General features: G+C 39.8%; 55 protein-coding genes, 2 tRNA genes and 1 pseudogene (2 of these 58 running past the window's edge). 7 read left to right on the top strand and 51 right to left on the bottom strand.

The genetic code is table 11. From position 1 onward, the window contains the following. The 5 genes from proC to QM460_RS00845 form a co-directional block, all read right to left on the bottom strand. On the bottom strand, positions 1-612 hold the 5' portion of the coding sequence (proC, locus tag QM460_RS00865) for a pyrroline-5-carboxylate reductase (RefSeq protein WP_414288859.1). It extends 186 nt beyond the left edge of the window; 612 of the gene's 798 nt are visible here — the first part of the coding sequence; it begins with the start codon at positions 610-612; its stop codon lies beyond the left edge, outside the window. 3 nt (positions 613-615) lie between these two features. Then, positions 616-1,878 carry a glutamate-5-semialdehyde dehydrogenase gene (locus QM460_RS00860; RefSeq protein ID WP_414288857.1) on the bottom strand — a complete coding sequence of 421 codons (1,263 nt, stop codon included), beginning with the start codon at positions 1,876-1,878 and terminating at the stop codon, positions 616-618. A 9-nt stretch (positions 1,879-1,887) separates the two neighbouring features. Next, positions 1,888-2,997, bottom strand: coding sequence for a glutamate 5-kinase (proB, locus tag QM460_RS00855; RefSeq protein ID WP_311523579.1), 1,110 nt, complete (start codon positions 2,995-2,997; stop codon positions 1,888-1,890). Between the two features lie 157 nt (positions 2,998-3,154). Further along, on the bottom strand, positions 3,155-4,351 hold the full coding sequence (tuf, locus tag QM460_RS00850) for an elongation factor Tu (protein ID WP_001040718.1): 1,197 nt from the start codon (positions 4,349-4,351) through the stop codon (positions 3,155-3,157). Positions 4,352-4,762: 411 nt separating this feature from the next. After that, a complete protein-coding gene (locus QM460_RS00845) occupies positions 4,763-5,872 on the bottom strand; it encodes an AI-2E family transporter (protein WP_414288856.1) in 1,110 nt (369 codons plus the stop codon). Positions 5,873-5,977: 105 nt separating this feature from the next. Between QM460_RS00845 and pbp3 the strand changes: the two genes are divergently transcribed. After that, positions 5,978-7,219, top strand: coding sequence for a D-alanyl-D-alanine carboxypeptidase PBP3 (gene pbp3 / locus QM460_RS00840; RefSeq protein ID WP_414260369.1), 1,242 nt, complete (start codon positions 5,978-5,980; stop codon positions 7,217-7,219). A gap of 36 nt (positions 7,220-7,255) precedes the next feature. Here pbp3 and QM460_RS00835 read toward each other — a convergent pair whose 3' ends face one another. From QM460_RS00835 to QM460_RS00715, 25 genes are all read right to left on the bottom strand, one after another. Beyond that, positions 7,256-8,653, bottom strand: coding sequence for an APC family permease (locus QM460_RS00835; protein WP_375555097.1), 1,398 nt, complete (start codon positions 8,651-8,653; stop codon positions 7,256-7,258). Positions 8,654-8,779: 126 nt separating this feature from the next. Beyond that, positions 8,780-10,192: a Fe-S cluster assembly protein SufB gene (gene sufB, locus QM460_RS00830; RefSeq protein WP_000797053.1), complete on the bottom strand. Its 1,413-nt coding sequence runs from the start codon at positions 10,190-10,192 to the stop codon at positions 8,780-8,782. 56 nt (positions 10,193-10,248) lie between these two features. Further along, positions 10,249-10,689 (bottom strand): Fe-S cluster assembly sulfur transfer protein SufU, encoded by a 441-nt coding sequence (sufU, locus tag QM460_RS00825; RefSeq protein ID WP_414288855.1) that lies wholly within the window; start codon positions 10,687-10,689, stop codon positions 10,249-10,251. Then, positions 10,676-11,902, bottom strand: a complete 1,227-nt coding sequence (locus QM460_RS00820; protein ID WP_414288854.1) for a cysteine desulfurase — start codon at positions 11,900-11,902, stop codon at positions 10,676-10,678. The genes sufU and QM460_RS00820 overlap by 14 nt, the downstream gene beginning before the upstream one ends. 10 nt (positions 11,903-11,912) lie before the next feature. Continuing rightward, positions 11,913-13,175, bottom strand: coding sequence for a Fe-S cluster assembly protein SufD (sufD, locus tag QM460_RS00815; protein WP_414288852.1), 1,263 nt, complete (start codon positions 13,173-13,175; stop codon positions 11,913-11,915). A 27-nt stretch (positions 13,176-13,202) separates the two neighbouring features. Continuing rightward, positions 13,203-13,973, bottom strand: coding sequence for a Fe-S cluster assembly ATPase SufC (gene sufC, locus QM460_RS00810; RefSeq protein ID WP_000114489.1), 771 nt, complete (start codon positions 13,971-13,973; stop codon positions 13,203-13,205). Between the two features lie 152 nt (positions 13,974-14,125). Beyond that, entirely contained in the window at positions 14,126-14,320 is a 195-nt protein-coding gene (locus QM460_RS00805) for a DUF3272 family protein (protein WP_001081607.1), read from the bottom strand. A gap of 23 nt (positions 14,321-14,343) precedes the next feature. Next, on the bottom strand, positions 14,344-16,008 hold the full coding sequence (gene dnaX, locus QM460_RS00800; protein ID WP_414288850.1) for a DNA polymerase III subunit gamma/tau: 1,665 nt from the start codon (positions 16,006-16,008) through the stop codon (positions 14,344-14,346). Continuing rightward, entirely contained in the window at positions 16,008-16,505 is a 498-nt protein-coding gene (locus tag QM460_RS00795; RefSeq protein ID WP_414288848.1) for a GAF domain-containing protein, read from the bottom strand. Before QM460_RS00795 ends, dnaX begins: the two co-directional genes overlap by 1 nt. An 85-nt stretch (positions 16,506-16,590) precedes the next feature. Then, positions 16,591-17,793, bottom strand: a complete 1,203-nt coding sequence (gene rpsA / locus QM460_RS00790) for a 30S ribosomal protein S1 (RefSeq protein ID WP_001001618.1) — start codon at positions 17,791-17,793, stop codon at positions 16,591-16,593. Between the two features lie 162 nt (positions 17,794-17,955). Then, a tRNA-Gln gene (locus QM460_RS00785) sits at positions 17,956-18,027 on the bottom strand. A gap of 9 nt (positions 18,028-18,036) precedes the next feature. Next, positions 18,037-18,117 (bottom strand) — tRNA-Tyr (locus QM460_RS00780). Positions 18,118-18,166: 49 nt separating this feature from the next. After that, on the bottom strand, positions 18,167-18,397 hold the full coding sequence (locus QM460_RS00775) for a DUF2969 domain-containing protein (protein WP_000037108.1): 231 nt from the start codon (positions 18,395-18,397) through the stop codon (positions 18,167-18,169). A gap of 134 nt (positions 18,398-18,531) precedes the next feature. Beyond that, complete coding sequence (gene pcp, locus QM460_RS00770; protein ID WP_414288847.1) at positions 18,532-19,176, bottom strand: pyroglutamyl-peptidase I; 645 nt, start codon at positions 19,174-19,176, stop codon at positions 18,532-18,534. A gap of 13 nt (positions 19,177-19,189) precedes the next feature. Further along, positions 19,190-20,113, bottom strand: coding sequence for a DUF979 domain-containing protein (locus QM460_RS00765; RefSeq protein ID WP_414288845.1), 924 nt, complete (start codon positions 20,111-20,113; stop codon positions 19,190-19,192). Beyond that, positions 20,110-20,799, bottom strand: a complete 690-nt coding sequence (locus tag QM460_RS00760; protein WP_000454775.1) for a DUF969 domain-containing protein — start codon at positions 20,797-20,799, stop codon at positions 20,110-20,112. The genes QM460_RS00765 and QM460_RS00760 overlap by 4 nt, the downstream gene beginning before the upstream one ends. A 34-nt stretch (positions 20,800-20,833) precedes the next feature. After that, entirely contained in the window at positions 20,834-22,801 is a 1,968-nt protein-coding gene (locus QM460_RS00755) for a peptide ABC transporter substrate-binding protein (protein WP_414288844.1), read from the bottom strand. Between the two features lie 21 nt (positions 22,802-22,822). Next, on the bottom strand, positions 22,823-23,845 hold the full coding sequence (locus tag QM460_RS00750) for a branched-chain amino acid aminotransferase (protein ID WP_315638941.1): 1,023 nt from the start codon (positions 23,843-23,845) through the stop codon (positions 22,823-22,825). 124 nt (positions 23,846-23,969) lie between these two features. Further along, the gene (gene parC / locus QM460_RS00745; RefSeq protein WP_414288842.1) at positions 23,970-26,447 is read right to left on the bottom strand and encodes a DNA topoisomerase IV subunit A; all 2,478 of its coding nucleotides are present in this window, start codon (positions 26,445-26,447) and stop codon (positions 23,970-23,972) included. A 216-nt stretch (positions 26,448-26,663) separates the two neighbouring features. After that, entirely contained in the window at positions 26,664-27,485 is an 822-nt protein-coding gene (locus QM460_RS00740) for an aminoglycoside 6-adenylyltransferase (protein ID WP_414288841.1), read from the bottom strand. Positions 27,486-27,626: 141 nt separating this feature from the next. Next, positions 27,627-28,736 carry a hypothetical protein gene (locus QM460_RS00735; protein WP_375555111.1) on the bottom strand — a complete coding sequence of 370 codons (1,110 nt, stop codon included), beginning with the start codon at positions 28,734-28,736 and terminating at the stop codon, positions 27,627-27,629. A gap of 16 nt (positions 28,737-28,752) precedes the next feature. Continuing rightward, positions 28,753-30,702, bottom strand: a complete 1,950-nt coding sequence (parE, locus tag QM460_RS00730; RefSeq protein WP_414288839.1) for a DNA topoisomerase IV subunit B — start codon at positions 30,700-30,702, stop codon at positions 28,753-28,755. A 146-nt stretch (positions 30,703-30,848) separates the two neighbouring features. Then, positions 30,849-31,691 (bottom strand): amino acid ABC transporter substrate-binding protein, encoded by an 843-nt coding sequence (locus QM460_RS00725; RefSeq protein ID WP_414288838.1) that lies wholly within the window; start codon positions 31,689-31,691, stop codon positions 30,849-30,851. Between the two features lie 9 nt (positions 31,692-31,700). Further along, positions 31,701-32,330, bottom strand: coding sequence for an amino acid ABC transporter ATP-binding protein (locus QM460_RS00720; RefSeq protein WP_414288836.1), 630 nt, complete (start codon positions 32,328-32,330; stop codon positions 31,701-31,703). Between the two features lie 11 nt (positions 32,331-32,341). Continuing rightward, positions 32,342-32,983: an amino acid ABC transporter permease gene (locus QM460_RS00715; protein WP_006153198.1), complete on the bottom strand. Its 642-nt coding sequence runs from the start codon at positions 32,981-32,983 to the stop codon at positions 32,342-32,344. A gap of 215 nt (positions 32,984-33,198) precedes the next feature. Between QM460_RS00715 and plsY the strand changes: the two genes are divergently transcribed. Together plsY and QM460_RS00705 are read left to right on the top strand one after the other, a co-directional pair. Continuing rightward, positions 33,199-33,840: a glycerol-3-phosphate 1-O-acyltransferase PlsY gene (plsY, locus tag QM460_RS00710; RefSeq protein WP_414288835.1), complete on the top strand. Its 642-nt coding sequence runs from the start codon at positions 33,199-33,201 to the stop codon at positions 33,838-33,840. A gap of 63 nt (positions 33,841-33,903) precedes the next feature. Beyond that, positions 33,904-35,179: pseudogene (locus QM460_RS00705) on the top strand (MFS transporter). A 94-nt stretch (positions 35,180-35,273) separates the two neighbouring features. Here QM460_RS00705 and QM460_RS00700 read toward each other — a convergent pair. The 9 genes from QM460_RS00700 to QM460_RS00660 all read right to left on the bottom strand — a co-directional run bounded on the left by QM460_RS00700 (position 35,274) and on the right by QM460_RS00660 (position 43,420). After that, positions 35,274-36,230 carry an ABC transporter permease gene (locus tag QM460_RS00700; RefSeq protein WP_414288833.1) on the bottom strand — a complete coding sequence of 319 codons (957 nt, stop codon included), beginning with the start codon at positions 36,228-36,230 and terminating at the stop codon, positions 35,274-35,276. Positions 36,231-36,232: 2 nt separating this feature from the next. Further along, a complete protein-coding gene (locus tag QM460_RS00695) occupies positions 36,233-37,291 on the bottom strand; it encodes an ABC transporter permease (RefSeq protein WP_414288831.1) in 1,059 nt (352 codons plus the stop codon). Continuing rightward, on the bottom strand, positions 37,291-38,820 hold the full coding sequence (locus tag QM460_RS00690; RefSeq protein WP_414288829.1) for an ABC transporter ATP-binding protein: 1,530 nt from the start codon (positions 38,818-38,820) through the stop codon (positions 37,291-37,293). The genes QM460_RS00695 and QM460_RS00690 overlap by 1 nt, the downstream gene beginning before the upstream one ends. A gap of 141 nt (positions 38,821-38,961) precedes the next feature. Beyond that, positions 38,962-40,017, bottom strand: a complete 1,056-nt coding sequence (locus tag QM460_RS00685; protein WP_414288827.1) for a BMP family lipoprotein — start codon at positions 40,015-40,017, stop codon at positions 38,962-38,964. A 90-nt stretch (positions 40,018-40,107) separates the two neighbouring features. Beyond that, a complete protein-coding gene (locus QM460_RS00680; RefSeq protein WP_414288825.1) occupies positions 40,108-40,497 on the bottom strand; it encodes a cytidine deaminase in 390 nt (129 codons plus the stop codon). After that, complete coding sequence (deoC, locus tag QM460_RS00675; protein WP_414288823.1) at positions 40,484-41,146, bottom strand: deoxyribose-phosphate aldolase; 663 nt, start codon at positions 41,144-41,146, stop codon at positions 40,484-40,486. The genes QM460_RS00680 and deoC overlap by 14 nt, the downstream gene beginning before the upstream one ends. Positions 41,147-41,163: 17 nt before the next feature. Beyond that, a complete protein-coding gene (locus tag QM460_RS00670; RefSeq protein WP_414288822.1) occupies positions 41,164-42,447 on the bottom strand; it encodes a pyrimidine-nucleoside phosphorylase in 1,284 nt (427 codons plus the stop codon). Continuing rightward, the gene (locus tag QM460_RS00665) at positions 42,444-43,034 is read right to left on the bottom strand and encodes a class I SAM-dependent methyltransferase (protein WP_281335462.1); all 591 of its coding nucleotides are present in this window, start codon (positions 43,032-43,034) and stop codon (positions 42,444-42,446) included. Before QM460_RS00665 ends, QM460_RS00670 begins: the two co-directional genes overlap by 4 nt. A 107-nt stretch (positions 43,035-43,141) precedes the next feature. Beyond that, positions 43,142-43,420, bottom strand: coding sequence for a 1,4-dihydroxy-2-naphthoate prenyltransferase (locus QM460_RS00660; RefSeq protein ID WP_414273350.1), 279 nt, complete (start codon positions 43,418-43,420; stop codon positions 43,142-43,144). Positions 43,421-43,543: 123 nt separating this feature from the next. Here QM460_RS00660 and coaA point away from each other — a divergent pair, with 123 nt between their 5' ends. The 3 genes from coaA to QM460_RS00645 all read left to right on the top strand — a co-directional run bounded on the left by coaA (position 43,544) and on the right by QM460_RS00645 (position 45,343). Further along, positions 43,544-44,464 (top strand): type I pantothenate kinase, encoded by a 921-nt coding sequence (gene coaA / locus QM460_RS00655; RefSeq protein WP_414288820.1) that lies wholly within the window; start codon positions 43,544-43,546, stop codon positions 44,462-44,464. A 52-nt stretch (positions 44,465-44,516) separates the two neighbouring features. Further along, entirely contained in the window at positions 44,517-44,765 is a 249-nt protein-coding gene (gene rpsT / locus QM460_RS00650; protein WP_029689628.1) for a 30S ribosomal protein S20, read from the top strand. A 65-nt stretch (positions 44,766-44,830) separates the two neighbouring features. Beyond that, positions 44,831-45,343, top strand: a complete 513-nt coding sequence (locus tag QM460_RS00645; RefSeq protein WP_049527897.1) for a DNA topology modulation protein — start codon at positions 44,831-44,833, stop codon at positions 45,341-45,343. 228 nt (positions 45,344-45,571) lie between these two features. Here the strand turns inward: QM460_RS00645 and QM460_RS00640 are convergent, their stop codons facing one another. The 9 genes from QM460_RS00640 to QM460_RS00600 all read right to left on the bottom strand — a co-directional run bounded on the left by QM460_RS00640 (position 45,572) and on the right by QM460_RS00600 (position 53,670). Next, positions 45,572-46,303, bottom strand: coding sequence for an NAD-dependent protein deacylase (locus QM460_RS00640; RefSeq protein ID WP_414288818.1), 732 nt, complete (start codon positions 46,301-46,303; stop codon positions 45,572-45,574). Positions 46,304-46,533: 230 nt separating this feature from the next. Beyond that, the gene (gene deoD, locus QM460_RS00635; protein WP_045763751.1) at positions 46,534-47,244 is read right to left on the bottom strand and encodes a purine-nucleoside phosphorylase; all 711 of its coding nucleotides are present in this window, start codon (positions 47,242-47,244) and stop codon (positions 46,534-46,536) included. Positions 47,245-47,387: 143 nt separating this feature from the next. Next, positions 47,388-48,098 (bottom strand): type 1 glutamine amidotransferase, encoded by a 711-nt coding sequence (locus QM460_RS00630; protein ID WP_049527951.1) that lies wholly within the window; start codon positions 48,096-48,098, stop codon positions 47,388-47,390. Continuing rightward, positions 48,095-49,330, bottom strand: a complete 1,236-nt coding sequence (locus QM460_RS00625) for a chloride channel protein (protein ID WP_414288816.1) — start codon at positions 49,328-49,330, stop codon at positions 48,095-48,097. Before QM460_RS00625 ends, QM460_RS00630 begins: the two co-directional genes overlap by 4 nt. 4 nt (positions 49,331-49,334) lie before the next feature. Continuing rightward, positions 49,335-50,144, bottom strand: a complete 810-nt coding sequence (locus QM460_RS00620) for a purine-nucleoside phosphorylase (RefSeq protein WP_000173180.1) — start codon at positions 50,142-50,144, stop codon at positions 49,335-49,337. After that, entirely contained in the window at positions 50,141-50,701 is a 561-nt protein-coding gene (locus QM460_RS00615) for a DUF1697 domain-containing protein (RefSeq protein WP_414288814.1), read from the bottom strand. Before QM460_RS00615 ends, QM460_RS00620 begins: the two co-directional genes overlap by 4 nt. A gap of 1 nt (position 50,702) precedes the next feature. After that, positions 50,703-51,914 (bottom strand): phosphopentomutase, encoded by a 1,212-nt coding sequence (locus tag QM460_RS00610; RefSeq protein WP_414288812.1) that lies wholly within the window; start codon positions 51,912-51,914, stop codon positions 50,703-50,705. A gap of 37 nt (positions 51,915-51,951) precedes the next feature. Beyond that, positions 51,952-52,635 (bottom strand): ribose-5-phosphate isomerase RpiA, encoded by a 684-nt coding sequence (gene rpiA / locus QM460_RS00605; RefSeq protein ID WP_045763755.1) that lies wholly within the window; start codon positions 52,633-52,635, stop codon positions 51,952-51,954. A 105-nt stretch (positions 52,636-52,740) separates the two neighbouring features. Further along, a complete protein-coding gene (locus tag QM460_RS00600; RefSeq protein ID WP_414288810.1) occupies positions 52,741-53,670 on the bottom strand; it encodes a peptidase U32 family protein in 930 nt (309 codons plus the stop codon). 138 nt (positions 53,671-53,808) lie between these two features. Here QM460_RS00600 and QM460_RS00595 point away from each other — a divergent pair, with 138 nt between their 5' ends. Then, positions 53,809-54,084, top strand: coding sequence for a DUF3270 family protein (locus QM460_RS00595; RefSeq protein WP_001145235.1), 276 nt, complete (start codon positions 53,809-53,811; stop codon positions 54,082-54,084). A gap of 109 nt (positions 54,085-54,193) precedes the next feature. Here QM460_RS00595 and QM460_RS00590 read toward each other — a convergent pair whose 3' ends face one another. The 3 genes from QM460_RS00590 to QM460_RS00580 all read right to left on the bottom strand — a co-directional run. After that, entirely contained in the window at positions 54,194-55,528 is a 1,335-nt protein-coding gene (locus QM460_RS00590; protein ID WP_414288808.1) for a sensor histidine kinase, read from the bottom strand. Beyond that, positions 55,521-56,192, bottom strand: coding sequence for a response regulator transcription factor (locus QM460_RS00585; RefSeq protein WP_061862933.1), 672 nt, complete (start codon positions 56,190-56,192; stop codon positions 55,521-55,523). The genes QM460_RS00590 and QM460_RS00585 overlap by 8 nt, the downstream gene beginning before the upstream one ends. 115 nt (positions 56,193-56,307) lie before the next feature. Further along, positions 56,308-57,671 carry the 3' portion of a M1 family metallopeptidase gene (locus tag QM460_RS00580; RefSeq protein WP_075228659.1) on the bottom strand. The gene runs 1,183 nt beyond the window's last position, so the window shows 1,364 of its 2,547 coding nt (coding positions 1,184-2,547); its start codon lies beyond the right edge, outside the window; its stop codon occupies positions 56,308-56,310.

Here is a 57,671-nt window from a genome sequence, read left to right as displayed (position 1 = left end):
TGTTTGAGCCGCCATTTTCAATGCCGTTTCTCTTGGTAATCCTGTTTGAACTCCTGCATCTGCCAAAGCTTCGATAAATAGATAGACAAAGGCAGGACCACAACCTGCAAGCCCTGTTGCCGCATCTATTAAACTATCACTTATTTCAACCAACTGCCCTGCACTGGCTAAAAGTTGACAAAAAAGTTCACTGTCTTCTGGATTACAATTTGCAGACAAAGCATAGCTAATCACTCCTTGCCCAATAGCAACAGGTGTATTAGGCATGATGCGAATAATTCTGTGTTGATTTGGAAGAAGACTAGCTAGTTTTTCTAAAGTCAATCCAGCTGCCATAGAAATCAAAAGAAGACTTTCACGTTTTTCAAGGATGGTCTGATATTGAGTAAGCAGTTCAGAGAATTGAGCTGGCTTCACTCCAAGAAAAATCACATCTGCTTCTGCAAAGATTTCTTCGTTGCTAGAAGCCTGACCACCAAAGTCTGCAATGAAAGCATCCACCTTAACTTGACTACGATTGGCAAGAAGAATCTGAGCACCCGTCTTGGTCTGCAAAACAGCCTTGGCCAAACTAGCTCCCATATTTCCTAAGCCGATAAATCCAATCTTCATCTCTTACTCCCTTATCTGTCCGTCACCAGTAACCACATATTTGTAGCTGGTCAATTCCTTCAAGCCCATTGGACCACGAGCATGCAATTTCTGAGTTGAAATCCCCATTTCACAACCAAGACCAAATTGGCCACCATCTGTGAAACGAGTCGACGCATTGACATAAACCGCTGCCGAGTCCACTTGACCTGTAAAGTAAGCTATAGCATCAGCATTTTCAGTCACAATCGCATCCGAATGATGGGTGCTGTGGGCTTCGATATGCTCTACAGCTTCCTCAAGACTAGAAACTACTTTAACAGCTAAGATATAGTCTAAAAACTCAGTATCAAAGTCTTGAGCCACTGCTGCTTGTCCAGAAATATATTGACTAGCTTTCTCATCTAGACGCAATTGAATCGGTTCAAGTCCAGCTTCTTTTCGATCGGCAACCAGAACTTGCTCCAAACGAGGAAGGAAGCTTGCCGCCTTGTCTTCATGAACAAGCAGCACTTCCATGGCATTGCAGACAGAAGGACGACTAGTTTTAGCGTTATTGATAATAGACAGTGCCTTGTCTTCATCCGCGTCCTTGTCAACGTAGACATGAACAATCCCTGTACCTGTTTCGATAACTGGCACAATAGCATTCTCAACGACAGCATTGATTAACCCGGTACCTCCGCGAGGAATAAGAAGATCTAGATAACCCTTAGCCTTCATCATGGCATAACTACTTTCACGGCTAGTATCTTCTACTAATTGAATGACGTCTGGATGAATGGTAGTAGTCTCCAAGCCCTTCTTCAAGGCTGTGACAATGGCATGAGCTGTTTGGTAGGCATCCTTACCGCTCCGAAGGACAACCGCATTTCCACTCTTGAGAGCAAGGGCAGCTGCATCAGAAGTCACATTTGGACGACTTTCATAGATAATGCCAATAACACCCATAGCCACACGCTTCTTAGTAATGACCAAACCATTTTCAAGCTGACTTCTTTCTAGGACTTCACCAATTGGATCTGGTAAAGCAACCACATCACGAATGCCTGTTGCCATCGCTTCTATACGCCCTGCATCCAAATAAAGACGATCCAACATAACATCTGAGATTTTCCCCTTAGCCGCTTCCATATCACGAGCATTAGCTGATAAAATCTCTTCAGTAGCTGCCAATAAGTGATCGGCCATAGCTATCAAGGCTTGGTTTTTTACTGTTTCACTAGCAGTATTGATGGTTTTTTTAACTGCCTGTACCTGTTCAAATTGTTCTTGTGTACTTACCATAGTTTACCTCTAAAATTCTGTAAAGAGTAGTTGGATTTCAGGAGTGATAGAAATCCAGTCATCACGATGAATCAGGACTCCCTTGGCTTTTTGAGAACGAAGGACATCTTTGAGCCCCGATGCACCTAGTTGCACTCTACCTTTTCCGAGTGATTTTCCAGTTTCCTTATCAAATACCGTTACAATATCACCATAAGAAAAATTGCTCTCAACATCTACAACCCCTGATAAAAGGAGACTCTTTCCATGTTGAGAGAGGGCTTCTGCCGCCCCTTTATCAACCCAAATTGCTCCCTGACTTTTGGCATAAAAGGCTAGCCATTGTTTCTGGGTACGAAGTCCCTTTTCTTGTGCAACAAAGAAAGAACCATCCTTGGTCTTCTCTGCCGCCTCTATCATAGCATCAGCTTTCAAGGAAGAACAGATATAAACCGGTACTCCTGACTCTGTCGCAATGGTAGCAGCTTTTATTTTCGTCAACATACCACCTGTTCCATTTGAAGATCCAGCACCACCAGCCATATCTATAATTTCTCGATTGATGGTCTCAATTCTCTCCAGACGTTTAGCTCTTGGATCCGAGTTAGGATTACCAGTATAAAGACCGTCTACATCTGTTAAGAGGACCAAAAGATCTGCCTGCACCATTGCAGCTACCTGAGCACTGAGCGTATCATTATCCCCGACCTTGAGCTCATCAATAACGACACTGTCATTTTCATTGATAATAGGAATCGCACCACGATTAAGCAGGACTGACAAAGCTTGATGAGCATTTTTATAACGTCGCTTATCGACAAAATCATCCTGGGTTAGCAAGATTTGCGCTGAAACAATCTGTCTTAAGAGCAAATTGGTTGTATATTCTTCCAAAAGCAATCCTTGACCAACCGCTGCTGAAGCTTGCTTATCCGCAATCTTTGTTGGTCGTTTTTTAAATCCTAAGGCTCCGAAACCTGCTGCAACAGCCCCAGAAGACACCAAAATCAGCTCATGACCTGCTTCATGCAGCATTGCAAGCTGTTGTGTGATAGCTTTTACTTTACTGCGAGATAAACTTCCATCTTTATGTGTCAGCGATGAAGTTCCCACTTTAAATACGATACGCTTGTACTTCATATTTTTCTCCAAATTTAATATTCAACCATTTTACCATGATTTTATGAAATTGTAAAAAAGGAACTCTCTCACTTTTGATCGCAAAAAAAGAACCTTGCATAGCAAGATTCTTTTAGTGTCTGACTTAAATAATTGTTCTTCTGGGAACTAAATCGAATTAAGCTTCGATTTCTGTAACCATACCTGAACCAACAGTACGTCCACCCTCACGGATAGAGAATGTAGTACCTTGTTCTACGGCGATTGGGTGGATCAACTCAACGTCGATTGTCACGTTATCACCTGGCATTACCATTTCAGTACCTGCTGGAAGTTCGATTGAACCTGTAACGTCAGTAGTACGGAAGTAGAATTGTGGACGGTAGTTGTTGAAGAATGGAGTGTGACGTCCACCTTCTTCTTTAGTAAGGATGTAAACTTCACCTTTGAATTTAGTGTGTGGGTTGATTGAACCTGGTTTAGCGATAACTTGTCCACGTTCGATTTCGTCACGTTGAACACCACGAAGAAGGACACCTACGTTATCTCCTGCAAGACCTTCGTCAAGTTGTTTACGGAACATTTCAACACCAGTAACAACTGCTTTTTTAGTTTCTTCTTTGATACCAACGATTTCGATTTCGTCGTTGACACGAACAGTACCACGGTCGATACGTCCTGAAGCAACTGTACCACGTCCAGTGATTGAGAATACGTCTTCGACTGGAAGAAGCAATGGTTTGTCAGTGTCACGTTCTGGTTCTGGAATGTACTCATCAACAGTGTTCATCAATTCCATGATGATGTCTTCGTATTTAGAGTCACCTTCAAGAGCTTTAAGAGCTGAACCTTGGATAACTGGAAGATCGTCACCTGGGAAGTCGTATTCTGAAAGAAGGTCACGGATTTCCATTTCAACCAATTCAAGCAATTCTTCGTCGTCAACCAAGTCGATCTTGTTCATGAAGACGATAAGGTGTTTAACACCAACCTGACGTGAAAGAAGGATGTGCTCACGAGTTTGTGGCATTGGTCCGTCAGTTGAAGCTACTACAAGGATAGCTCCGTCCATTTGAGCGGCACCAGTGATCATGTTTTTAACGTAGTCCGCGTGTCCTGGAGCGTCGATGTGAGCGTAGTGACGTTTTTCAGTTTCGTACTCAACGTGCGCAGTGTTGATTGTGATACCGCGTTCGCGTTCTTCTGGAGCAGCATCGATAGACGCATAGTCTTTAGGTTGGTTAACTGCTGAAGGCAAGCGACGTGCCAAAACAGTTGTGATAGCTGCAGTTAGGGTAGTTTTACCGTGGTCAACGTGTCCGATAGTACCAATGTTAACGTGTGGTTTACTACGATCGTATTTTTCTTTTGCCATTTGAGTAAAAGCCTCCAATAAAATATATTTTATAGATAGACAGTAGGCAATACAGTCTAACTTTCCTTACTATTTTATCAAATTTCAGCTAAATTGCAAGTGTTTTACAAAGTTTTTGTGAATTATTCTTATTCTTGCTCTACTTCCTCTACCAATTTATTTAAAATATCTATAAATAGGCTTATTTTAGCAAAAGGTGGTAGACCATAAATCGATAACCCAAGTCTTAATTTCCTATTTCCAGCCCCGAAAGACTTCAATCATTCAGTTGTTTGTAAAAAATTATGTATAGAAAAATTAAAGTTTCATCATAAGAGATTTGAGAGTTTAAAACCAATAAAAAGTTTGATCAACTACAGCGCCAAAGATACAATGATCAAAAAAAGGTCGGGATTTTTTATCCCGACATCTTTATTCTGATAGATGTTTCTTAACTTCTTGTGCTTCCTTATGATTTTCATACAGTCGCGCTAAGAATTTAGCAATCTCTTTTAAAATGGAATAGGTTGGAACAGCAACAATCATCCCAATCACACCATAAATATTACTTGATAATAAAAGCAAGACTAAAATAGTAATAGGGTGAACCTTCATAACCCCACCCACAATACGTGGATATAAAATATTCCCATCAACTTGCTGAATAATCAACATATAAATGACAGCAATAATCATTTTATGAGGATCGGTGAAGAGATTTGAGATGATCATTGGAATCAAGCCAATGCTTGGTCCTACATACGGAATCAAATTAGCCAATCCAGAAAAAATGGCGAAGACCAAGGCGTATCTTAGACCAATCACACTATAACCGATAAAAGCTAAACATCCAATAATAACTGCATCTATAGACACTCCACTAATGTAACGAGAAATAGTTGTATTTAGGTTTGTCAATAAACCAGATATGTTCAATTTATCTCGTTTTAATATAGTTCTTTCTAGCATGGGTAAAAATTTATGCCCATCAAGTAATAAGTAAATCAAGAAAACTGGTGTCATGATGATAATCAATACAGTGCTTACGAGTGCAGATAGAACACTTCCAACACTATTTGTCACACTGTTCAAGATATTTTGCAAAATATCAACATAAGAGAGGTTCAGTTGCTGAATAGTTTGTTGGATATCTAGATTTTGTAGGGCTGGATGTTTTGATAACTCAATGACTAAATCTTGAAGACGACCATAAATGTTTTGACTCGAATAGATTAGGCTACTCAACTGATTAATCAAAATCGGTAGCAGATAGACAAAACTAAGTACGATTGCACAAATTAAGGCACAAAGGGTTAACAAAATCCCAATGATGCGATTGATTTTGCATTCCTTCTCTAAAAAGATAACAATTGGGTTGGTTAGGTAATACAAAAATCCTCCTAATAAAAAAGGAATCATGATTGTATTTGCAACACTGACAAAGGGTGTAATAATAGCACCCATTTCTCTCCATAAGTAGAAAATAAGGGTTATTAATAATATCTCAGTGGTCCAGAAGAATAATTTATTTCTCCGAAACATAAGCCACCTCCTCTTTTTCCTATTTTACCATATTTCAAAAAAGATTGATAACTTTCATCAAAAAAACAAGAATATCTTTTGTCTTTGTGATAGAATAAAGTTACTATGAAGAAATTATTTTTAACCTTATTAACCCTCTTTTCATTTGCTTCAGCAACAACTGTTGCTGCCCAAGATTTTGATGTAGCAGCAAAACATGCCATTGCTGTTGAAGCTAATAGCGGTAAGATATTATACGAAAAGGATGCTACTCAACCTGTTGAAATTGCTTCTATTAGCAAATTGCTTACCGTATATCTCGTTTATGAAGCCTTGGAACAGGGGAAAATCTCTCTTTCTACTCCTGTAGAAATTTCTGATTACCCCTACCAGTTGACAACTAATTCTGCGGCAAGTAATGTTCCTATGGAAGCTAGAAATTACACTGTCGAAGAGTTACTAGAAGCGACTTTGGTATCTAGCGCTAACAGTGCTGCTATCGCTTTAGCTGAAAAAATTGCCGGTTCTGAGAAGGACTTTGTAGATATGATGAAGGCCAAACTACAAGAATGGGGGATCCAAGACGCTACACTCGTCAATACAACCGGGCTCAACAATGAAACTCTTGGAAATAATATCTATCCAGGATCTAAAAAAGATGATGAAAACAAATTGAGCGCTTATGATGTTGCTGTCGTTGCTCGCAATCTCATCCTCAAGTATCCTCAAGTTTTAGAAATCACAAAGAAACCTTCTTCTACTTTTGCAGGGATGACCATTCATTCTACCAACTATATGTTGGAGGGAATGCCTGCCTATCGTGGTGGTGTTGATGGACTTAAAACTGGTACGACTGATAAAGCTGGAGCATCCTTTGTAGGTACGACTGTAGAAAAAGGAATGCGTATTATCACTGTTGTCTTAAACGCTGACAACCAAGATACCAATCCATATGCACGCTTTACAGCTACTTCTTCTATTTTAGATTACATCTCATCAAACTTTGCTCTTCAGACAATCGTCAAACAAGGAGAAAGTTATGAAGATAGTAAATCGCCTGTATTAGATGGGAAGGAAGATACAGTTACAGCTGTCGCCAAAGAAGATATCAAAATCGTACAACGTCTGGGTAGTCGTACACAATCAACTATTACTTACACAGCGGACACGACTGAACACACTGCTCCACTAGAGGCAGGAACTGTCGTTGGACATTTGACTTATGAAGACAAGGATCTAGTTGGTCAAGGATACATTACAACTGACAAACCTAGTTTTGAGATGGTCGCAGAAAAAAATGTCGAAAAAGCCTTCTTCTTAAAAGTTTGGTGGAATCGCTTCGTTCGTTTTGTTAACGAGAAGTTATAAAAAATCGAAAAATCGCGAATTTCGCGATTTTTTTCTTTATTCATTTTTAGCTACAGTCGAATGGTTATATCCATAAACAAAGTAAATAATAACTCCTATTAATAAAGCTAGTCCAAATGCCATCCATGTTTCAAGGGTATATTGAAGCATAAATGAAAGGCAAATCAGAATAGACAAGATTGGTAAAAAAGGTACCAGGGGAGTTTTAAATTCTCCCTCTTTGGGCATACCCTTATCTTTTCTCAGTTTGATAATCCCATAGGCTAGGAGAATAAGATAGGCTAAGGTGCAGATATTGAGAAAGGCTGCGATACTTGCCAGTGGGAAAATTCCCGCTGCAATCGCTGAAACAACACCTGTTAAAATGGTCGCATTCTTAGGGACACGACTGGTCTTAGTCACTTGTTTGAAACTCTGAGGCATGAGCCCATCACGTGCCAAACTATAAATCATTCGAGACAAGGCGTAAGTCATGGAAATACATACCGTAATCAAAGTAAAAATTGCAACGAGTGAAACATAATTAGCTGCCCAACCAATACCGATACTTCTCAGAGCAAAAGCCACTGCATCATCAACATTGAGCTTGCTATAATGAACGATACCTGTCAATATCAAGGTAACCAAGGCATACAGAATGGTTACAATGGTTAAGGATAAAACAATCCCACGTGGAATATTCTTTTGTGGACTTTGAATTTCGTCAACTGCCATAGAAATGGACTCAAACCCTAAGAATCCAAAGAACATCAGTGAAGCACCTGCCATAATTCCAGTGCTTCCACCATAAATTTGACCAAAACCAAATGGTGCAAAATCTGACCAATTTTCAGGTTTAATGTACCAAATACCAACTAGAATAAATAAGGCAAGAGCAGAAAATTTTAAAACAACAAGAATAGAATTAAAACGAAGAGCTGCTTTCGAATTTAAAAGTACAACGCCTGTAACAAGTAGAATTACTAAAATTGGTAAAAAATCAATATAAGTACCATGTTCAGGATTAAAAGTTCCATTTAAGGCTTGTGGCAAGGAAATTCCATAATGGCTAAGCAAACCTTTAAAATAGGCCGCCCAACCTGAAGCGACACCAGAAACAGCTGTCATAAATTCCATGATAGTCAGCCAACCTGCAATCCAGGCTGGAAATTCTCCTAAAATTGCATATAAATAACTATATGCTCCACCCGTTGCAGGAACACGAGAAGCAAATTCTGCAAAAAAGAGTGCAGATAAGGACACGCAGATAGCAGAAATTACAATCGATACCACAAGGGCAGGTCCTGCTAATGTTGCTGCAGCAGTCCCTGTAATGGTAAAGATACCTGTTCCCACCATAGCACCAATTCCCAAGAGAATTAAGTCCCATAGTTTTAAATGGCGATGCATTTCTGTTTTACCTAGACTAACGTCTTTGGTTCTAAAAATATTCATCATTCATCTCCCAATTTATAAGATTGTATTATTTTATCATATATAAGGATTTTTGTGAATATTTATTAGCATTTTTCATCAAAAAACTGAACAAATTCATATTTGTTCAGTTTTTATATATAATGTTTATCCGACAGATCCTTCCATTTCGTAACTAATCAAGCGGTTGAGCTCAACTGCGTATTCCATTGGAAGTTCTTTAGTGAAGGGTTCGACAAATCCCATGACGATCATTTCAGTTGCTTCAGATTCTGACAAACCACGACTCATGAGATAATAGAGTTGTTCTTCTGAAATCTTAGATACTTTGGCTTCGTGCTCCAAAGCTACTTGTGAGTTGTGGATCTCATTAAACGGAATAGTATCTGATGCTGACAAGTCATCCATGATAATGGTATCACACTCGATGTGAGAAACAGATTTCTTAGAGTTCTTATTAAAGGTCACTTGTCCACGGTAGTCAACCTTTCCTCCGCCTTTAGCGATGGATTTAGATACGATAGACGAGCTTGTATGTGGAGCATTGTGGATCATCTTAGCACCAGTATCTTGGTGTTGCCCTGCATTAGCAAAGGCAATCGAAAGCATGGTACCACGTGCTCCTTCTCCATCTAGGTAAACAGACGGATATTTCATGGTTGTTTTGGCACCCAAGTTTCCATCAATCCACTCAACTGTCGCATCTTTCAAAGCCTTAGCACGTTTGGTTACCAAGTTATAAACGTTATCAGACCAGTTTTGGATGGTTGTATAACGCATGTAAGCTCCGTCCAAAGCAAAGATTTCTACAATGGCAGCATGCAAACTGTTACTTGAATAAGTTGGCGCTGTACATCCTTCTACATAGTGGACACTTGCTCCCTCATCAACGATAATCAAGGTACGTTCAAACTGACCAGTGTTTTCGTTGTTAATACGGAAATAAGTTTGAAGTGGAATATCCACTTTCACACCTTTTGGAACGTAGATAAAGGTTCCACCTGACCATACTGCTGAGTTGAGGGCTGCCAACTTGTTATCAGTCGGCGGTACTAACTTAGCAAAGTATTGTTTAAACAAGTCTGGGTATTCCTTGAGGGCAGAATCTGTATCAGTAAAGATAATACCCAATTTCTGGAATTCTTCCTTCATGTTGTGGTAAACCACTTCTGACTCATACTGGGCAGAAGCTCCAGCAAGATAAGCACGCTCAGCTTCAGGAATCCCGATACGTTCAAAGGTTTCTTTGATTTTTTCTGGAACTTCATCCCAAGAACGGGCAGGTTTATCAGATGGTTTTTGGTAGTAGATCAAGTCATCAAAGTCAATCTCTGATAAGTCTGCTCCCCATGTTTGCATGGGCATTTTTTTGAAGGTTTCATAAGATTTCAAACGGAATTCTAACATCCACTCAGGTTCACCCTTAGCAGCTGATAGTTCACGAATGACATCTTCATTCAATCCTTTTCCTGTCGATAGGACAGGCTCTACATCGTCATGAAAACCAAATTTATATTCACCAAGGTCAATTGGTTTTGGTTCTACTCTTTCTTCAGCCATAATATCCTTTCTTTCATTCTTTATTTCTATGATTTATAAGACAAAGAAAGCTTGTCTTATTTATTATCTTGATTTTCAATTGTTTTCTTAAGGGCGTTCCAAGCTAGGGTTGCGCATTTGATTCGTTGAGGAAACTTGGAAACTCCTGATAAGAAAGCTGCATCTCCAAGTTGGTCTTGGCGGTCATCTTTTTGTCCTTGAACCATTTCAGAAAAGATGGTTGCAAGCTCTAGGATTTCTTGCTTGGTCTTTCCTAAGACTGCATCTGTCATCATACTAGCAGAGGCAGTTGAAATGGTACAACCAGAGTTTAGAAAAGCGATATCTTCCAAACGATCATCTGCATCAAACTTAACAGAAAGATTAATCACATCACCACAGGTTGGATTGTTAAGACTGATTTGCTCAGCATCTTCTAGCTTCCCTTGGTGATGGGGATTTTTCGAATGGTCCGCTACCACTGCCATATAAAGGCTATCTAGTTTAGAAAGTGCCATTGAAAAACTCCTTTGTCTTTAGTAAGGCATCTACTAACTTATCACAATCTGCCTTGGTATTGTAGATATAAAAACTTGCACGAGCTGTTGCTGAAACATCCAAATACTGGAGCAAAGGTTGAGCGCAATGGTGTCCGGCCCGAACTGCTACTCCTTCATAATCCAGAGCTGTAGCGAGGTCGTGAGGGTGAAGATCACCTAGGTTAAAGGCAATAACACCTGAACGTTGGGCCAAATCTTGCGAACCGTATATGGTCAATCCCTCAATTGCCTGCAATTTTGGAAAGACATATGCAATCAATTCCTGTTCATGAGCTTCAATGGCTGCCATACCAAGATTTTCAAGATAATCTACTGCAGCAGCAAGTCCAATTGCACCTGCCATGTTAGGAGTTCCAGCCTCGAATTTCCAAGGCAATTCCTTCCAGCTTGCAGATTGTTCATAAACGAAATCAATCATCTCGCCACCAAATTCAACTGGTGACATTTGCTCCAGATACTTTTCTTTGCCATAAAGAACACCGATGCCTGTCGGACCAGCCATCTTGTGACCTGAGAAAGCAAAGAAATCTACATCCAAGTTCTGGACATCAATCTTCATATGCGGTGTAGACTGAGCACCATCCACCACCATAATAGCTCCAACTTCATGAGCCATTTGAGTGATTTCTTTGATAGGATTGACCACTCCAAGAACATTGGAAGCATGAGCTAACGAGACAAACTTAACCTTGTCCGTCAATTTAGCCCGCAGGTCATCCATATCCAGAGCTCCGTCCTTGAGATAGACATAAACAAGCTCAGCTCCGGTCTTTCGACAAGCTTCCTGCCAAGGAATGATGTTGGAATGGTGTTCCATGACAGAAATCAAAACTTGATCCCCCTCAGTCAAGACCTCCTCAGCGAAGCGCGCTACCCAGTTGAGACTAGTTGTGGTACCTCTGGTAAAGAGAACTTCCTTTGTCGAACCTGCATTGATGAACTTACGAATAGTTTCACGAGCAGCTTCATAGGATGCTGTCGCTCGTTCTGCCAAAGTGTGAACTCCACGGTGAACATTGGCATTGTCCTGCTCATAGTAGTGATTAATGGCTTCCAGAACTGCTAATGGTTTTTGTGTCGTCGCAGCATTGTCCAGATAGACCAAAGGCTCATCATTGACGATCTGGTCTAAAATTGGAAAATCCTTACGAATCACTTCTACATCTAACATAGGCTTCCCCTTAGCGTTTTGACAATTTTTCTTCGATCGTTGCAATCATTTCATCACGAACTTCCTTGACTGGAATCTCAACGATAACAGATCCAAGGAAACCACGAACAACTAAACGTTCTGCAGTTGCCTTATCCAAGCCACGGCTCATGAGGTAGTACATGTCTTCTGGATCAACTTGTCCGATAGAAGCCGCGTGACCCGCAGTAACATCATTTTCATCAATCAATAGAATTGGATTAGCATCTGAACGAGCTTGGTCTGAAAGCATGAGAACACGGCTCTCTTGTTGGGCATCTGCTCCCTTAGCACCCTTAATGATGTGCCCAATACCGTTGAAGGTCAAGGTTGCTTTTTCAAGAATAACCCCATGTTGAAGGATATTACCGATAGAGTTGCAACCATAGTTAGTCACTCGGGTATCAATTCCTTGCACTTGACGACCACTTGATAGAGCAACAACCTTAAGGTCTGCATGGCTACCATTTCCAATCAAATCACTATCAAAGTCTGCAACAACATTTCCTTCGTTCATGACACCGATAGCCCAGTCAATACTTGCATCGTTGCCCAATTTACCACGGCGGCTAATGTAGGCTGTAACATTTTCGCCTAGACGGTCAATCGCTGCAAACTTCACTTGTGCGCCTGAACGTGCAATGACTTCTACTGTGATGTTGGCAGTGGCCTTAGCACTACCTTCTCCACGTGACTCCAGACGCTCAAGGTAGCTAATCTTACTGTTCTTACCAACGATAATGAGGATATGCTTGTTAAATGGCACATCGCTATCGCTGTCTTGGTAGAAAATACCCTCAATTGGTTCTGTGATTTCTACGTTATCAGGAATGTAGAGAACAGCACCACTGTTAAAGTAAGCAGTGTGATAAGCTGCCAACTTGTCATCGTCGTATTTAACTGATGACATGAAGAATTCTTCTACGAGTTCCGGAATTTCTTCAAGAGCTGAGTGGAAGTCTGTAAAAACCACTCCTTGTTCAGCCAACTCAGCTGGAGTTTGTTCAAAAACAGTTTGAGTTCCTACTTGCACCAACTTCAAGTGATTATCTAGAGCTGTGAAGTCAGGAACATTTGCTGATGGCTCACTTTCTGTAATAGTTCCATCACCCAGATTCCAACGGTGAAATTTAACACGCTCAATAACTGGTAATTCTAAACTTTCAATCTTGTCAAAAGCTTTTTGACGGAGGTCAGCCAACCAGCTTGGTTCAGCGTGCATTTCTGAAAAAAGTTTAATAGTTTCTTTAGTCATTTACTTCTCCTAAAAGATACGAGGGAATTACAATTCTTCCTTGTAGTCATAGCCAAGTTCTTCAGCTAATTTTGCGTATCCTTCACGTTCCAAACGTGCAGCCAATTCTGGACCACCAGAAAGAACAACACGACCTTCCATCATAACGTGTACTACATCTGGCGTGATATAGTTCAAGAGACGTTGGTAGTGAGTAATGATCATAGCACCAAAACCTTCACCACGCATAGCATTAACACCTTTAGAGACAACTTTAAGAGCATCAATATCAAGACCTGAGTCAATCTCATCCAAGAGGGCAAAAGTTGGTTCCAACATCAAAAGTTGAAGAATTTCGTTACGTTTTTTCTCACCACCAGAGAAACCTTCATTGAGGTAACGCTCTGCCATTTCTTCTTTCATGTTGAGCAATTCCATTTTTTCGTCTAGCTTAGTGATAAACTCACGCACTGAAATTTTCTCATCATCTTCTTTACCAGCATTCATAGCTGCACGAAGGAATTCTGCATTGGTAATTCCTGGAATTTCTGATGGGTATTGCATAGCAAGGAAAAGTCCCATACGCGCACGCTCATCCACTTCCAACTCAAGGATATTTACACCGTCAAACAAGACTTCACCTTTAGTGACTTCATAGTTTGGGTTTCCCATAATAGCAGCTGAGAGAGTAGACTTACCGGTACCATTTGGGCCCATGATAGCTGCAATTTCTCCTGTTTTAAGAGTCAGGTTAACCCCTTTTAAAATTTCTTTTCCTTCGATTTCAACGTGAAGATCTTTGATCTCTAATACTGACATGATAATTCCTTTCTTTTCAATCCGTTTTACCATTTTCGCTAGAAAATTGTCCTTAGTTTTCTAGTAAAAAACGATAAAATATCAATAAATATACTTTAATAGTATAACAAAAAAAAGCCTAAAAGGCTTTAATTTTGTCTAGAAGCTGAGGGTTACTTCTTTCCTCGAAAATGGTCATCAATAGCGTTGACAATTTTACCCATAATATAGCTGACTCTAAAATTTCTTAGGATTAAAATAGCCCAAAGTAAGGCCACGATATACCGTTGCTCCATGATGGATTCATTAAAGAAATAAGTCTCGGCAGCAGTAAATAAGGCCATAATTATAAATTGTTGTCTGTTCATCGTATTATGTCACAAAAATCCTTTTAATCTTCTGCTATGGTCACTTTATTCGCTAGAAATTCAAATCCTTGAGGAAGGACAGATTCCTCCACTTCTTCCTTAACGGGTTGACCTTGAGACGATTTAGCTTTAGCAGAGAAGTCTGCTCTGACTTCTTTCCACTCGTCCATAGATATAGCAAGAATCTCTGGTGAAAATCCCGCTGCTTGACTTAGGATATTACCAAACATGGTGTTGAGATTATCACGTTTCATGGTCTGACCAGCATTGAAGTTAGACTCAAATGCAAGAATGGCATGATGTTCATTAGCCGCAACAGGTTGAGAACCAACTAAAAGTGCCTTATCAGGACCTGACAAACTTTCAATAACTTCACCCCAAGCATTTTGAAGACGGATTAGATTTTGACGGGCTAAATCAGGATTTTCAACAGCTTCTTGAAGAATAGACTGAACCTTATTACGATCTACGCGATAAACTGACTTGCTGTTAACTGGACGACTCGGTGTTGGTGTAGTCTGCTTAGGACTCATGTTAACATTTGCCAGAGCCTGTTTCAATCGCGCAACTTCTTCTCTAAGTGAGGCTAATTCTCCACTTGTATCATCTGATAATGTTGGTTTTGAATCTATCTCTGCCAAACGAATGGTCATCATTTCAGCATAAATCTTAGGCTGTAAGCTAGCCTTGATATCAGCTAAACTACTTGTCGCAATTCCAATCATTTCAAACAAAACAGCCTGTGAAAGATCTAGGTTATCCTTAAAGAGATCACTATGGTGAGTATTCTCCCCACCAGTTTGAACAATCAAAATATCCCTTAGATACTGCAACAAATCCGTTACAAATCGTGTCATGCTTTTTCCGTTATCAAAAATCAAATTAAGATTTTCCAAAGCACGAGTCACATCTTTTTGTGCCAAGGCAGCCACATAATTATCCAAAGCACTTAGACTAATAGTCCCGGTAATTTCCTCAGAAACAACTGTTGTTAATCTAGCATCTTGAGTCAAGCTCAATGCTTGGTCTAAAATGGACAAAGCATCCCGCATACCACCTTCTGCTCTACGAGCGATAATCTCAACAGCTTCAGTTTCATAGGTAATCCCTTCCTTTTCTAAAATATGGAAGATATGATCTCGAATATCCTGAGTTCTAATAGATTTGAACTCGAAGCGTTGAACACGAGACAAAATAGTTGCAGGAATCTTATGAAGCTCTGTCGTTGCTAGGATAAAAACAACATTAGGAGTGGGTTCTTCGAGAGTTTTCAAAAGGGCATTGAAGGCTCCTGTTGAAAGCATATGAACCTCATCAATGATATAGACCTTATACTGAGCTATACTTGGAGCATAAGTTGATTTATCACGGATATCACGAATTTCATCCACCCCATTGTTAGAGGCCGCGTCCATTTCGATAACGTCTTCCAAGCTACCGTCTGTCACCGCCTGACAGATATAACAGTTATTACAAGGTTCTCCTCCCTCTTGATTAGGGCAGTTCATAGCCTTGGCAAAAATTTTGGCTACGCTGGTTTTTCCAGTTCCACGAGGCCCTGAAAAAAGATAAGCATGGCTGATCTTTTCCTGCTCTACAGCTTGTTTCAGAGTTTTTGCAACAATTTCCTGGCCTACTAACTGTGAAAATGTTTGACTTCTATATTTTCGATAAAGGGCCTGATACATTACGCTTTCTCCTCAAACATTGAAAAATTCCATTCGGTTTTCTCTAACAAAATAGCAACAAACTCTTCTAGATATTTCTGATCCAACTCATCATAATCATCAACAAGAGATGAATCTAAATCTAGAACGCCCAAAAGACGTCCCTCTTTAACCATCGGCACAACAATTTCACTACGAGCACTACTATCGCAAGAAATATAGTTTGGATAGGTTTTTACATCACCAACAATAACTGTTTGACGACTAGCTGCCGATTCGCCACAAACACCTTTTCCAAGAGCGATTCGTACACATGAAACTCCACCTTGAAAGGGTCCCAAGATCAGTTCATTCCCATCAAATAGATAGAAACCTGCAAAAACAGTATTGGGAAAGCTTGTTTTTAGCAGAGCACTGGCATTTGATAGATTAGCCAACACATTGGGCTCTCCTTCTAAAAGATAAGAGAGCTGTTCATTTATTGTTTGATAAAGTAATTCTTTTTCTGAATATAACATAAAACCATTATATCAAAAAATGCTAGTAGAAAAAAGAAAAATCCCTTGTTTTAAAAACAAAGGATTTTATTCAAATTCGAATGGATTAAAGTTCGATGTCTCCGAACAAGTCAGCCATTGAGAATCCTGTTTGAGTTTCAGGAAGTTCAAAATCACGTTTTTCTTGACGTTTTGGACGACGTGGACGTGGAGCGCGTTTTTCTTCTTTTTGTCCTTCTTCTTGAGCTGGACGTTCTTCAAGAGCTTTGATAGAAAGTGAAACGCGTTCTGCATCAGCGTTAACTTCAAGAACTTTAACAGTAACTTCTTGACCAACTTTAAGAGCTTCTTTTGGATTTTCAATACGTTTGTGTGAAATTTGTGATACGTGAACAAGTCCATCGATACCTGGCAATACTTCAACAAATGCACCGAAGTCAGTCAAACGTTTAACTGTACCTTCTACAACATCACCTTTAGCCAATTTTTGCTCAACGCCATCCCATGGTCCAGGTGTTGTAGCTTTAAGTGAAAGTGATACACGTCCTTCTTCTTCGTTAAGATCAAGGATTTTCACTTCAACTTCTTCACCAACAGTTACAACTGATTTTGGTGAAACGTTACGTTCGTGTGACAATTCAGTCAAGTGAACCAATCCGTCAACACCACCAAGGTCGATGAAAGCACCGAAGCTTGTGATACGTGCAACTTTACCAGTTACAACATCACCAACAGCCAATTTACCGAATACTTCAGCACGAGCTGCTGCAGTTGCTGCTTCTACAACTTCACGACGTGAAAGGATGAAGCGGTTTTCTTTAGGATCAACTTCTTTGATTTTAGCATCAAACTCTTGACCTACAAAACGCTCAGTGTTACGTACAAAACGAGTATCCAACATTGAAGCTGGGATAAATCCACGTACACCTTCAAATTCTACTGAAAGTCCACCCTTAACAGCGCGAGTTCCTTTAACTGTAACAACTTCTTCTTCGCGTCCTACAAGTTTGTCCCATGCTTTGCGAGCTTCAAGGCGTTTTTTAGATACAAGGTATGTTACTGTATCAGTATCTTTACCAACTACTTGACGAAGTACAAGAACATCCAATACTTCACCTACTTTTACAAAGTCATTGATATCTGCATCGCGATCGTTTGTCAATTCGCGAAGAGTCAAGACACCTTCAACACCAGTTCCAGAGATTGCAACGTTAGCTTGAGTAGCATCAACTGTCAATACTTCAGCACTAACAACATCACCTGGCTCAACTTGGCTAACGCTATTTAGCAAATCTTCAAATTCGTTCATCTAAAAAATCCTCCAACAATCAAGTTTTTCTTAAACTTGACATACTTATAATTTTTTCCTAAGCACCCGCAAAGACATGTTATATCGTTCACGTCCTTCAATTATAAAAATAAAATACCCTAAGATATTTTTCTTTTTATCCTTGAATTTATTACCTAAGAACTGGGGTAGCTGGATTCGAACCAACGCATGAGGGAGTCAAAGTCCCTTGCCTTACCGCTTGGCTATACCCCAAAAGTGAAATGGAGAGAGAGGGATTCGAACCCCCGAACCCGAAGGAGCGGATTTACAGTCCGCCGCGTTTAGCCTCTTCGCTATCTCTCCAATGTTCAACAAAAACTATTATATCATGAAAATTTACAAAAAACAAGCTTTATTTTGCTAAATTATAGTTTTCAATCAAAATTTCCACAGCTTTTTCAAGTTTTTTATAAAAACTATCGACATTTCCATTCTTTATGATCGCAAATTGATTATCTAGTTCAGCAATTTCACCAATAACCTTTTTACCAATCGTTAAAGTATACCCTTCATACTTTTCTTTACCAACTAAAACAGTTGCGTCTGTTAATTGAATTTCAATTTTTTTATCTTTTTTACTCATACGATACCTCTTTTCACTCTTCCTATTGTACAAGAAATTTAAAAAACTGGCAAGAAAAAACTCTTTATCAAGACAACCTTGATAAAGAGTTTTTGTGACAAAATCTAATTTTTTAATCTAGTGAAGACTCATCGTTAGTGGGTTGTACCACCCACTAATTTTATGTCCTTATCTTTATAATCTACGATAGCACCAATCGCAACTTCGATACCTCTGACGATATCAGTTAAATTCATAGATGCTGTATTAGGTTTATTGATCACCTGTTCTGTCATATAAGGAATATGCATAAAACCTGCTCTCATATCGGGAAATTTCTTATCCGCTAAATAGAGAGCCTGATACATCAGATGATTACAAACAAAGGTTCCCGCTGTATTGGAAACTGTAGCTGGTAGCCCTTCCTCTTTTATGGCTTGTACCATTGCTTTGATAGGGAGTGTGCTAAAATAGGCAGCTTCTCCATCTAGTCGAATAGGTGTGTCTATCGGCTGATTTCCTTGGTTATCTGGAATTCTAGCATCATCTTGATTGATAGCGACTCTCTCAGGAGTTAAACTCGCTCTTCCTCCTGCTTGTCCGATGCAAAGCACCGCATCTGGCTGAAAGCGGACAATTTCTGCTTCTAAAACCTCTGCTGATCGATAAAAGACCGTTGGGATTTCTACCCAATGAATTTCAGCTCCATGAATCTCTTTCGGTAATAATTTAACAGCTTCCAGAGCTGGATTAACCTTTTCACCACCAAAAGGATCAAAACCTGTTACTAATATTTTCATTTTATTTCCTTTGCTAAAATGCCAAAAAGTACATCAAAAATATATGTAGGATGATCATGATAACAGCCACTCCTACTTGAGCTTTGATAACCCCATTTGGATCTTTCATATCCAGGAGAGCTGCCGGTAAAGCATTAAAGTTAGCAGCCATTGGAGTTAATAAGGTTCCACAGCAACCTGCTGTCATTGCTAGAGCAGCGGCTACGATTGGATCAGCTCCCAAGGCAAATACAAAAGGAACTCCAATTCCAGCAGTAATAACAGTAAAGGCAGCAAAGGCATTACCCATTATCATGGAGAATAGAACCATCCCAAGGACATAAGCTACCACACCCATAAAACGACTGCCCGATGGAACTAAACCACTTATCAAGTGAGAAATCAGGTCTCCAACTCCTGCTACGGTAAATATTGCCCCTAAAGCACCTAAAAGTTGAGGCACAATCCCACTGGTTGAAACTTGTTGCACCATGCGATTGTTTTCTGCTAACAAACTTCTAGGAGAACTCTTAGTAATCAATAAAAGAGAGATGGTTGCGAAAAATGCAGCAAGACTGATAGCAATCTTACTAAACTCAGGGATCATTTTTGCTAATACCAAAGCAATCAAAGCCATTAACATGACTGGAATAAAAATTTTATTCTTTAGTTGTTTAGCTTCAATATTTGCCTTGACTTCATCCAGAGACGGTAAGGTGCCGATACGAACCTGTTTAAAGAGAGTTAGCAGGGCTAATAGCACTACGATAACTCCAATACAGACAGAAGGTAGATAGGAACCACCGATAAAACTGATGCCCAATAAAGCCCAAAACCCAGCCGTTCCAAAGCGAACTGGGTTTGTTTTATCTTTATAGCTACAATAAGCTGTATGAAGGAATTGACAACCAATCACAATATAGGTCAACTCTAATAACTGTCTTGCTAGATTGGTCATTCTTCTTTCCCTTTACTAACCTTATTTGCTAGCAGTTTTCTATCAAACAGGTAATTGTAAATCCCAACTATAAATAGGGCAATTCCTGCAACTATAAGCGAAGCTGAAGCAATTCCTGCATAATTACTTTCGTAACCTAATTGGTCCAGTGTGCCCCCTATCAAGAGGACACCGCCTGCACCAACGAAAGTGTTCTGAGCAAAGAAATTTGCAAAATTATCATTTGCTGCTGCACGCGCTTTTAGCGCTTCGCTCTCCTGCTCCGTTAATTTTCTACCTAATTGAGACTCTGCTGCTGCTTGTCCCATGGGTTGAACCAAAGGCCTTACAAACTGCGGATGTCCTCCTAAACGAATGGCAAAGAAACCATCGAGTTCCCGAAAAAAGAAATACACTGTATAAAAACTTCCAACTGTTAGTCCCTTTATCTTTTGAATCAAGTCAATCGAACGTTGCTTGAGGCCAAAAGTTTCAGATAAACCTACTAGTGGCAAGGTTACCATAAAAATCGTCAGAACTCGTTGATTACTAAATTCTTTTCCCAAAATTTCCAAGAACTCAACAAGAGAAACTCCAGAAACTAGAGCTGTAACTAAACTAGCTAAGACTACCGTTGCAATGGTATCTAATTTATAGATAAAACCAACCACAATGATAACTATCCCTATTAGTTTAATCCATTCCATATAGGCCCCTTTATTCCAAAAGTACTAGTCTGTTTTATTTGACATGACTTTCTAATTCTTTTTGGTATTTATTGTTTGATTCCAATTTTTCTTTTTGCCATTTTTCAAGAGCTGCTTGATATTCTTTAGCAGATACAATCTCTTTTTGCAATTTCATCCCCTTGAAGATGTATGGATCACCCTTAATACCAACTTGTGAGTATGGTTTAGAGAAAGGAACAATGTTGCTGACAACTGGTGAACCACCTGATGAAGCTGTTGGCATCAAGAGAGAACTATCAGTGAGCCACGCTTGAGCTTTAGCATATTTTTCATATCTCTTGTCCAAGTCGCTTGTCTCAGAAACTGCATCATCCAAGAGTTTCTTATATTCGTCCAAACCTAGTTGAGCTACTACTTCCTTGTCTTTCCCTTTAGTGATACCAAGGTGTTTCATAGCAGAACCGGTCTTAGGATCCATGATATTGAGATAACTTGCTGGATCTTGGTAGCTTGGAGCCCATCCAGTACTGTTCAAGTCATAGTCTTTTTGAGCAGGAACACGTGCTTGAGATGTAATGCTTTCCTTTTCATTGTCTGTCATCTGAAGGACGTCGATCACGACATTTTCAGAACCAAGAGTTGATTCGATTGATTGTTTAAAGGAATTGCTTTGTTGAACAGCAATTGTATCTGTTTGCTCAACTGGAACATCCAAGTGAATTGGGAAGGTTACACCTTTTGCTTCCAATTCTTTCTTAGCTTTTTCAAATGAAGCTTTGGCTTTGTCAGGATTGTAGATGGTATCTTTTCCGTCAATGAGCTCAACACCTTTCCATTGGTCTCCATAGTTGACCAATTCTTTTTGAGCGATATCACCAAAGTTTTTACCACCAGATTGTACAAAGTTATCTGGTACTAAGCTATTACGAATGATCTTGTCCGCACCATCTTCACCGTTGAGCTGGGCAGCATAAGAATGACGGTTGAAGGCAAAGTTGATTGCTTGACGGAAGTCCTTGTTCAACATTGCTTCTTTTGTAGAAGTTTTCTGTTCTTCACTTGTTTTCGCTGTCTTATTGAAAGATTGACGGTTTACGTTAAAGGTAAAGTAGTAACTAGTTGAATCTTGTGGACTGTATGTGATTTTATCTCCGTATTGTTCCAAAGTTGAGGCAAAGTTTGAGCTACTTGGGAAGAGACGAGCTGTTGTGTAAACACCTGAAGAGAAGCTACGGATCAAGGATTCTTGGTCTGAACCATCATAGTAAGTTAATTTAACTTTCTCGATTTTAACCTTCTCTTTATCCCAATAATTTGGATTCTTTTCATATTCGATTAAAGATTTTGAAGTCAATGTCTTCAAAATATATGGACCGTTATAAAGAATACCAGCTGGGCTGACCGTTCCATAATTCTTACCTGATGCTTTGAGGAATTCTTCATTTACTGGCAACATAGTTGCTGAAGTTACTTTTGAATTCCAGAAAGTTTCAGGTGCATTTAGAGTGTACTCAACAGTATAATCATCTACTGCCTTAACCCCAACTGTTGAGAAGTCGTTAGTCTCACCAGTCATATATTCATTCAAGCCCTTGATTGAGTTTTGAATAAGAGTGACACCGTCTGATTTGCCATCTGCTACGTGTTTCAATCCTGTAACAAAGTCATGCGCAGTTACTTCAGCGTATTCTTCACCTTCTGAAGTATACCATTTAACCCCTTTACGAAGTTTATAAGTATAAGTCAAACCGTCTTGTGAGACACTCCAATCCTCAGCGAGGGAAGGAATCAAATTCCCATACTCATCGTTTTCCAACAAACCATCAACGACGTTACCGATGATATCCGTTGTTGAAGTACGAGTTGCGATACTGTAGTCCAAAGATGATGGGTCTACTCCATAGACATAAGAGAAAGTTGTTGGTGCATCTGCTTCCTTGTCAGCTTTCCCACAAGCTACAAGAAGAACTGCTGTACTCAGGACCACTCCTGCTGTTAACATCCACTTTTTCGTTTTCATAAAGATCTCCTTTAATAATTTTTAATCTACTTTTACAATCCAACCTTCTGGTGCTTCAATGTCACCAAATTGGATACCTGTCAATTCATCGTATAGTTTACGAGTTACTGGACCAACCTCTGTTTCACTGTAGAACACATGGAAGTCATCACCGTGTTGGATTCCCCCAATAGGTGAAATTACTGCTGCAGTACCGCAGGCACCTGCTTCTACAAATCGATCCAAACTATCAATTGGTACATCCCCCTCAACAGGTTTCAAGCCCAAACGATGCTCTGCCAAGTAAAGCAATGAGTACTTGGTAATGGATGGCAAGATTGATGGACTCAATGGGGTTACAAACTCATTATCAGCTGTAATTCCAAAGAAGTTTGCTGAACCAACTTCTTCAATCTTAGTGTGTGTTGATGGGTCAAGATAAATAACATCTGAGAAATGACGAGATTTAGCCATTTTTCCTGGCAAAAGACTAGCTGCATAGTTCCCACCGACCTTGGCAGCCCCTGTTCCATTTGGTGCAGCACGGTCATACTCATCTTGAATCAAGAAGTTTGTTGGAACCAATCCACCCTTAAAGTAATTTCCAACTGGCATAGCAAAGATGGTAAAAATATACTCCTCAGCTGGTTTTACCCCAATGATATCTCCAACACCAATCAAGAGTGGACGGAGGTAGAGGGTTCCACCAGTTCCATAAGGTGGTACGTATTCCTCATTAGCACGAACAACGGCTTTACAAGCCTCTACAAACATTTCTGTTGGAACTTGTGGCATCAAGAGACGATCACAGGTACGTTGCAGACGTTTAGCATTTTCATCTGGACGGAAGAGTTGAATACTGCCATCCTTTGTACGATAGGCTTTCAATCCTTCAAATGCTTGCTGTCCATAGTGAAGACTCGGAGATGATTCTGAAATATGCAAGGTCGCATCTTCTGTTAATTCTCCTTGAGCCCATTGTCCATCTTTAAAATAAGCGATATAACGATAAGGTAGTTTCATATAGGAAAAACCGAGATTTTCCCAATCGATCGTAACTGTCATGACAATCTCCTTTATTCTAATCAAGCTTTGTGTTCTATTCTACACTATTCTCCTAAAAATTCAAGTATTATTTGTAATTTTCTGAAAATTTTACTTATAAAAAATCAGTCACTAGGACCGATTTTTAATTTTCTTTGATTTCTTTAAAGATTTCTTTGAGATAAGCATCAAAAACTTCTTCATCAGAAATGCGATCTGAGATAAAGCTTCCATTGCTTGTACGTTCTGATAGATTCAAATCTTGTAGGATTGATTCGTAAATCGTTCCATTATTGGATTGAATCACAAGTGTTTGTTCTCCATCTTCTACTTCTGTACTAAAGAGATCTCCAACAAATCCTTGTTCTGAGACCGCTCCAGCCAAGAATACGCGATGGGGTTTACTCTTTAATTCTCTTAGAACTTGAAGACCACGATTTGCACGACTGGTTGCTGGAATTTCCTCTGTTGAAACACGTTTCAAGCTTCCACGTTGCGTTAAAAGATAGAAAGAAGACGTATTGCAGATAAAGGCTGCTTGTATCACATCATCTGCTTTGAGATTCATGGCTTTGACCCCTGCAGCTTTGGCACCGATAACTGGCACTTCTTCGATGTTAAAGCGGAGGGCATAACCGTTTCGACTGATCAACAGAACATCATCCAATTTAATCGGAGCTACTGCTACAATCTGGTCAGTATCGTCTTTCAACTTAGCATATTTGACAGACTTAGAACGATAGGTTCTCCATGGAGAGAATTCTTTGCGTTCTACCCGTTTGATTTGTCCAAGTCGTGTTGCTGCAAAATAAGTTGTCGCATCATCAAATTGATCCACAACTTCTACATAGAGCACTTCTTCATTGGTTTCAAAGTTTGTAATAGACTGGCTCAAATGCTCTCCGATATCCTTCCAACGAATATCTGCCAACTCATGGACTGGTCGATAAATGACGTTCCCAAGCGTTGTAAAGATTAAAAGATGCTGGGTAGTTTTCACATTTTGAACGAATAGCAATCGGTCATCATCCCGTTTACCAATTTCTTCTAAGGTTGAAGCTGCAAAGGAACGAGGGCTAGTCCGTTTGATATAACCTGCCTTAGTCACGCTGACGTAAGTATCTTCTTCAGCGATAAGACTAGCTGTATCAATCTCAATCACTTTTGCTGTATCTTCTAAAGTGCTCAAACGTGGAGTTGCAAATTTCTTTTTGACCTCACGAAGCTCTTTCTTCATGAGATTGTACATAGTTCGTTCGTCACCGATGATAGCTGCAAGCATAGCAATCTTTTCACGAAGTTCTGCTTCTTCTTCTTGCAAGACAACCACGTCTGTATTGGTCAAACGATACAATTGCAAGGTAACAATGGCCTCAGCCTGTTCTTCTGTAAAATCATAGCTGACCTTGAGGTTTTCCTTGGCATCAGCCTTATTCTCAGAAGCACGGATAAGGGCAATAACTTCATCCAAAATCGAGATAACATGAATCAAACCTTCCACGATATGGAGACGTTTCTCAGCCTTTTCTTTGTCAAAGCGAGAACGCGCCAAGATCACTTCACGACGGTGGGCAATATAGCTAGACAAGATTGGCACAATCCCAACCTGACGAGGGGTGAAATTGTCAATCGCAACCATATTGAAATTGTAGTTGATTTGTAGGTCAGTATACTTGAAAAGATAGTTGAGAACAAGCTCGGTATTTGCATCTTTCTTCAGTTCGATCGCAATGCGAAGACCATCACGGTCAGACTCATCACGAACCTCAGCGATACCTGCCACCTTGTTATTGACACGGACTTCATCGATTTTCTTGACCAAGTTAGCCTTATTGATTTCATAAGGAATCTCAGTGATAACGATTTGTTCCTTACCACCTTTAAGCTTCTCAATTTCAGTCTTGGAACGAACAACCACGCGTCCTTTCCCAGTTTCATAGGCTTTTTTAATCTCATCACGACCTTGGATGATAGCTCCCGTAGGGAAGTCTGGTCCAGGCAAGAATTCCATCAACTTATCAACCTTGGCAGTCGGATGGTCAATCATATAAACCGTAGCATCAATGACCTCAGCCAAATTATGCGGAGGAATATCTGTGGCATAACCAGCTGAAATCCCAGTTGAACCATTAACTAAAAGGTTTGGAAAGGCTGCTGGCAAGACAGTTGGTTCTTTCTCGGTATCGTCGAAGTTCCAAGCAAAAGGAACTGTCTTTTTCTCGATATCCTGAAGAAGATAACCAGCAATCTCAGACAAGCGCGCCTCAGTATAACGCATAGCCGCAGGCGGATCTCCGTCCATCGAACCGTTGTTACCGTGCATTTCAACTAGAATCTCACGGTTCTTCCAGTCCTGAGACATACGAACCATGGCATCATAGATAGAAGAATCTCCATGTGGGTGGAAATTACCCATGATGTTCCCGACAGACTTAGCCGACTTACGGTAGCTCTTATCAAAAGTATTACCATCCTTATTCATCGAATAAAGAATACGGCGCTGAACCGGCTTCAATCCATCACGAATGTCTGGCAAAGCCCGGTCTTGAATGATATATTTGGAGTAGCGACCAAAGCGCTCTCCCATGATGTCCTCCAAGGACATATTTTGAATGTTACTCATATAGGATACAAAGCCCGTAAAATGCAAAGTGAAAATAGGAAATTCTTGCCGTGAGCGATGCTCACAAGAGAATTTATCTTTTTCACACAGTATTTAGGGCGTGTTCAACTCCTTTCAAAGAATGTAGAGTAGGTTTTTATAGACAAAGGTGTTCAGTTACTTTATATAACTAAACTATCCTTTCTGTAGTTTAAAGTTATGAATTATGTTCTTTATTTAATTAGTGTTTTGAAGTTTTTCCTCAGCATACTCAATCATCTTCTCAGTTACTTCCCTATCGTAGTCAAAGCCCATCTTTTGGGCAAGCCTTTGAGCTTCTTGGTGAAAAAGTTGCATCGTAGCCAATAAAGACTGAGTGATTTTGTCTAAACTTGAGAAATCAAGTAGATTTGAGAATTCCTTCTCCTTCTCAGCAGTCAAGTAGATAAAGAGATACTTGTAGTTTTTACCGATGTCGACTGCTTCTCTATCACTTGCCACCTTCCAAGCTAAGATTTTCAAGAGTTCTTGCTGGCAAATACCGTAGAGATGATCCGTCGCATAGATGACTTGCTTTCGACAAATTCCTTTGACCACGTAGGCTGACACCCACCAAAATTCATTACAAGATTTTTCAAAATCCGTCTCAGTAGCTGGGGTTATCCAGAAACGCTCTGGACTGGAAGAATAGGACTCAAACAAACCTTTCTCATCTACTAAAACTGTGAATCCTGCCTCACTATCCACCCACTCTTGAATATACTCCGTAGGACAGAGGGTCAAATCAATCCGATTTCCATCTTCAAATAGCATCAGATAAAGTCGACGGTTGCCTAGGACATTATGCTGCTCAATGATACGAGTGCCAAACTGGTCTAACCAAGAAAGATCACTCGTCAAATTATCTAAGTCGTCCACGACATAAACAACATCATAGTCTTGAAATTCGTCTGTTTGAACTTTTTGATTTGTACGTGAACCAGATAGTGCCACAGCTTCGACTTTTAAAGTTTCAGATATTTGTAAAATCAGATTCATCATTTCTGTTTCAGTTCTCATGGTTATAACTACTTAATTGTTTCTATATGTTATTAAAAATGTCTAATAAATCAGATTAATTCATATAATCCTACTTTAATCTTGTAATTTATAAAGAAGTATTTCTTTTCATCGATTTCAGAGTTAGATAAAAATATTGTTCTATTCTATATTTGCATTAATAGCAATTTTTGCAGCATAATATTTATCATAAATTAAATTTTTATCTAAATATTCTATTAAATCTTTGTTATAATGGATATCATTCATTAAATCAGGAGCATTTTTTAGTAAAAGAGAATAGAAAATCCCATCGAAGCCCCCTGTCTCCTGTACATATACAGGAATTCGAACATCTAGAGAATATTTTTCTTTACTCTTGATTTTTTTATTCCCACATTTAATTGCAACTCGATATTTCAAGTTACAACTTCTATCAACCAAAACATAAAAGTAAATATCATTCGCGCCCTGTTTTAAAATTTGAGTGCAACCAACGGTTTGTCGATTTATATCTTCACGCAGATCAAATAGTGGAATTTCACCACTATTTGAAGAACCACGTCCACTAGAACGCTTATAAAAACTCTTCTGATTTCTATCATAGAATACATGTAACTTTAGATGAGAAATTTTATGTACATTTTCATCAAATACTGAAATTTTTACAATGTCTAAATTTCTATTCTCTTCGAATTTAGCAACAAATTCATTAAATGAATATATAAGTAAGCTCTTAATATCTCCAGACTTTAAAATATCAGTAGTCTCTATATGTTTCTCTACTTCATCAATCTCTTTATATGTTTCTTTCTCACAGAATGTAAATTTAACAGTACATTTCCTCAATAAATCTTCCTTAGTTCCATTGTTATACACTAATAGCACAAATTTTTGATTTTTCTCATAAAATCCCCCATCATATTGAATGTCTGAAAAATCACTATTTTCTTTCTTAATCTTATATAACTCAATATTTGTTACTGCTTGAGTAGTACTTCTTTTATTTTCTACAGTTAGAATATTTAATATAAAATTTGAGTATAATCGTCGTCCAGAAGTTGTTGGTTCACGCATTCCATTTCTGTTATTTATGTTTGAAATATTACTCCCAATTATAGTAATTCTTTTTTTATTATTAAATCTATTTTTAAAAACATGTACTATAATTGGTCCCAAAATCGCAGATACTATCAGTGCTAATACTATCCACCACCACTGTTGTGATAATGGTAAATTATTTTGCTGGACATTTTGTATTGCTATAACCATACTTTTCTAAAACTCCTCAAAACACCATCTCCCCACTCTCTTCCAGCGTAAACTTGACATTATCCTCAATCCATTTACGGCGTGGTTCGACCTTATCACCCATAAGGACATTGACGCGACGTTCTGCGCGTGCTAGGTCTTCGATTGTGACACGGATAAGGGTGCGAGTTTCTGGATTCATAGTTGTTTCCCAGAGTTGGTCCGCATTCATCTCACCAAGACCTTTGTAGCGTTGGAGGGTAGCGCCTTTGCCGAACTGCTTGCGAAGTTCTTCTAGCTCGCCATCCGTCCAAGCGTAGGCCACTTCTTCTTTCTTGCCTTTGCCTTTAGACATCTTGTAAAGTGGAGGAAGGGCGATATAGACATGTCCAGCTTCAACTAGCGGACGCATATAACGATAAAAGAAGGTTAAGAGAAGTGTTTGGATGTGGGCACCGTCGGTATCCGCATCGGTCATGATAATAATCTTGTCATAATTAGCATCTTCAAGAGAGAAGTCTGCCCCCACACCAGCACCGATGGTATAAATCATGGTATTGATTTCTTCATTTTTGAGGATATCTGCCATCTTAGCCTTGGCTGTATTGATAACCTTACCTCGAAGAGGCAAGATAGCTTGGAACTTACGGTCACGGCCATGTTTAGCAGAACCACCGGCAGAGTCCCCTTCGACTAGATAGAGTTCATTCTTAGCTGGATTTTTAGACTGGGCTGGAGTTAATTTCCCAGAAAGTAAGCCCTTGTCTTTCTTATTCTTTTTACCATTACGACTCTCATCACGCGCCTTACGTGCTGCTTCACGAGCATCGCGAGCCTTGATAGCCTTGCGAATGAGATTGGAAGCCAGTTCACCATTTTCCATAAGGAAAAAGGTCAACTTATCAGCCACAATTCCATCTACAACAGGACGAGCAAGGGGACTTCCTAGTTTATCCTTAGTCTGTCCTTCAAACTGCAAGTGTTCTTCAGGGACTAAAATAGAAAGAACGGCTGCTAATCCTTCACGGTAATCGGACCCTTCAAGATTTTTATCTTTTTCCTTAAGAAGACCAGTCTTACGGGCATAGTCATTCATAACCTTGGTAATGGCAGACTTAAGTCCTGTCTCATGCGTTCCACCGTCTTTAGTACGAACGTTATTAACAAAGGACAAGATGTTATCTGAAAATCCATCATTATATTGGAGGGCTACTTCTACTTGGAAACCATTATCTTCGCCTTCAAAGTAAAGGACTGGCGTCAAGGTTTCCTTGTCTTCATTGAGGTAAGAAACAAAGTCTTGTACCCCATTCTCATAATGGAATTCAATTGCTTCATCTGTCCGTTTGTCTGTTAGTGACAAGGTAACATTCTTCAAGAGAAAGGCCGACTCATTGAGACGCTCTGAAATGGTATTGTATTTAAAGTCTGTCGTAGAAAAGATACTAGCATCCGGCATAAAGGTCACTTTGGTACCTGTTTTAGACTTAGGTGCAGTTCCAACCTTTTCAAGAGTTGTTACTGGTTTCCCACCATTTTCAAAGCGTTGTTTGTAAACAGTCCCATCACGTGTAATTTCTACTTCGAGCCAACTAGAGAGGGCATTCACGACAGAAGAACCAACTCCGTGAAGACCACCAGAAGTCTTGTAGCCACCTTGACCGAATTTTCCTCCAGCATGAAGAATGGTAAAAATAACCTCAACTGTCGGAATCCCCATAGCGTGCATACCAGTTGGCATCCCACGTCCGTGGTCTTGAACCGTTAAACTTCCATCTTTATTAATCGTTACATCAATGCGATCACCAAATCCAGATAAGGCTTCATCGACTGCATTATCGACAATTTCCCAAACAAGGTGATGTAGCCCAGCACCGTCAGTCGATCCGATATACATCCCTGGACGTTTACGAACCGCATCCAACCCTTCTAGCACCTGAATGGCGTCATCATTATAATTGTTAATATTGATTTCCTTTTTTGACACAAGGAACCTCCTATTTGTTCATCTTTTCTATTTTACAGGTTTTCTAAGGATTTTGCAAAATTTTCAAGTTAAAAGCCTATTCACAAGTCCTATTTAGTAAAAAATCACTCATTTCCACCCTAAAAAAAGAAACCAAGACGAGAGTCTCAGTTTTCTTTTCCTTTAACTTGACTTGTTGCAATATCTTCACCAAACCATTTTTGGCTAATTTCTTGGAATTTTCCTTCTTGATATAGTTCCACAAAAGCTTTGTTTAAATTGTCTAATAAGGTCTTATCCGCTGGTCTTACTCCAACTGCAAAAGACTCACTCTCAAAACCAGCTGGGAAAATCTCATACTGGTCTAATATCCCTTCCGTTTTAAGATAATAATTGGCATAAACACGGTCAATTAAAAGAGCATCAATCCGATCATTTTGCAAGTCAATCAAGGCTTCATTAAAGCTCTGATACTGGTTTGCTTTTTGATCTTTTACGATATTTTTCAACAGGTCAGGTTGAGCTTCAAAATCTAGATAACCAGAAGAACCCGCTTGGGCTCCCAAAATTTTATCTTTCATATCCGAAACCGACTGGATATTTTGAGATTTTTTAGAGACGAGAACCTGCTGATTCTCCATATAAGGAATGGTAAAAGCAACCTTTTCACGGCGTTCATCTGTTGCTGAATATCCATTCCAGATAGCATCAATAGTGCCGTTTTGAAGTTCTGTTTCTTTCATATCCCAATCAATGGGTTGAAACTGTACCTTGAACCCCAGTTTCTCAGAAACGGCTTGGGCTAAATCAATATCAAATCCAACATATTGCCCATTCTTTTCTTCAAATCCCATAGGAACAAAAGTATTGTCAAATCCGATAGTAATTGTTCCTTGTTGTTGGTATTTTTCCCAATTATCTACTTTAGGATTGCTAGCTTTTTGTGTGCATCCTACAAGGAAAAAAGCAAGAAAGAATACCAAAACAAGGCTGATTTTCTTTCGATTCATAGACACCTCCTACTTAGGCTCTACTTTGAGAATCTGGTCAGCAATATTCTCTGCAAACTGGAGGTCGTGGGTCACGACAATCTGCGTCATGCCTAAGTCTCGATTTTGTAAAATCAGTTTTTCAACTTCGAGACGCAACTCTGGATCAAGAGCCGAAGTTGGTTCGTCATAACCAATCACCTCAGGATCTATCATCATTGCACGTGCTAAGGCAACCCGTTGCTTTTGACCACCAGATAATGAGTATGGATAAGCATCTGCGTGAGCTTCGAGACCAAGACGAGTGAGTAAGTTGATTGCCTTCTTCTTTGTATCTGCTTCAGAAATCCCCATAGTCTTGATAGGTGACAAAATCAAATTTTCCATAACGGATAAGTGAGGAAATAGCTGAAAATCTTGAAAAACAAAACCTAACAAGTGACGCTTTTCAAGTTCATCCAGAGGTAGGGATTCTCCATTATAAAAGATCTCTCCTGAATCAATGGTCTCAAGTCCAGCTAACATTCTAAGTAAGGTTGTCTTTCCACCACCAGAAGGACCAACGATAGCCAAAATCTGCTTTTCAGGAATTGTTAAACTGAAATTGGATAAAATTTCTTTTTTTCCAAATTTTTTGCTGATATTTCTTAACTCTAACATGGATAACTCCCCTATCTATAGTAGCTGAACTTCTTCTCAAGTTTCTTAGCTAGGATTGTAACGATACCAATCATAAGCAGATAAATAGCACCTGCTAGAAACATTGGAATCAAGCTAGCATCACGATTGGCTGCAGTACGACTGGCTAGGATTAAATCTGAAATACCGAGTGCATAAACCAAAGAAGTATCCTTAACCAAACTCATAACCTCATTAAATACACTTGGTAAGACAATCTTGGTCACCTGTGGCAAAATGATATAACGAACGGTATCAATAGGATTAAATTTCAAAACCTTAGCTGCTTCGTACTGCCCCTGAGGAATGGTTGCAATCCCTCCACGGAAAATTTCAGCAAAATAGGCTGCATAATTAAGCGTGAAGGCAATAATCGCTGCAGGCACACGATCTAAACGAATCCCAATACTTGGAAGGACATAATAAATAAAAATTAGTTGCAAGAGTAAGGGTGTCCCGCGCATCACCCAGATATAGATATCAATCATGTAATGGAGGGGTTTCCAATGGACCTGTAAGCAAAAGGCAACCAAAATGCCTAAAGGGATTGAAAAAAGCAAGACCAGTGCAAAAACTTGTAAAGTCATTGTCGCACCGCTCAATAAACTTGGCAATATCTCGAATAAGTAAGACATATTCCACCTCCTAAAAATAATTGTTCCTATTATAGCATAAATAAACACAAAATCAAGGATTTTCAGAAATTTCCATGAATTTTTAAAACTTTAGCCTTAATTTCCGAACAATAGTATTCATAATATAAATTTTCTACTTACATAAAGTATCAGATGTCACAATTTGAGAAAAGATTCCTTTCCGTTTCTCTCCTATTTCATGGTATAATAGAAGCATGATGACAATAGTATTATTAATTTTAGCTTATTTATTGGGTTCTATCCCTTCAGGACTGTGGATCGGGCAAATCTTCTTTAAGATTAATCTAAGAGAACATGGTTCTGGTAATACTGGAACGACCAATACCTTTCGAATCTTAGGTAAGAAAGCGGGTATGGCAACCTTCGTGATTGACTTTTTCAAAGGAACCATCGCAACCTTACTCCCACTTATCTTTCATGTTCAAGGAGTTTCACCTCTAGTCTTTGGCCTTTTAGCTGTGATTGGGCATACCTTCCCAGTATTTGCAAGCTTTAAAGGAGGAAAAGCTGTCGCAACTAGTGCTGGAGTCATTTTCGGATTTGCTCCTCTATTTTGCCTCTATCTAGCAGTTGTTTTCTTCGGCACTCTTTATCTAGGCAGTATGATTTCTCTCTCTAGTGTTACTTCTGCCCTCGCTGCTGTACTTGGGGTGATCCTCTTTCCACTTATCGGTTTCCTACTGCCAAGTTACGATTTATTATTTGTAGTGATTATCCTAGCCCTCGCAAGCTTAATTATCATTCGCCATAAGGATAACATCAATCGTATTCGTAATAAAACAGAAAATCTTGTTCCCTGGGGCTTAAACCTCACACACCAAGAACCTAAAAAATGATTGAGAGAAAAAGTTTTTGAGAATCTAGCTCTACTACCACTCAAAGATTAAGGAAGAAATAGTATGCAACATAGTATTAGTGACCGTGAGTCTAACCAGCAAATCATTAAAGATTTTATCAGTAACTTCATCGGTTCGCTGAGTGGTAAAGCATTCAATTTTGCTTTAGGTTTGATGTTACTGGACCAAACAAAATCTGCTATGAGTTTTGGGATAAATATGATTATTTATCCTTTAGTTAGTTTGATTTTCTTGGTACCTATTGGCAATATAGTAGATAAGTACAACCATAAAAAGATTCTAACCTTTAATTTCATTTTTCGGATGCTTATCTTTCTCTTCTTTTACGCCTTCTATTTTTTAACGGATTCATCTAGTATCTTGTATCTGGTGATTCCATTCGTCGTACTCCACTCTATCACAGTCAATATCAGTGACACTTGTTATTCAGCTTCTATTCATGAATTAGTCAATGACAGAAAAATTCAACGATTAAGTTCTGTTACACAGACCGCCATCGCTATTGCAACTATGCTTTCTCCAGCTATCGGAGTTATTTTTTATAGTTGGATTGGTTTTGCAGGTTTTATTCTTATCGAAATCCTTGCAAACTTTCTATCCTTAGGAGTTCTGCTCACTATGAAATTTTACTACGAGTATGAAGAGCCTGAAACGGCGAACAAAAAAACTGGAAAAACAACTGTATGGAGTTAAAGAAATTATTCACTTTTTAAAAGAAAATCAGATTGTTAAATACATCATTCTTGTGAGTGTCGTTCTTAACTTCTTCTACACCTCTATCAGTATTGGAGTCCCATTTGTAGTCAAAGAACAGCTCCTCTTAGATAATGCAACCATTGGAATCCTTGAAACTATGTCAGCAATTGGAATGCTGCTAGCTAGTATTTCCATGTCACTACTACCGGACAAAAAAGAAAACAAACTCCTCTCTAATAAAATCAGCTTCCCTCTTTTTCTTCTAATCATTGCGATTATTGGTTTAGGAGTAACATTTTCAACAACCCAGTCTCAAATCTTTATTTCAACTCTTGGTGGTTTATTCATGGGAATCATCGCATTTACTCTGGTTATCTTAAATATTGTTGTCATGACCTACCTTCAAAGTACCATTGAAACTAAATTTTTAGGCAGAGTTATGAGTACCTTATTTACACTCAATACCTCTATTATGCCAATAGGGACACTTGTATTTACTTATTTATTCCAACAAGAAGTAAATGGTGGGGTCATCTTTATTGTTGGCGGTACTTGCCTTCTAATCTATACGATGTTCCTACTACCTCGCATTTTCAACCTTTTAAAAGCAAGTTCAAAGTGATTAATAATTGTAAGTGAAAAAACCCTTTTGATATCTTTACGAGGTATAATTCTTGATAAAATAAAGCGTCAGTTTCAAACCGACGCTTTTTTGTTTATTTAGATTTGATATAGTTGATACCATCTGCTTTCGGTGCAACAGCTTTACCAAAGAAGGCTGCTAGTACGACAATGGTCAAAAGATATGGTGCAATTTGCAAGTAAACGGCTGGAACTCCTTGCAAGAAAGGAAGTTGAGAACCGATAACTGCTAAACTTTGTGATAGTCCAAAGAAGAGACTTGAAAGCATAGCACCAACAGGATTCCATTTACCGAAGATCATAGCAGCAAGTGCGATAAATCCAGGCCCAACGATGGTTGTAACTGAGAAGTTAACGGAAATTGACTGAGCGTAGATAGCTCCACCGATTCCTCCAAGGAAACCTGAAATCACAACTCCAAGATATCTCATCTTGTAGACATTAATCCCCAAAGTATCTGCTGCTTGTGGGTGTTCACCAACTGAACGGAGGCGAAGTCCAAAGCGCGTTTTAAAAAGGACAAACCATGCTAAGAATGAGAAGGCAATTGCTAGGTAACCAAGTAAACTTGTTGACTTGAAGAAGATATCTCCGATAACTGGGATATTAGCCAAAAGAGGGAAATCAAAACGTCCAAAAGTTTGCGTTAAGTTATCCGTTTGTCCCTTGTTATAAAGTACCTTCACCAAGAAGACTGCCAAGGCTGGAGCCATCAAGTTAAGTACGGTACCACTGACAACATGGTCAGCACGGAAATGAATTGTAGCTACTGCGTGAATCAGTGAAAAGATAGCTCCAACCAATCCACCAACTAGAAGAGCCAACCAAGGTGTCGCCGCTCCTAAATCTTGTGCAAATTCAAGGTTAAAAACAACTCCAGAAAAGGCACCCATGACCATGATTCCTTCAAGACCAACGTTAACAACTCCACCACGCTCAGAGAAAACTCCTCCGATACTTGTGAAAATAAGTGGTGCTGAGTAAATCAACATTGAAGAAACCATAAGGGTTAACATTGTTGTAATCGACATCCTTATTTACCTCCTTTAAGTTGTTTTCTTGGTTTGACAAAGCGTTCGATGATGTAGTGAACGCTGACAAAGAAGATAATTGAGGCTGTAACGATACTTACAAGCTCAGATGGTACTTGTGCAGCATTCATACCAGGAGCACCTACTTGAAGAACACTGAAAAGAAAGGCTGCAAATAGAATTCCAACTGGTGAGTTTGCAGCAAGCAGACTTACCGCCATACCATTAAATCCAACTGCCAATGATGAACCTTGAACGTAGACGTTTTGGAAGGTACCAAGTCCTTCTACTGCTCCACCAAGTCCTGCAAGGGCACCAGAAATAATCATTGATAGAATAATGGTACGTTTCGCTGAAATACCAGCGTATTCAGAAGCATTTGGATTGAGACCAACTGCACGGATTTCAAAACCGAGAGTTGTCTTCTTAAGCAAGAACCAAATAACTGCTACTGCAATAATGGCAAAGAAAATCCCAATATTCATACGAGAGTTACCTGTTAACTCAGCAAGCCAAGGTGTTTGATAGGTTGCGTTTGCACTTACTCGGATAGATGAGTCTGTACTTTGCATGATATCTTTTGGGAAAGAGTGAATAAAGGCGTTACTTGTATAGAGAACAATATAGTTCATCATGATGGTTACGATAACTTCAGATGTTCCCAGATAGGCCCTTAAAATACCAGGAATAGCACCAACGATTCCTCCAGCCACTAGCGCAATGACAACTGTCGCAAGAATCAACAATGGACGTGGCAAATCTGGATTTGAAAGAGCGAACCAACCACTCATAACCCAACCAGCGAGTGCTTGTCCTGGAAGACCAACGTTAAAGAAGCCAGCACGACTCGCAACTGCAAATCCAAGAGCAATCAAGACTAATGGCCCCATTGCACGGAAAATTTCACCGATTCCACGAACACTACCAAAGGCTGTGTAGAACAACTCTTCATAACCCCAAATAGCATCGTAGCCAAAAATCCACATGACGATGGCTCCAAGCAAGATTCCAAGGATAACAGAAATCAAGGGAACCGAAATTTGTTGTAATTTTTTAGACATCACTCTTCTCCTTTTTCCAATTCACCACCAGCCATCAAGACACCAAGTTCTTGCTTGTTGGTTGTTTCTGGCGTTACAATCCCTTGAATCTTACCATCATGGATAACAGCGATTCTATCTGAGACATTTAGAATCTCATCTAGTTCAAAGCTGACTACAAGGACAGCTTTCCCATTATCACGTTCTTGAATCAAGCGTTTGTGAATGTACTCAATGGCACCGACGTCCAAACCACGAGTTGGTTGGCTAACGATGAGGAGATCCGGATTTCGATCAATCTCCCGAGCGATGATTGCTTTTTGTTGATTTCCTCCAGAAAGGGCAGAAGCTGGAACAATCTCACTAGCAGCACGAACATCAAACTCCTGCATTAATTTTTTCGCATAGTCAAGGATATTCGTATAATTTAAAATTCCCTTCTTGCTAAGAGGTTCTTTATAGTAGGTTTGAAGAGCGATATTTTCAGAAATCATCATTTCCAAAACCAAACCATCACGGTGACGGTCTTCCGGAACGTGACCAACGCTCAGTTCAGTAATTTGACGTGGATGCAATCCTACAATGGACTGGCCTTTCAATTCCACACTACCAGACTCAATCTTACGAAGTCCTGTGATAGCTTGGATCAATTCAGACTGACCATTCCCATCAATTCCGGCAATTCCGACAATCTCACCAGCTCGAACATCGAGTGAAAGATTTTTAACAGCAGGAACGCCACGGTTTTCATGAACAACCAAGTCTTTGATGGAAAGAACGACTTCTTTAGGTTGTGGTGCTTGCTTCTCAGTTTTGAAGGAAACAGAACGTCCCACCATCATTTCTGCCAAGTCAGCATTAGTTGCACCAGCAATTTCAACTGTTTCGATTGATTTCCCACGACGGATAACTGTAACGCGGTCAGAAACTGCACGAATTTCATCCAACTTGTGGGTAATCAAGATAATGGATTTGCCTTCTTTGACCAGGTTCTTCATGATAGCCATCAACTCATCGATTTCTGACGGCGTCAAAACGGCAGTTGGTTCGTCAAAGATAAGAATATCGGCACCACGATAAAGTGTCTTCAATATTTCAACACGTTGTTGAGCACCAACAGAGATATCTGCTACTTTGGCTGAAGGATCCACAGCAAGACCATAACGCTCCGATAGTTCGTTAATTTCTCGAGTTGCTCGAGCAATATCTAGGACACCATTTTTGGTCAATTCACTTCCCAAAATGATATTTTCAGCAACTGTGAAAGCTTCAACCAACATAAAGTGCTGGTGAACCATCCCAATTCCTAAGCTAGCTGCTTTTGATGGCGAGTCTAATTTTACAACTTGACCGTTGACCACAATTTCACCACTAGTTGGTTCTAGAAGCCCTGCTAGCATGTTCATAAGAGTGGACTTCCCAGCTCCATTTTCTCCTAAAAGTGCATGAATTTCACCTTTACGAAGTTCAAGGTTAATCTTGTCGTTAGCGACAAATTCACCGAAAACTTTGGTAATTTCACGCATCTCAATGACATTTTCGTGTGCCATGTGCTCTTCCTTTCAGAGTTTTATTTTATTTCAATAAAACCTGCTAAAGAAATTTAGCAAGCTCTATTGAGACAAAACAATTTGTCTCAATTCTTAAAGAAGCGGCCACAGGCCGCTCCCCTAAGAAATGACTTTTATCTATTATTTTTCAGGAACTTTGATGCTGCCATCTAGGATTTTAGCTTTTGCATCTTCAACAGCTTTTTTACCTTCTTCAGAAAGGTTAGTTGTTACTAGATCAACCCCTTTATCCTTCAATGAGTAAACGATAACTTGACCACCAGGGAATTCACCTTTTTCTGCTTTATTTGCAAGGTCTTGAACTGTTGTTCCAACTTGTTTCAAAGTAGAAGCAAGTACGAAGTTTGATTCTTTACCATCTTTAGAAGTGTATTTACCTTCTTCTGCTTGGTCACGGTCTACACCAAGAACCCAAACTTTTTCGCTTTCATTTTTGCTTTCATTCAAAGATTTAGCTTCTGAGAAAACACCTGCACCAGTACCACCAGCTACTTGGTAAACTACGTCAGCACCAGCTGCGTATTGAGCTGCAGCGATTGTTTTACCTTTAGCAGCATCACCAAATGAGCCAGCATAGTCTACTTGTACTTTGATTGATGAATCGACAGAGGCAACACCTGCTTTGAAACCAGCTTCAAAACGTGAGATAACTTCAGATTCCATACCACCTACAAAACCAACTTGTTTTGTTTTAGTAGTTTTAGCTGCTGCGACACCTGCAAGGTAAGCTGCTTCATTATCAGCAAAAGTAGCACTTGCAACGTTCTTTTGATCTTTAATTACATCGTCAATCAAAACATAGTTTTTATCTGTATGTTCATTGGCAGCATCAGCAACTGCATTTTTAAGTGCAAAACCAATACCGAAGATCAAGTTGTAGCTTCCAGCTGCTTGGTTCAAGTTGTTAGCGTAGTCAGCTTCACTTGTTGATTGGAAGTAAGTGTAACCATTGTCTTTTGAAAGGTTGTGTTCTTTACCCCAAGCTTGAAGACCTTCCCAAGCTGATTGGTTGAATGATTTATCATCAACACCACCTGTATCTGTAACGATAGCTGCTTTAGTCTTCACATCAGAAGAAGATGAAGACGCGTTACGAGAAGAGCGATTACCACATGCAGCAAGTCCAAATGCTGCTACTGCAACTAGACCAAGGCCTAGCCATTGTTTCTTGTTCATTACTGAACCTCCTAAATAAGATGCGCAACGAAGTTGCAAGTATGGATTGATTGGCCACAAGGACCCTTGTCACTCAAAGAGTGACACAGACTATTGCAAGTCTGTAAATGAGTATGGAAGTAATTCCCCGACCGTCATCTCGACCGTCGATTTATCTTTGGCAACTAGAGTCACCTTTAGATCTGGTTTAAAAAATTCGACCATAACCTGTCGGCAAGCACCGCAAGGCGAAATAGGTTTCTCAGTTTCCCCATAGACAATCAATTCTGAAAAATCTCGTTGTCCTTCAGAAACTGCCTTAAAGATAGCAGTCCTTTCGCCACAGTTAGTCAAAGAGAAACTAGCATTTTCAATGTTAACCCCTGTATAGATACTGCCGTCCTTGGCAACCAAAACAGCACCAATCGGAAAATGTGAATAGGGTACATAGGCGTTTTTACTAGTCTCAATCGCTAAGTCAATCAACTCAGTAGTCGCCATCTGCTAACTCTCCTTTTAAGATTGCTACACCAGAAGATGTTCCGATACGAGTAGCTCCAGCTTCAACAAAGGCTACTGCATCTACATAAGAACGAGCTCCACCAGCAGCCTTAACCCCCATATCAGGACCAACTGTCTGACGCATTAATTGAACATCTGGCAAAGTCGCTCCACCTGTTGAGAAACCAGTAGAAGTCTTGACAAAGTCTGCCCCTGCCTTCTGAGCTAGCTGACAAGCTAGAACTTTTTCTTCATCAGTTAACAAACAAGCCTCGATAATAACCTTAACAAGTTTGTCTCCGCTTGCTTCAACAACAGCTCGAATATCTGACTCAACTAATGCAGCATTTCCTGATTTGAGTGCACCAACATTGATAACCATATCAATTTCGTCAGCACCATTTTGGATTGCTTCTTTGGTTTCATAAGCTTTGACTGCTGAAGTTGTAGCTCCAAGCGGGAATCCTACTACTGTACAAACCTTGACATCAGTATCTACGAGTGCAGTTCTTGCATGCGAAACCCAGCAAGGATTGACACAAACACTGGCAAAATCGTACTCTCTTGCTTCAGATAACAAACGATCGATTTGCTGTTCGGTAGCATCTTGCTTTAAAAGCGTATGATCAATGTATTTATTTAATTTCATTTCGGTTTTTCCTTAAATTAGGAGATGATTTCAATGATTTCACGCGTTTTGATCGCTTCATCACTTATCTTAATTTTAACATAATTTTGGAAATCTGTAACTAGTTCCGGAGAAATTTTCCCATTTGTATATACTTTTGCGACAATTTCACCCTTTTTGACTGATTCTCCAACTTTCTTCTCAAAAACGATACCTGTCTCATAGTTAAGAGCATCTGTTTTAACGGCACGACCAGCACCCAATCTCATAGCAAAAAGACCAAACTCCATGGCTGGAAGTTCTGCGATAAGTCCGTCTTCTTGAGCAGGAATATCAACTACATGGTCAACTTTTACTGGACGATAGAGGTCTTCTAGGTCTCCACCCTGAGCTAGAACCATCTCTTCAAATTTCTTGAGAGCCTTACCATTTTCAAGATGTTGCCTTACTTCCTCAATAGTTTTTTCAACATTTGCTAATGATAACATAATCTGGGCCAACTCACAGATAAAGTGGCTAATATCTTGACGGCCTTTACCTTGAAGAATTTCCAGAGCTTCTAGGATTTCTAAACGATTACCAATGGCACGTCCCAAAGGTTGACTCATATCAGTAATAACTGCTACTGTCTTACGACCTACAGCCTTACCAAGGTTTACCATGGTTTGAGCCAGTTGGCGTGCCTCGTCGACTGTTTTCATAAAGGCACCTTCACCGACCGTTACATCAAGTAAGATAGCATCAGCTCCAGCTGCAATTTTTTTACTCATAACCGAACTTGCAATCAAAGGAATGGTATCAACTGTTGCCGTAACATCCCGAAGGGCATAGAGAAGTTTATCCGCCTTAACTAGTTGATCCGACTGACCAATAACTGAAACTCCAATTTCTTGAACTTGTTTGATAAATTCATCCTGACTGCGTTCAATCTGAAAACCTTTGATGGATTCTAATTTATCGATAGTACCACCGGTATGCCCCAAACCTCTACCACTCATCTTGGCTACTGGGACATCAAAACTGGCTACCAAGGGTGCTAGGATTAAAGTTACCTTGTCACCAACACCACCCGTAGAGTGTTTATCAACCTTCACACCATCTATAGCAGACAAATCAAACTCCTGACCTGTCTTAACCATATTCATGGTTAAATCAGAAATTTCTCTCGTGGTCATTCCTTGGAAGTAAACTGCCATGGCAAATGCTGACATCTGGTAGTCAGGAACAGTTCCTGCGACATAGCCTTCAATCAACCATTGGATTTCGTTCGAACTGAGTTCTTGCCCGTCTCTTTTTTTCTGGATTAGATCTACTGCTCTCATTCTTTCACACTTCTAAGGATATAATATCCCTTATCTTTCTTTACAACCTCGCAATTGCCAAAGATTTCTTCCATCTTGCTTTTGGCACTAGGAGCTCCTTGTTTTTTCTGAATAACGATCGTCAAATCCCCACCATCTACTAAAAAGTCTATACTTTTCTCAATGATTTCGTGGACTACTTGCTTGCCAGCGCGTATAGGTGGATTGGAAATGACATGGTCAAATTGTCCTTCTACCTGCTCATAAATATTAGACTGGAAGATAGTCGCTTGAACCTTGTTTTTTACTGCATTTTGCTGGGCTAAATCCAGGGCACGATTGTTGATATCCACCATCGTTGCTTGGGCACCATAAGCCTTAACCAAAGACAAACCTATCGGACCATAGCCACAACCAACATCAAGAATTTTTTCACCTTTTTCAATATCTAGACATCTTAACAACAACTGACTTCCAAAGTCAATCATTTTTTTACTAAAGACACCAGCATCTGTCAAAAAGGTCATCTTTTGCCCAAGTAGCTCAACTCTAAGCTCATGAATATCATGGGCTGCATCTGGATTTTCTGCATAATACATTTTACTCATGATACTATTTTACCATAATTTGACTTAAATTGTAAATCGTTTACAAAGGTATCAAGCCCTCACATCACATTGTATTTTCTCAAAAATAATATAAATTCGGATTAACATTAGGGACCTAGTAAAAAGCTCCCAACTGCCATGGTAATCGGAAAAGCAAAAATGCAAGCAAGACCAAAAAAGAAGAGCCAACACTTTCGTTTAAAGAAAGCTAGCACAAGGTAGCCAAGACCTATGAGGGGTAATAAGATAAACAAAACAAAAGTGGTCCAGTTATAACTCTGAGTTCCTATCGTAAAGGAGAAATTCACCCAGTTTGGTGATAACCATAAAAAAATAACAAATAGGCTGAACAAACCCAGCGTATTTTCTCTTAATCCAGCTTTCATCTTAGCACCTCCTTTATAGGTTTTCCCCCTTATATTTTAACAAAGAAAGCGCTTTTTCTCAATTGGTCAGATGGTTATTCTTTCTAAAATATGGTATACTAAGATATCAAACGAGGATATAGTATGACCAACGAATTTTTACATTTTGAAAGGATAAGCCGCGAAACTTGGCAATCCTTGCATCGCAAAACAACTCCTCCCTTGACCGAGGAAGAGTTAGATTCTATTAAGAGTTTCAATGACCAGATTAGCCTTCAAGACGTTACAGATATCTATCTGCCACTAGCACATCTGATTCAGATTTACAAACGTTCCAAAGAAGACCTTGCCTTCTCAAAAGGCATTTTCCTTCAAAGAGAGAGCAAAAAACAGCCCTTTATTATTGGAGTTTCAGGAAGTGTTGCCGTAGGTAAGTCAACCACTAGTCGGCTCTTGCAAATTTTACTGTCTCGTATCGTTCCTGGAGCAAGTGTTGAACTAGTTACTACAGATGGTTTTTTATACCCAAATAGTGTCTTAATTGAGCAAGATATCCTTAATCGTAAAGGTTTTCCTGAGAGCTACGATATGGAAGCTTTGCTTAATTTTCTAGACCAACTCAAAAATGGTCAGGATGTTGATATACCTGTTTATTCCCATGAAATTTATGATATAGTGCCGGGTCAAAAACAACGAGTAGAAGCTGCTGATTTTGTCATTGTTGAGGGAATCAATGTTTTCCAAAACCCTCATAATGATCGTCTATATATTACTGATTTCTTTGATTTTTCAATCTATGTAGATGCCGCTGTCGAAGACATTGAAAGTTGGTATTTGGATCGATTCTTAAAACTCCTTAGCTTTGCTCAAGATGATCCAAGTAGCTATTACTACCGTTTCACTCAACTTCCTCTTAGTGAAGTCAAGGATTTTGCTCACCAAGTTTGGACCAGTATCAACCTCACCAATCTCCAAAATTACATTGAACCGACACGAAATCGTGCCGAGGTCATTCTCCATAAATCTAAAAATCACGAAATTGATGAAATTTACTTAAAAAAATAATTTTCCCTTGTCAAAACGTAAGTTTTCAGATATAATGGTATAGTTAGTAAAAATGGAGGTAAGAACATTGGCAAACATTAAATCAGCTATCAAACGCGCTGAATTGAACGTTAAACAAAACGAAAAGAACTCAGCTCAAAAATCAGCTATGCGTACTGCTATCAAAGCTTTTGAAGCAAACCCATCTGAAGAACTTTACCGTGCTGCCAGCTCAGCTATCGATAAAGCAGAAACTAAAGGTTTGATCCACAAAAACAAAGCTAGCCGTGATAAAGCACGTCTTGCAGCTAAACTTGGTTAATCTTTAACTGCATACAAAATGAGCTCTTCGGAGCTTTTTTTGTGCACATTTTTCTGGAGGTCATTATGAAAATAGCTATCATCGGATATTCAGGATCAGGTAAATCTACTCTTGCTGAAAAACTATCTAAGCACTACTCCATTCCAAAACTTCACATGGATACACTTCAATTTCAGCCTGGTTGGCAGGACAGTGACCGTGACTGGATGCTTAAGGAAATGAGGGACTTTTTATCCAAAAACAAAAATTGGGTCATTGATGGCAACTACTCTTGGTGTTGCTATGAGGAAAGAATGGAGCAAGCTGACCAGATTATCTTTTTAAATTTCTCGGCTTGGACTTGTTTGCTAAGAGCCTTTAAGCGTTATTTAAAATATAGAGGAAAAGTCAGAGAAAGTATGGCTGCGGGATGTCCCGAGCAATTCAACTGGGAATTTATCCGTTGGATTCTCTGGGATGGACGAACAAAAAATGCTAAGGATAGATACCAATACTTAAACAATACTTACCCAGAAAAGATGCGTATTCTCCATTCTCAAGCAGAGATTGATCGTTTTTTGCGATCTTTAAAAAAGTAAACAATATAGTAGCATTTCATTAAAATCAGCATGTACTGATTGACTAAAAAAGGAAGATTTTCATCCAGAAAATCTTCCTTTTTTCCATTTATTCAACAATTAAAAATAACTCGAGCAATTTATAAATCAAATATAAGATTCCCTAGAAATGAAGAGAATCGTGTTCATAGTTTCTGAGTTCGTGATACAAAAAACTGAAGGAAGTATAGTCCTACTTCTTTCAGTTTTTTATTGTCTCAATTTGGAAAAAACTTCTCCGATCTTACCTTCGATAACTAAATCAGCTTGGCTGTCTTGAGGAGTACTGGACTTGTTGATAACGACAAGATTTGACCCTGAAAAATAATTGATTAGGCTAGCTGCAGGATAAACGACTAAGGAAGTTCCTCCAATAATCAATAAATCTGCTTGCTGAATGACTTGGGCTGCTCGACTAAAAACATCCATATCCAGAGGTTCCTCATAAAGGGTTACGTCAGGTTTGACCACCTTACCACAATCTAAGCAGTGGGGAACTGAACCTTCAAGTGCCAAAAATGCATTCAAATCATAAAATCGATGACAGCCCAAACAGTAATTACGATCTGCACTACCATGCAGTTTCAAAACTTTTTCAGAACCAGCCATTTCATGCAAGCTATCAATATTTTGCGTCACAATCGACTTTAATTTACCTGTTTTTTCTAACGACGCTAGATAATCATGTGCTAAATTTGGCTTAGCATCCGGATAGACGAGATACTTTTTGTAGAAATCAAAAAAATCCTCTGGATAGCGTTCAAACATGGTGCGTGAAACCAGTTGCTCGGCAGTAAAATGGCGCCCCAACTTAAGACTATAAACACCATCAGAACTTCGAAAATCAGGAATATTAGACTCTGTTGAAACCCCTGCACCACCGAAAAAGACAATTCTTTGACTTTTATCTATCAGTTCCTGTAATTGTTCAGTCTTATCCATTTCACCCCTCCTTAAGTTTTTTGTTCTAAAAAAGTTGAAAACCTTTAGCTTCTGTCAACTAGGCTTTCAACTTTATTTGATTATGATTTAAATGTTAAACTGACTACTTTTGATCCTTTGACACAATTTGACTTTCTTCAAAGTCCTTATTCTCATCTATTAGAAGATTGAAGCAATGAACATGCTTATCATTTTGAGAACAAGAGTAATCACATGAATGGAATCTAACTTTAGTCTGCAATCAAGGTTTCTAGACCAACCTTCATCATATCTGTGAAAGTATTTTGGCGCTCTTCTGCAGTTGTATCTTCATCTGGATTAACCAAACTATCTGAAATCGTCATGATAGCAAGAGCATCCACATGGTGTTGGGCAGCAAGATAGTACAGCGCCGCTGCTTCCATTTCTACAGCCTTGACTCCCCATTTACCAAGTTCGATATTTTTTTCAAAGTAGTTTGAGTAGAAAACATCTGAAGACAAAACATTTCCGACGTGAGTGGTCATGCCAAGGTCTTTGGCAATATGGTAGGCTTTATCTAGCAAATCAAAGCTAGCGATTTGTGGAAAATCATATTGAGGCCAGTCATTGCGGATGATGTTTGAGTTGGTTGCAGCTGCTTGTGCCAAAACTAATTCACGAACATGAACATCCTCATTCAAAGAACCAGCAGTTCCGACACGGATCAATTTTTTCACACCGTAATCGACAATCAATTCACGCGCATAGATGGAGATTGATGGCATTCCCATCCCTGTTCCCATGACAGATACACGATGGCCCTTGTAAGTTCCAGTGTAACCAAACATGTTACGAACTTCATTGAAGCATACAGCATCTTCAAGAAAATTCTCAGCGATAAACTTCGCACGAAGAGGATCCCCAGGAAGAAGAATTTTATCAGCAATTTCACCCTGCTTAGCAGCAATATGGATAGACATAGTTTATGATACAAAGAGCGACCAGAAAGCGACTGAAAATTAGGAATCTGACGAGAAATCCTGATTTCACAGTCAGATTATCTATTTTCCGAGCTTTCCGCTCGTGTTCAAATCTGAACACATGCTCTACCTTTCTGTTATTTTTAATTTGTTAATGAATCCAAAAAGGCATAGAGTTTTACATTCATTTCTTGATAATCATATGCACGAATAACTCCAGGCTTTTGAACGTAGGTCAATTTTTGACTTTGTTCTTCCAAAACTTCTTCACCATCCGCAGCAATTAAGAGCTCTACTGCTTCTGGATCAAATTCCAAATGAGCTTGGAAGGCATAGTGTTTAGGACTAAAGCGAATAATTTGACGTGGACAGCCTTGACTGGTCGCAAGGACGACAGCATCTTCTGTCAATCCTGGCATATCGCCATGCCAGTGTCCTGTATTTAGAGTCGGTCCAAAAACTTTGACATGATTGTCTTTTAATCCAGCTTCAGTTAGCGTTATTGGAAAAACACCAATCTCACGCTCTGGACTATGTTCATACTCTGCGCCATAAGCAACAGACAAGAGTTGAGCACCAAGACAGACACCAACAATATAACGATCTGCCTTCATAGCCTTTTGAATCAGCTCAATCTCTGCCTTTGGATCATAATATGGGAATTTTTCTCTATCCTCATCAGGAGATTGAGGACCACCCATAACAATCAGAAAATCAATTCCGTCAACAGTTTCCGGAAGAGACTCTTTTTCGTAGACCTTAGTCGTAGTCACTTGATGGCCACGCTCCTGCGCCCATTTTAGATAAGCGCCCGGCACTTCAAAGGTTTCATGCAGTACAAAATGTACCTTCATCGTTTCTTCTCCCATCTCTTTCGAATCACGTAAGACAGACCAGCCGCAAGTACAAGCGGAATTGTCAAACTCCAAGTTTGGCCTGTAAATCCAAGGCTCAGGGCAATAGCTGTCAGAGGAGCTTTTAAGGTCGTCCCTAAAAAGACGGTCGCTCCTAGTAACATCCCTAGAGCAGGATCTAGATGAATCCCAACTGTTGTCAAAAGCAAGGTCACTAGGTAGCCAGAGCCAATCCCTAAGGCAAATGATGGTGTTAAAGTTCCCCCATAAGCACCATTGCGCAAGAGGAGATAAACCAGAATCCCCTTCACTGCAAGAGCCAGTGGAAGATAAGGAATCGACTGGCTAGACAAGAGGGCTTGTGCTAGTATCTGGCCATTTCCCATAAAGATAGGGAAAAAGATTGCTAGGCCCCCCAGCACTAGAAAGGCTAGCGGAAGAGCCCAAAGAATCGACCCATTCTTCCGCCGTTTGTGACTAGCCCGCTTGGCGAGGAAAGCAAAGACCAGAGCCAAGGGAGTGACCAAGAAAGCAATCACAATAGCCTGAAAGAAACTGCTAGCCGACCATGAGACTGCGGACAGGTGATAAATAGCCTCCTGACCAATGATGGACTGAGCGACCCAGGTGGCCAGATAAGTGCTGGTCAAAACCAGTAGAAGGTTCTGCCAACTGTAGGCGAGTCCTAAGGTCTCAAAGACGAACAAGCTACTGGCAAAGGGAACTTGATAGACCGCAGCTAAACCAGCTCCAGCACCACAGGCAATCAAGACTTTTCGCTCTTTGAGGGCTAGAGAAAAACCTTTCGCTAAGCGACCAGCTAGAAGAGCCCCGACCTCACGTGGTGCTCCTTCTTTTCCGACCGATGCAGCTGCTCCGACAATCGCAACCTGCATCCCTGCATGAAGGAGGTGGGCTAAGGGCGCTGGTTCCCTGTCTCCAGCTAAGTTAATTTGCTGGCGAATAGACAGAATCATATAACGCTTTTGCAGGACATACCAGAAGCCAGCTGACAAACACCCAGTCACACATAAGACCAAAAATCTACGGAGACCTCCAGCTTCTTGAAATTGCTGGAGTAAATCCGACTTATCTTGGCCAAAGGCCAGCCCTTGCACCCCTTCTAGTAGATAATGACAGGCAATTCCGACCAGACCCGTCCCTATTCCTAATGATAAAGTGGCTAGAAGCACTCTCAGTCCATAGGGAATACTTTGGAGTCGTACTCTCATAACATTACAATTCTGCAAGAATCGCTTTCAGCAAGCCTTTAAAGTCGCCTTTGACACGTTCGGTCACTTCTACCACTTCTTCGTGGTTGAGTTCTTCTTGGAAACCAGCAGCAAAGTTGGTAATACATGAAATACCAAGAACCTTCAAGCCAGAGTGTGCTGCAACGATAACTTCTGGAACAGTTGACATTCCGACAGCATCAGCACCAAGTGTTTTATAAGCACGGATTTCAGCTGGAGTTTCATACGTTGGACCAGTTACACCGATATAAACACCATCATCAAGTTTAACACCAAGTTTTTCAGCAACTGCATGAGCTGTAGCACGATATTCTGGAGTGTAGGCTTTTGACATGTCTGGGAAACGTGGACCGAAGTCATCTAAGTTTTCACCGATTAGAGGGTTTTGGCCTGTCATATTGATGTGGTCAGTGATAGCCATCAAAGTACCAGGACCAAAGCCGATACCACCAGCAGCGTTGGTCACAATCACACCTTCACAGCCCAAAACTTTCATAACACGAACTGGGAAAGTCACCACCTCTAGTGGGTTCCCTTCATAGAAATGAAAGCGTCCTTGAAGTGCTAAAACCTTACGTCCTGCAAGCTCACCGTAGACCAATTTTCCAGCGTGTCCAACAACAGTCGAACGTCCCCAGTTTGGAATTTCAGCGTAGTCTACAACGACTGGATTTTCGATTTCTTCAGCAAGTTCGCCAAGTCCTGATCCAAGAATCAAGCCGAACTCTGGTGCTTCTACTCCCTTTTCTTTTAAGAAAGCAGCTGTTTCATTGATTTTTGCTAATAATGTCATTGTCTGTCTCCTTCATAATCTTTTAAAAATTGACCGATTTTGTCAAAGGTTTTTGCATTTCGAATCGTAATATTACGATAGAAAGGCATCTTAAGCAGGTACTTGTGATAGGCTGTTTTGCTATAGGTTTCTTCTGAGAATTTGCCCCAGAAGATTCCCATTTTCCCGAAATGAAGCACTTCATCTACCAGTTCCATACTTTCGACTTTCTCGATGACTTGCTTGGTATCCAGTCCCTCAGTATAAAAGAGAACATCCTTTCGAGCCATTTCTTGGAACCACCATTCCGGAAGAGTTCTAAGCTCCTCTTCGTAATCTTCTTGACTTAACAAGGAAAAATGTTGGATAAATGGATAATGCTTGTCAAAGAAAGCCTGTAGCCTCTCAACCAACTGAGTTCTAGGCATGCTAGTATCAAAGAAAATATTGCCACTATTGATGTAGGTTTCAACATTTTCCAATCCCAACCCTGTCAATTCTTGACGAAGCTGGGCCATGACCACCTTATGTTTTCCACCGACATTGATCCCTCTAACCAGTAATGCCAAGCGAGTCATCTTAAACCAATTTATCTAAGAAGCTTTCACCAATCATAGCCTTATCAACGCCAAAGTTATCAGCGATTGTCGCAGAAATATCAGCAAAATGACCGATTGGTAGGTGTCCATTTCCTTTTAGTGATGGACTGTAGGCCAAAAGTGGAATGTATTCACGAGTATGGTCTGTACCTGCATAAGTAGGGTCATTACCATGGTCAGCAGTAATCATGAGTAGATCATCTTCACGCATAGCTGCGATAAGTTCTGGCAAGCGTTCGTCAAACTCGTGCAAGCAATCGCGGTAGCCGTGGGCATTGCGACGGTGACCATAGAGAGCATCAAAGTCTACCAAGTTGGTAAATGAGAACCCCTTTTCAAACTCAGCAAGTCCCATGGTCTTAATCAAGGTATCCATACCGTGGCTATTTGACTTATTGTGACCCATATCATGGTTCACCCCAGCACCGTTGAAGATATCGTTGATCTTACCAACCGCATAGGTATCAATGCCTGCTTCGTTTAGTTTGTCCAAAACTGTTGGAGCAAATGGTGATACAGCCAAGTCACGACGATTTGCAGTACGTGTGAAGTTTCCAGGCTCACCAACATAAGGACGTGCAATGATACGACCTAGAAGAGCTGGACGTTCCAATGTAATCGAACGAGCGTACTCACAAATACGATAGAGTTCATCCAAAGGAATAATGTCTTCGTGGGCCGCGATTTGAAGAACTGGATCAGCTGACGTATAGATAATCAACTCGCCTGTTTCCATTTGACGTGGTCCAAAATCATCGATAACAGCAGTTCCTGAGTAAGGTTTGTTTGCTTCACGGATTACTTTACGACCTGAAAATTCTTCAATCTTTGTAAGGATTTCTTCTGGGAATCCATTCCAGAAAGTATCGAAAGGTTCAGTGATATTGAGGCCCATGATTTCCCAGTGACCTGTCATGGTGTCTTTACCTAGTGAAACTTCCTCAAGTTTAGTGTAGTAACCACTAGGATTTGCTTCTGCGGGAACCGTTTTAAGGGCTGTCTCACGCTCGATGTTCCCAAGACCAATCTTAGCCATGTTAGGAACATTCAAACCAACTGATTTTGAAATATGGCCAAGTGTATCAGAAGCTCCATCTGGAACCCCTGCATTGACAAAGTTATTAGCATCTGGTGCTGCACCGATTCCTACAGAATCGAGTACCACCAAGTGAATACGATTAAATTTTGGCATAGTGTGTCTCCTTTTTTGATTATTTTGATTATTTTGATTATTTCCCTTTTGTTGAAGTTAAAACCTGAACGCCAGCTTGCCCTGCAACAATCACTTTATCAACCATTTGATTAAATAAACCGTGCTCAACAATACCGACCTGAAGATCCAGTTGATGACCAAAAGCAATCGGGTCTTCAATAACACCTAAATCAAGATCAATGATGAAATTTTTCATATCCGTCACAAAACGTTGGCCATCTTTTTCACGAAAACTTGGCTTATAACCAGCTTTTTCAAAACGACGGAAAACCTGTTCTGCTCCGTATTGGACAACTTCGACAGGTAGTTTGAAAGCGCCAAGTTTCTCAACCATCTTGCTCTCATCTACCACCCAGATATACTGTTTGGTTGGTGTCGCAACTACTTTTTCCATTAGAAGCGCCCCACCGCCTCCTTTGATACCATTAAACTGGCGATCTACCTCATCAGCTCCATCAACAGTCACATCAACCTCATCCACCTCGTCAATCGACTTAAGTGGGATATTTAATCCTTGTGCCTGTTTTGTCGTTACACTCGAGGTCGTTACGGCTGTAATTTGAAGTCCTTCTTCTTTAATTCTACGTCCGATTTCCTCTACGAAATAATAGGCAGTCGAGCCTGTTCCAAGTCCTACAACCATTCCGTCGGTTACGAACTCAGCAGCCTTGATGCCTGCTATTTTTTTCAGATTTTCCACTTAAACACCTCCAAACAAAAAGCTACTTTTATTATAACATGAATACGCTTTAAATTCATCCTTGCACTAGAAAAACCCGAACATTTTATTTCGGGTTTTTGATTCTTATTTTACCATGTCAGGATCGTAGTCATAAAATCCTGTGTCAAGGAAACGATTTTTTGGATGGAGTTTACGGACTTGCTCATCCAACAAGAAGGCTTGGTCATGCGTAAAGCTTCCCTCTTGAATCAAGCTACGGGCTTGGATGAAGAGTTTTGCAATCTCAACAAAATCTTGCCCTGGAGTATAAAGTCCTTCTAGTTTCCAATGAGTGAAACCATGCTCCACCAACTCTGGCAATTTGGTCATCAAATCGAGGTCGTTATTGGCAAAAATGTGAGTTCCATGATTGTCTTCAAAAATTGAGTAATGGCTATCTGGATCACTAGGCTCTGCTAAGAAGAGGTCGCGTTGACGTGTTTTTTCATCATCAATCTGAGTAAAATTATAGTAATTCTGCAAGAGTGGACGCTTAGAGTGGTGGATAACGCTTGCTCCATAGACCAAAATTTCAGCAGGAATTTCCAAAATTTCAGGCATTTTAAAGAGCTCTGCAGATGGAATTTCACGGGCTAAAACTGCCTCAGAAGCGCCAGCCTTTTGTCCCCAGAAATTGATCTGACGGCTGCTTGTTACCATGGTTGAGGCATCATAGATGGTTTTAAAAGAATAACCATCACGGTTTACCACATAAAAGACACCTGCATCTCCAACAGTGATGTAGTCGGTCTTGATTTCCTCTAGAAAGTCCAAGAATGGCTTGATACGGTCCATCATGTCTTGGTGCATGAGGGCATTGACCGCTACGATCAATTCCTTACCTGCATCATGAACCAGACTAGCGATGGTTCTCAGTTCATCATAAGAAAAAGTCTTTGGTAGGCGAAGTCCAAAATCTTTCTCACCGACATAGATGCGGTCAACTCCCGCCTCTAGTAATTCTTTTACTTGTTCAATTCTTTCAGCAGTTGCTGTAATAATAATCTTTTCCATAAGAAAAATTATACCACATTTCTGAAAAATCAGCTATTCCCTAAAATGATAAATTTACTTATTCTTTTTGTAACCTTACTGTAATAATTTTTTTCTTGAAAAATGGTAAAATGAAAGAGTACTGTTAAGGAGAGAATCATGCCCGTAAGAAAATATCAATCGTATGAGTTTGAAGAAGAGGAAACTCAAACAACGCTATACCAAGACTATGTTCCAGAAACCACTTCCGTTGCTAGTTTGAAGGAAGTTCTTTTCTTTGTAAACATTGCTTGTTTTTGCGTCTTTTTAGCCTTATTTAGCTTCATCTTTTTAGCCCTCAAGTTTAATACAGTTCTGGCTTTTAGCCTAGCAATTGCCTTGAGTTTAGCGGCATCAAACTTTCAACGTTCAATGATTAAGAAGAAATTATATTAGATTCAAAAGGTCGGGATTTTTGTCCCGACCTATTTTTTCTACGATAGCTAAAGAGCTGCGACTAGAAAAGCGATACTTGGTCTACCGCTTTCCAAGTCACAGCCTTTTTTTATTTATTTTTACGCTTGGATGGTGTTTGAATGGCGATTTTTACTTCAAAAATCGTACCATGTGGTTTGTTATCCTTAACACTGATGGTTCCTTTTAAAGCATCGACAATCTGCTTTGCTAAGGACAAACCTAACCCAAAGCCACCTTTTTGGCGAGTACGAGCCTTGTCAACTCGATAAAAGCGATCAAAAATTTTCTTTTTATCTACTGCAGAAATACCAATTCCATCATCAGCTACTGACAAATAGAGATTACGCTCCGTCGTAGCAATGACAAAATGAATATCTCCTTCTTCTTCTGTGTACTTGACAGCATTGTCAAACAAGATAGTCATCAGCTGCTTAAGAAGCAGCTTATCTGTTATGATGGTTCGATGGATGCGATTTTCAAAATGAAAAGCACGGTTGTTTTCAGAAGCAATCATTTCATAGTTAGTAAAGGTTGTGTTAAAGAAGTCTGGCTCTACCTCTCCTAACTCCGGTTTAATACCGTCATCACGACGAGCTAAATTAAGTAGATTAGTCGTTAAAAAGCGCATATTCCGAACTTCTTCTAGACTGGAGGCAATACTCTCACTTGACTCCATAATGGTTGCCTCAGGTTTTCTGAAAAGAGTTTCTAGACGATTTTGGAGAACAGCCAGTGGAGTTCGTAGCTCATGACTGGCATTTTCCACAAAACTCTGTTGCTTTTGCATGCTTTCAAGTAAAGGTTTAACACTGACACGCGCAAGATAAAGGCTGGCAATAATGGATAAAATCCAGAAGCTAGCCATGACTACCACGATTAATTGCTCATGATTTTGACTAATTTGCTCTATCTGACTGGTATTTATCAAAACCGCTGCATACTTAATATTGGTCGAGACAGAATCGATATTTATTTCAGATAGAATCACTCGGTAAATCTCATCCTGACCATAACTATTCTGAACATGAAGTTGTCGAATATGATTCAAATCCTTTTTATTAAAAGTAATCTTATCAAGACCTAAAAAGCGGTTGCCAGTCACTAATTGATTCAAATTTGAATCTAGCAATATCACTTCCGTATTGGAACTAACCGTTGGTTTTTTATCCGTTGATGGAGTCACGGATTGACTATTGAGATCTTTGACTTCATCTGTTGCTCGATTCACAGCCAACTGGATAACATCTTGAGGATTGCCACTGAGAGACAGAAGCTTCTCATCTACTGAGGTGTAGAGACTGGAGTGCATAACCTGCAAGATAATCAAGGTCATAGCAGAGAAAATCAGAGTAAATACTCCAAAATTACGGATAAAATAACTGAAATCTTCTGCGTACCAATTCTTTTTAATTTTTTTAAACATGTTTTAAAATATACCCAACACTACGCAAGGTTTGGAGGTTTTCAGCAAAGACTGAGCCCTTTAATTTCTTACGAACTTTTGATACATAGACTTCTACCACGGAGATGGTTGTGTCACTGTCAAATCCCCACAAACGGTCAAAAATTTGTGTTTTTGGTAAGATCACATTTTGATTTTGGAGGAAATAAACCAAGAGATCAAATTCTTTACCTAATAGTTCCACAACAGTATCATTGATTTTAACTTCATTTGTAGATAGATTAACTGTCAAATCACCATAAGAGAGGGTATTTTCATTGAACTTACCAGAACGTTTGAGCAGCGCTTGGATACGCATCTTGAGCTCTTCTAGATAAAATGGTTTTGTTAGATAATCATCTGCCCCAAGCTCAAATCCATGTCCCTTATCATCAAGACTTTCCTTGGCTGTCATGATCAGAACAGGAGTCGAAATCCCTTTTTCACGCAATTCTTTTAAAACTTGGAACCCATTTTTCTCAGGTAACATCAAGTCCAATAAAATCAAGTCATAAACACCACTTTCGGCCTCATAAAGACCTTCTTCGCCATCAAAAACCTGCATGACATCCGCAAAATCATCCAAAAAATCAAAAACTGAATTTGACAGGCCTAGGTCATCTTCCACTAATAGAATTTTGATCATCAAAAATTCCTCCTTATTATACCTATTATAGCAAAAATATCTTAAAAAAAACTCAACTTCCCTTGTTTTTCCAAGAGAAAGTTGAGTTTTTGTAATCTAGTTAGACTAGAATCTTTTAAGCTTTGCTATATTTAGCTACAACTGCTTCAACTGCTGCTTTTTCACGCTTAATCAATTCAACGCGAGCTGCGATTTCCTTGATTCCCATACCGATGTTACGGCTAAGAGCTAGGTCAGAAAGTTGTGGCTCAAAGAATTCCTTGTATTCCGCCAAGCGTTGTTCTGACTTGAATACATGGGCAGGAAGGATAACAAAGCTATCAAAGCTCATATCTCCTCCAAGGGCAGCCTTAATCCAATCCCAGTTTTCACGCGCCCAAGACCACGCTGTTTCCTGGGTTGCTTGATGACCTAAGAATTGGAAGTACCAAGCTGATAAGTCTTGTGGTTTTACCACAAATTTGTCCTTCCAAGAAGCAATCAAGGTTTGGATATTATCCGCATCTGTACTGTAGGCAAGAGCAGCTGCCAATTGGCGTTTAAAGGCGGCATCTGTGGCATGAGTATAAAGATCGAGATAAGTTGCGACCAATTCCTTAGTCTCATGGTGTTTCATTTCATTGATGAGAACTTGTGAACGAATAGCTGCTGGAAGTCCTGAAAGATTATCCTTGTGGGCTTCGAAAATTTGGCTAGCAACTTGACTAGCTTCTTCATCATTTGAACGAATCATCATAGAAATTGTCAATTGACGAACCAATTCATCCTCATCAGATTCACCCTCTTTAGCTTCAAAGCCAAGACGGTCATAGTTGTAACGAGCCAGTTTAGCAATAAGGGCTTTAAAGGCTTTTTCTGTCTCAGTTCCTTCATCGATAAAGCGATCAAGCGCTCCGATAACTTGTGAAACTGCTGAAACAACGAGATAAGATTCTTCTTTAGCCAATTGATCCACCACTGGAAGCAAGTCTGCGTACGAAATGTGCCCTGCTTCAGCAAGCAAACGACGTTCTTGGACGATTTGAAGTTTACTTGTGTTATCAAGTTCTACTAGATCTGCAAGCACAGCATCAAGTAATTGACCTTGATAGTCTGTAATGTAGTGGGCTGTATTTTCAGTGTTGAGACGAAGTGCTCCTTCATTTTCAGCAAGAAGTGCTGCATAGCCGGGGATTTCGATACTTTCAGTTTCGAGAGTATCTGGTACTCCTTTCCAGTTGCTGTTAAGTGGCACTACCCAAAGACGATTCTTGTCTTCATGCTCACCGATGAAGAATTGTTTTTGTGAGATCTTCAAAACATCATTTTCAACTGTAGCAGTCAAAACTGGATAACCAGGTTGCTCCAACCAAGAATCCATAAAGGCTGCTACATCACGGCCTGATGCTTGACCAAGGGCATTCCAAAGGTCACGACCAATGGTATTTCCGTATTGGTGTTTTTCAAAGTAAGCATGCAAACCTTTGGCAAAATCAGCAT

Source organism: Streptococcus infantis (genome assembly GCF_047464415.1).
Lineage (GTDB): Bacteria > Bacillota > Bacilli > Lactobacillales > Streptococcaceae > Streptococcus > Streptococcus infantis_AE.
This window is presented reverse-complemented; position numbering and strand designations above follow the sequence as displayed.

What these genes read in the sequence shown, in the direction of transcription:
- QM460_RS00590 (WP_414288808.1), bottom strand. Translation starts at nt 55,528, where the DNA reads ATGTTTAAAAAAATTAAAAAGAATTGGTACGCAGAAGATTTCAGTTAT.
- QM460_RS00640 (WP_414288818.1), bottom strand. Translation starts at nt 46,303, where the DNA reads ATGGATAAGACTGAACAATTACAGGAACTGATAGATAAAAGTCAAAGA.
- QM460_RS00795 (WP_414288848.1), bottom strand. Translation starts at nt 16,505, where the DNA reads ATGTTATATTCAGAAAAAGAATTACTTTATCAAACAATAAATGAACAG.
- sufB (WP_000797053.1), bottom strand. Translation starts at nt 10,192, where the DNA reads ATGGCTGAAGAAAGAGTAGAACCAAAACCAATTGACCTTGGTGAATAT.
- QM460_RS00725 (WP_414288838.1), bottom strand. Translation starts at nt 31,691, where the DNA reads ATGAATCGAAAGAAAATCAGCCTTGTTTTGGTATTCTTTCTTGCTTTT.
- proB (WP_311523579.1), bottom strand. Translation starts at nt 2,997, where the DNA reads ATGAAGTACAAGCGTATCGTATTTAAAGTGGGAACTTCATCGCTGACA.
- QM460_RS00660 (WP_414273350.1), bottom strand. Translation starts at nt 43,420, where the DNA reads ATGAAAGCTGGATTAAGAGAAAATACGCTGGGTTTGTTCAGCCTATTT.
- sufC (WP_000114489.1), bottom strand. Translation starts at nt 13,973, where the DNA reads ATGTCAGTATTAGAGATCAAAGATCTTCACGTTGAAATCGAAGGAAAA.
- QM460_RS00735 (WP_375555111.1), bottom strand. Translation starts at nt 28,736, where the DNA reads ATGGTTATAGCAATACAAAATGTCCAGCAAAATAATTTACCATTATCA.
- QM460_RS00760 (WP_000454775.1), bottom strand. Translation starts at nt 20,799, where the DNA reads ATGGAATGGATTAAACTAATAGGGATAGTTATCATTGTGGTTGGTTTT.
- rpsA (WP_001001618.1), bottom strand. Translation starts at nt 17,793, where the DNA reads ATGAACGAATTTGAAGATTTGCTAAATAGCGTTAGCCAAGTTGAGCCA.
- QM460_RS00585 (WP_061862933.1), bottom strand. Translation starts at nt 56,192, where the DNA reads ATGATCAAAATTCTATTAGTGGAAGATGACCTAGGCCTGTCAAATTCA.
- QM460_RS00700 (WP_414288833.1), bottom strand. Translation starts at nt 36,230, where the DNA reads ATGTCGATTACAACAATGTTAACCCTTATGGTTTCTTCAATGTTGATT.
- QM460_RS00835 (WP_375555097.1), bottom strand. Translation starts at nt 8,653, where the DNA reads ATGAATATTTTTAGAACCAAAGACGTTAGTCTAGGTAAAACAGAAATG.
- QM460_RS00740 (WP_414288841.1), bottom strand. Translation starts at nt 27,485, where the DNA reads ATGAGAACTGAAACAGAAATGATGAATCTGATTTTACAAATATCTGAA.
- pbp3 (WP_414260369.1), top strand. Translation starts at nt 5,978, where the DNA reads ATGAAGAAATTATTTTTAACCTTATTAACCCTCTTTTCATTTGCTTCA.
- QM460_RS00820 (WP_414288854.1), bottom strand. Translation starts at nt 11,902, where the DNA reads ATGTTAGATGTAGAAGTGATTCGTAAGGATTTTCCAATTTTAGACCAG.
- QM460_RS00685 (WP_414288827.1), bottom strand. Translation starts at nt 40,017, where the DNA reads ATGAACAAGAAACAATGGCTAGGCCTTGGTCTAGTTGCAGTAGCAGCA.
- QM460_RS00805 (WP_001081607.1), bottom strand. Translation starts at nt 14,320, where the DNA reads ATGAACAGACAACAATTTATAATTATGGCCTTATTTACTGCTGCCGAG.
- QM460_RS00620 (WP_000173180.1), bottom strand. Translation starts at nt 50,144, where the DNA reads ATGACATTATTAGCAAAAATCAATGAAACAGCTGCTTTCTTAAAAGAA.
- plsY (WP_414288835.1), top strand. Translation starts at nt 33,199, where the DNA reads ATGATGACAATAGTATTATTAATTTTAGCTTATTTATTGGGTTCTATC.
- QM460_RS00680 (WP_414288825.1), bottom strand. Translation starts at nt 40,497, where the DNA reads ATGGCGACTACTGAGTTGATTGACTTAGCGATTGAGACTAGTAAAAAC.
- QM460_RS00755 (WP_414288844.1), bottom strand. Translation starts at nt 22,801, where the DNA reads ATGAAAACGAAAAAGTGGATGTTAACAGCAGGAGTGGTCCTGAGTACA.
- QM460_RS00720 (WP_414288836.1), bottom strand. Translation starts at nt 32,330, where the DNA reads ATGTTAGAGTTAAGAAATATCAGCAAAAAATTTGGAAAAAAAGAAATT.
- QM460_RS00695 (WP_414288831.1), bottom strand. Translation starts at nt 37,291, where the DNA reads ATGTCTAAAAAATTACAACAAATTTCGGTTCCCTTGATTTCTGTTATC.
- QM460_RS00750 (WP_315638941.1), bottom strand. Translation starts at nt 23,845, where the DNA reads ATGACAGTTACGATCGATTGGGAAAATCTCGGTTTTTCCTATATGAAA.
- QM460_RS00595 (WP_001145235.1), top strand. Translation starts at nt 53,809, where the DNA reads ATGCCCGTAAGAAAATATCAATCGTATGAGTTTGAAGAAGAGGAAACT.
- deoC (WP_414288823.1), bottom strand. Translation starts at nt 41,146, where the DNA reads ATGAAATTAAATAAATACATTGATCATACGCTTTTAAAGCAAGATGCT.
- coaA (WP_414288820.1), top strand. Translation starts at nt 43,544, where the DNA reads ATGACCAACGAATTTTTACATTTTGAAAGGATAAGCCGCGAAACTTGG.
- QM460_RS00600 (WP_414288810.1), bottom strand. Translation starts at nt 53,670, where the DNA reads ATGGAAAAGATTATTATTACAGCAACTGCTGAAAGAATTGAACAAGTA.
- QM460_RS00615 (WP_414288814.1), bottom strand. Translation starts at nt 50,701, where the DNA reads ATGACTCGCTTGGCATTACTGGTTAGAGGGATCAATGTCGGTGGAAAA.
- rpsT (WP_029689628.1), top strand. Translation starts at nt 44,517, where the DNA reads ATGGAGGTAAGAACATTGGCAAACATTAAATCAGCTATCAAACGCGCT.
- QM460_RS00690 (WP_414288829.1), bottom strand. Translation starts at nt 38,820, where the DNA reads ATGGCACACGAAAATGTCATTGAGATGCGTGAAATTACCAAAGTTTTC.
- QM460_RS00775 (WP_000037108.1), bottom strand. Translation starts at nt 18,397, where the DNA reads ATGAGTAAAAAAGATAAAAAAATTGAAATTCAATTAACAGACGCAACT.
- tuf (WP_001040718.1), bottom strand. Translation starts at nt 4,351, where the DNA reads ATGGCAAAAGAAAAATACGATCGTAGTAAACCACACGTTAACATTGGT.
- QM460_RS00845 (WP_414288856.1), bottom strand. Translation starts at nt 5,872, where the DNA reads ATGTTTCGGAGAAATAAATTATTCTTCTGGACCACTGAGATATTATTA.
- QM460_RS00765 (WP_414288845.1), bottom strand. Translation starts at nt 20,113, where the DNA reads ATGACCAATCTAGCAAGACAGTTATTAGAGTTGACCTATATTGTGATT.
- pcp (WP_414288847.1), bottom strand. Translation starts at nt 19,176, where the DNA reads ATGAAAATATTAGTAACAGGTTTTGATCCTTTTGGTGGTGAAAAGGTT.
- QM460_RS00625 (WP_414288816.1), bottom strand. Translation starts at nt 49,330, where the DNA reads ATGAGAGTACGACTCCAAAGTATTCCCTATGGACTGAGAGTGCTTCTA.
- parC (WP_414288842.1), bottom strand. Translation starts at nt 26,447, where the DNA reads ATGAGTAACATTCAAAATATGTCCTTGGAGGACATCATGGGAGAGCGC.
- deoD (WP_045763751.1), bottom strand. Translation starts at nt 47,244, where the DNA reads ATGTCTATCCATATTGCTGCTAAGCAGGGTGAAATTGCTGATAAAATT.
- sufD (WP_414288852.1), bottom strand. Translation starts at nt 13,175, where the DNA reads ATGACTAAAGAAACTATTAAACTTTTTTCAGAAATGCACGCTGAACCA.
- QM460_RS00665 (WP_281335462.1), bottom strand. Translation starts at nt 43,034, where the DNA reads ATGAGTAAAATGTATTATGCAGAAAATCCAGATGCAGCCCATGATATT.
- QM460_RS00610 (WP_414288812.1), bottom strand. Translation starts at nt 51,914, where the DNA reads ATGCCAAAATTTAATCGTATTCACTTGGTGGTACTCGATTCTGTAGGA.
- dnaX (WP_414288850.1), bottom strand. Translation starts at nt 16,008, where the DNA reads ATGTATCAGGCCCTTTATCGAAAATATAGAAGTCAAACATTTTCACAG.
- QM460_RS00645 (WP_049527897.1), top strand. Translation starts at nt 44,831, where the DNA reads ATGAAAATAGCTATCATCGGATATTCAGGATCAGGTAAATCTACTCTT.
- QM460_RS00630 (WP_049527951.1), bottom strand. Translation starts at nt 48,098, where the DNA reads ATGAAGGTACATTTTGTACTGCATGAAACCTTTGAAGTGCCGGGCGCT.
- QM460_RS00670 (WP_414288822.1), bottom strand. Translation starts at nt 42,447, where the DNA reads ATGAGAGCAGTAGATCTAATCCAGAAAAAAAGAGACGGGCAAGAACTC.
- QM460_RS00860 (WP_414288857.1), bottom strand. Translation starts at nt 1,878, where the DNA reads ATGGTAAGTACACAAGAACAATTTGAACAGGTACAGGCAGTTAAAAAA.
- sufU (WP_414288855.1), bottom strand. Translation starts at nt 10,689, where the DNA reads ATGGCACTTTCTAAACTAGATAGCCTTTATATGGCAGTGGTAGCGGAC.
- QM460_RS00715 (WP_006153198.1), bottom strand. Translation starts at nt 32,983, where the DNA reads ATGTCTTACTTATTCGAGATATTGCCAAGTTTATTGAGCGGTGCGACA.